Origin of the sequence: Priestia sp. AB, assembly GCF_028369225.1 — a bacterium.
GTDB lineage: Bacteria > Bacillota > Bacilli > Bacillales > Bacillaceae_H > Priestia > Priestia megaterium.
In genome coordinates this window covers 1-54,222 of the sequence record NZ_JAQMYN010000018.1, presented here as the reverse complement: position 1 = coordinate 54,222, position 54,222 = coordinate 1, and the positions used below count along the sequence as shown (strand labels likewise).

At 33.7% G+C, this 54,222-nt stretch carries 45 protein-coding genes and 2 pseudogenes; 14 read left to right on the top strand and 33 right to left on the bottom strand.

What is annotated here, in order from left to right; all coding sequences use genetic code 11:
* The first annotated feature begins 161 nt into the window (after positions 1-161).
* Entirely contained in the window at positions 162-878 is a 717-nt protein-coding gene (locus tag POF52_RS27815) for an AraC family transcriptional regulator (RefSeq protein WP_271996971.1), read from the top strand.
* A 182-nt stretch (positions 879-1,060) separates the two neighbouring features.
* On the opposite strand, the gene POF52_RS27810 is transcribed toward POF52_RS27815, so the two are convergent.
* The 3 genes from POF52_RS27810 to POF52_RS27800 form a co-directional block, all read right to left on the bottom strand.
* A complete protein-coding gene (locus POF52_RS27810; protein WP_176527343.1) occupies positions 1,061-1,495 on the bottom strand; it encodes a DUF2269 family protein in 435 nt (144 codons plus the stop codon).
* An 18-nt stretch (positions 1,496-1,513) separates the two neighbouring features.
* Positions 1,514-1,864: an ASCH domain-containing protein gene (locus POF52_RS27805; RefSeq protein WP_098239996.1), complete on the bottom strand. Its 351-nt coding sequence runs from the start codon at positions 1,862-1,864 to the stop codon at positions 1,514-1,516.
* 199 nt (positions 1,865-2,063) lie between these two features.
* Positions 2,064-2,525: a hypothetical protein gene (locus POF52_RS27800; protein ID WP_271996965.1), complete on the bottom strand. Its 462-nt coding sequence runs from the start codon at positions 2,523-2,525 to the stop codon at positions 2,064-2,066.
* A 181-nt stretch (positions 2,526-2,706) separates the two neighbouring features.
* Between POF52_RS27800 and POF52_RS27795 the strand changes: the two genes are divergently transcribed.
* From POF52_RS27795 to POF52_RS27780, 4 genes are all read left to right on the top strand, one after another.
* Positions 2,707-3,030: a hypothetical protein gene (locus POF52_RS27795; RefSeq protein ID WP_176584933.1), complete on the top strand. Its 324-nt coding sequence runs from the start codon at positions 2,707-2,709 to the stop codon at positions 3,028-3,030.
* Between the two features lie 296 nt (positions 3,031-3,326).
* The gene (locus POF52_RS27790; RefSeq protein WP_271996961.1) at positions 3,327-3,845 is read left to right on the top strand and encodes a hypothetical protein; all 519 of its coding nucleotides are present in this window, start codon (positions 3,327-3,329) and stop codon (positions 3,843-3,845) included.
* A 218-nt stretch (positions 3,846-4,063) separates the two neighbouring features.
* Entirely contained in the window at positions 4,064-4,813 is a 750-nt protein-coding gene (locus tag POF52_RS27785) for an SAM-dependent methyltransferase (protein WP_271996959.1), read from the top strand.
* A gap of 203 nt (positions 4,814-5,016) precedes the next feature.
* On the top strand, positions 5,017-5,715 hold the full coding sequence (locus POF52_RS27780) for an aspartate/glutamate racemase family protein (RefSeq protein ID WP_271996957.1): 699 nt from the start codon (positions 5,017-5,019) through the stop codon (positions 5,713-5,715).
* Positions 5,716-6,115: 400 nt separating this feature from the next.
* On the opposite strand, the gene POF52_RS27775 is transcribed toward POF52_RS27780, so the two are convergent.
* Together POF52_RS27775 and pdxR are read right to left on the bottom strand one after the other, a co-directional pair.
* Positions 6,116-6,586: a DinB family protein gene (locus POF52_RS27775; protein WP_271996953.1), complete on the bottom strand. Its 471-nt coding sequence runs from the start codon at positions 6,584-6,586 to the stop codon at positions 6,116-6,118.
* 954 nt (positions 6,587-7,540) lie between these two features.
* On the bottom strand, positions 7,541-8,953 hold the full coding sequence (pdxR, locus tag POF52_RS27770) for a MocR-like pyridoxine biosynthesis transcription factor PdxR (protein ID WP_271996952.1): 1,413 nt from the start codon (positions 8,951-8,953) through the stop codon (positions 7,541-7,543).
* A gap of 129 nt (positions 8,954-9,082) precedes the next feature.
* On the opposite strand from pdxR, the gene pdxS reads away from it, so the two are divergent.
* The gene (gene pdxS / locus POF52_RS27765) at positions 9,083-9,970 is read left to right on the top strand and encodes a pyridoxal 5'-phosphate synthase lyase subunit PdxS (protein ID WP_271996950.1); all 888 of its coding nucleotides are present in this window, start codon (positions 9,083-9,085) and stop codon (positions 9,968-9,970) included.
* A 191-nt stretch (positions 9,971-10,161) separates the two neighbouring features.
* Here the strand turns inward: pdxS and POF52_RS27760 are convergent, their stop codons facing one another.
* The 3 genes from POF52_RS27760 to POF52_RS27750 form a co-directional block, all read right to left on the bottom strand.
* Positions 10,162-10,404 (bottom strand): hypothetical protein, encoded by a 243-nt coding sequence (locus POF52_RS27760; protein WP_271996948.1) that lies wholly within the window; start codon positions 10,402-10,404, stop codon positions 10,162-10,164.
* Positions 10,405-10,950: 546 nt separating this feature from the next.
* Positions 10,951-12,399, bottom strand: a complete 1,449-nt coding sequence (locus tag POF52_RS27755) for a Sau3AI family type II restriction endonuclease (RefSeq protein ID WP_271996946.1) — start codon at positions 12,397-12,399, stop codon at positions 10,951-10,953.
* A gap of 752 nt (positions 12,400-13,151) precedes the next feature.
* Positions 13,152-14,300: a hypothetical protein gene (locus POF52_RS27750; protein ID WP_271996943.1), complete on the bottom strand. Its 1,149-nt coding sequence runs from the start codon at positions 14,298-14,300 to the stop codon at positions 13,152-13,154.
* Between the two features lie 279 nt (positions 14,301-14,579).
* On the opposite strand from POF52_RS27750, the gene POF52_RS27745 reads away from it, so the two are divergent.
* From POF52_RS27745 to POF52_RS27725, 5 genes are all read left to right on the top strand, one after another.
* A complete protein-coding gene (locus tag POF52_RS27745; protein WP_271996941.1) occupies positions 14,580-15,947 on the top strand; it encodes a DUF6946 family protein in 1,368 nt (455 codons plus the stop codon).
* Between the two features lie 48 nt (positions 15,948-15,995).
* Entirely contained in the window at positions 15,996-16,847 is an 852-nt protein-coding gene (locus POF52_RS27740; protein WP_271996938.1) for a hypothetical protein, read from the top strand.
* Positions 16,847-18,337, top strand: a complete 1,491-nt coding sequence (locus POF52_RS27735; RefSeq protein ID WP_271996936.1) for a hypothetical protein — start codon at positions 16,847-16,849, stop codon at positions 18,335-18,337. The genes POF52_RS27740 and POF52_RS27735 overlap by 1 nt, the downstream gene beginning before the upstream one ends.
* Positions 18,338-18,611: 274 nt before the next feature.
* Positions 18,612-19,157, top strand: coding sequence for a hypothetical protein (locus tag POF52_RS27730; protein WP_271996933.1), 546 nt, complete (start codon positions 18,612-18,614; stop codon positions 19,155-19,157).
* A 368-nt stretch (positions 19,158-19,525) separates the two neighbouring features.
* Positions 19,526-20,548 carry an HNH endonuclease gene (locus POF52_RS27725; RefSeq protein WP_271996930.1) on the top strand — a complete coding sequence of 341 codons (1,023 nt, stop codon included), beginning with the start codon at positions 19,526-19,528 and terminating at the stop codon, positions 20,546-20,548.
* A 254-nt stretch (positions 20,549-20,802) separates the two neighbouring features.
* Here the strand turns inward: POF52_RS27725 and POF52_RS27720 are convergent, their stop codons facing one another.
* Positions 20,803-21,006 carry a hypothetical protein gene (locus tag POF52_RS27720; protein ID WP_271996927.1) on the bottom strand — a complete coding sequence of 68 codons (204 nt, stop codon included), beginning with the start codon at positions 21,004-21,006 and terminating at the stop codon, positions 20,803-20,805.
* Between the two features lie 571 nt (positions 21,007-21,577).
* On the opposite strand from POF52_RS27720, the gene POF52_RS27715 reads away from it, so the two are divergent.
* Entirely contained in the window at positions 21,578-22,315 is a 738-nt protein-coding gene (locus POF52_RS27715; RefSeq protein WP_271996925.1) for a hypothetical protein, read from the top strand.
* 352 nt (positions 22,316-22,667) lie between these two features.
* Here POF52_RS27715 and dptH read toward each other — a convergent pair whose 3' ends face one another.
* The 7 genes from dptH to POF52_RS27680 all read right to left on the bottom strand — a co-directional run bounded on the left by dptH (position 22,668) and on the right by POF52_RS27680 (position 36,505).
* A complete protein-coding gene (gene dptH, locus POF52_RS27710) occupies positions 22,668-27,905 on the bottom strand; it encodes a DNA phosphorothioation-dependent restriction protein DptH (RefSeq protein ID WP_271996923.1) in 5,238 nt (1,745 codons plus the stop codon).
* Positions 27,886-29,262 (bottom strand): DNA phosphorothioation-dependent restriction protein DptG, encoded by a 1,377-nt coding sequence (gene dptG / locus POF52_RS27705; RefSeq protein WP_271996920.1) that lies wholly within the window; start codon positions 29,260-29,262, stop codon positions 27,886-27,888. The genes dptH and dptG overlap by 20 nt, the downstream gene beginning before the upstream one ends.
* Before the next feature lies 1 nt (position 29,263).
* Positions 29,264-31,456: a DNA phosphorothioation-dependent restriction protein DptF gene (gene dptF / locus POF52_RS27700; RefSeq protein WP_271996917.1), complete on the bottom strand. Its 2,193-nt coding sequence runs from the start codon at positions 31,454-31,456 to the stop codon at positions 29,264-29,266.
* A gap of 300 nt (positions 31,457-31,756) precedes the next feature.
* Positions 31,757-33,016, bottom strand: coding sequence for a DNA (cytosine-5-)-methyltransferase (gene dcm, locus POF52_RS27695; protein ID WP_271996914.1), 1,260 nt, complete (start codon positions 33,014-33,016; stop codon positions 31,757-31,759).
* Between the two features lie 213 nt (positions 33,017-33,229).
* On the bottom strand, positions 33,230-33,469 hold the full coding sequence (locus POF52_RS27690; protein ID WP_251569211.1) for a DNA-binding protein: 240 nt from the start codon (positions 33,467-33,469) through the stop codon (positions 33,230-33,232).
* 672 nt (positions 33,470-34,141) lie between these two features.
* The gene (locus tag POF52_RS27685) at positions 34,142-35,164 is read right to left on the bottom strand and encodes a hypothetical protein (RefSeq protein WP_271996908.1); all 1,023 of its coding nucleotides are present in this window, start codon (positions 35,162-35,164) and stop codon (positions 34,142-34,144) included.
* A 156-nt stretch (positions 35,165-35,320) separates the two neighbouring features.
* A complete protein-coding gene (locus POF52_RS27680) occupies positions 35,321-36,505 on the bottom strand; it encodes a restriction endonuclease (protein WP_271996906.1) in 1,185 nt (394 codons plus the stop codon).
* A 1,605-nt stretch (positions 36,506-38,110) separates the two neighbouring features.
* Here POF52_RS27680 and POF52_RS27675 point away from each other — a divergent pair.
* Together POF52_RS27675 and POF52_RS27670 are read left to right on the top strand one after the other, a co-directional pair.
* On the top strand, positions 38,111-39,430 hold the full coding sequence (locus POF52_RS27675) for a phosphoribosyltransferase (protein WP_271996904.1): 1,320 nt from the start codon (positions 38,111-38,113) through the stop codon (positions 39,428-39,430).
* 212 nt (positions 39,431-39,642) lie between these two features.
* On the top strand, positions 39,643-40,686 hold the full coding sequence (locus POF52_RS27670) for a retron St85 family RNA-directed DNA polymerase (protein ID WP_271996901.1): 1,044 nt from the start codon (positions 39,643-39,645) through the stop codon (positions 40,684-40,686).
* A gap of 353 nt (positions 40,687-41,039) precedes the next feature.
* Here the strand turns inward: POF52_RS27670 and POF52_RS27665 are convergent, their stop codons facing one another.
* From POF52_RS27665 to POF52_RS27585, 17 genes and pseudogenes are all read right to left on the bottom strand, one after another.
* Positions 41,040-41,507 (bottom strand): hypothetical protein, encoded by a 468-nt coding sequence (locus POF52_RS27665; protein WP_271996899.1) that lies wholly within the window; start codon positions 41,505-41,507, stop codon positions 41,040-41,042.
* Between the two features lie 48 nt (positions 41,508-41,555).
* Positions 41,556-42,194: a restriction endonuclease gene (locus POF52_RS27660; protein ID WP_271996897.1), complete on the bottom strand. Its 639-nt coding sequence runs from the start codon at positions 42,192-42,194 to the stop codon at positions 41,556-41,558.
* A complete protein-coding gene (locus POF52_RS27655; RefSeq protein WP_271996973.1) occupies positions 42,187-43,140 on the bottom strand; it encodes a DUF3991 and TOPRIM domain-containing protein in 954 nt (317 codons plus the stop codon). The genes POF52_RS27660 and POF52_RS27655 overlap by 8 nt, the downstream gene beginning before the upstream one ends.
* 123 nt (positions 43,141-43,263) lie before the next feature.
* On the bottom strand, positions 43,264-43,644 hold the full coding sequence (locus POF52_RS27650; protein ID WP_271996895.1) for a hypothetical protein: 381 nt from the start codon (positions 43,642-43,644) through the stop codon (positions 43,264-43,266).
* The gene (locus POF52_RS27645; RefSeq protein WP_271996893.1) at positions 43,604-44,296 is read right to left on the bottom strand and encodes a hypothetical protein; all 693 of its coding nucleotides are present in this window, start codon (positions 44,294-44,296) and stop codon (positions 43,604-43,606) included. The genes POF52_RS27650 and POF52_RS27645 overlap by 41 nt, the downstream gene beginning before the upstream one ends.
* A gap of 332 nt (positions 44,297-44,628) precedes the next feature.
* Positions 44,629-45,708, bottom strand: a pseudogene (locus tag POF52_RS27640) (ArdC-like ssDNA-binding domain-containing protein); the annotation flags it as partial.
* The gene (locus POF52_RS27635) at positions 45,701-45,976 is read right to left on the bottom strand and encodes a hypothetical protein (RefSeq protein WP_043977016.1); all 276 of its coding nucleotides are present in this window, start codon (positions 45,974-45,976) and stop codon (positions 45,701-45,703) included. The gene POF52_RS27635 and the pseudogene POF52_RS27640, both read right to left, overlap by 8 nt.
* A 53-nt stretch (positions 45,977-46,029) precedes the next feature.
* Entirely contained in the window at positions 46,030-46,464 is a 435-nt protein-coding gene (locus tag POF52_RS27630; protein ID WP_271996888.1) for a hypothetical protein, read from the bottom strand.
* Complete coding sequence (gene mobP2 / locus POF52_RS27625) at positions 46,465-47,661, bottom strand: MobP2 family relaxase (RefSeq protein WP_271996885.1); 1,197 nt, start codon at positions 47,659-47,661, stop codon at positions 46,465-46,467. It abuts the gene before it with no gap.
* Positions 47,658-47,981, bottom strand: coding sequence for a hypothetical protein (locus POF52_RS27620; protein WP_271996884.1), 324 nt, complete (start codon positions 47,979-47,981; stop codon positions 47,658-47,660). The genes mobP2 and POF52_RS27620 overlap by 4 nt, the downstream gene beginning before the upstream one ends.
* Complete coding sequence (locus POF52_RS27615; protein WP_218813123.1) at positions 47,978-48,235, bottom strand: hypothetical protein; 258 nt, start codon at positions 48,233-48,235, stop codon at positions 47,978-47,980. The genes POF52_RS27620 and POF52_RS27615 overlap by 4 nt, the downstream gene beginning before the upstream one ends.
* Positions 48,236-48,494: 259 nt before the next feature.
* A complete protein-coding gene (locus tag POF52_RS27610) occupies positions 48,495-49,382 on the bottom strand; it encodes a hypothetical protein (protein ID WP_271996880.1) in 888 nt (295 codons plus the stop codon).
* A 10-nt stretch (positions 49,383-49,392) separates the two neighbouring features.
* Positions 49,393-49,974, bottom strand: a complete 582-nt coding sequence (locus POF52_RS27605) for a MerR family transcriptional regulator (RefSeq protein WP_271996877.1) — start codon at positions 49,972-49,974, stop codon at positions 49,393-49,395.
* Between the two features lie 14 nt (positions 49,975-49,988).
* On the bottom strand, positions 49,989-51,101 hold the full coding sequence (locus POF52_RS27600) for a bifunctional lytic transglycosylase/C40 family peptidase (protein WP_271996874.1): 1,113 nt from the start codon (positions 51,099-51,101) through the stop codon (positions 49,989-49,991).
* A gap of 3 nt (positions 51,102-51,104) precedes the next feature.
* Positions 51,105-53,036, bottom strand: a complete 1,932-nt coding sequence (locus tag POF52_RS27595; RefSeq protein WP_442956661.1) for a VirB4 family type IV secretion system protein — start codon at positions 53,034-53,036, stop codon at positions 51,105-51,107.
* Between the two features lie 20 nt (positions 53,037-53,056).
* On the bottom strand, positions 53,057-53,776 hold the full coding sequence (locus POF52_RS27590) for a hypothetical protein (protein ID WP_271996869.1): 720 nt from the start codon (positions 53,774-53,776) through the stop codon (positions 53,057-53,059).
* Positions 53,777-53,909: 133 nt separating this feature from the next.
* A pseudogene (locus POF52_RS27585) lies at positions 53,910-54,222 on the bottom strand (hypothetical protein); the annotation flags it as partial.

The window sequence follows — 54,222 nt, the reverse complement described above, 5'->3', positions numbered from 1 at the left end:
GTAACTATATTCGTGTATCGTATATAGATTTAAAATAAAGTTGTAGTATTTTAGCCCTTTTTATTGCATCATTTCATTTTTGTAATTAACCCTCGTTTAAAAACCCATTATTTTGTATGAGTGATGTAGAATGAAATGTAAGTGTTATGAGGAGGAGTGTTATGATAGATCTTTCCTACAGGTCGAAGATTAAGGATTTTCATAGTAAAATGAATCATCAATTTGGTTCCGAAATATTAAATATTTTAAATGGACAGGTAATGTACGAGGTGTTTCAAACAAATAAATTTTTGGAAAAAGGTGAGTATATTCCTTTTAACGAAGCCATGTGCTCACATGAGACAAGTGTTGCAATATTCAGTGACGAATTTATAAATTTAAGGGCTTTAGGACATAAGGTATCTATACAAGAATATAAAAATCTCACTATGACACCCTTGAAACCACTGTTTGAAAAAGAGTATAAATGTATCGTCTTATGGTTTGGTGATGATATGTTTTGTCAAATAAATATGCTCACGGTACTAGCATATTTAGAACAAGTGGCGTATAAGGGGAAAGTATTTTTCAATATGGTTAATGAAATGACTTATGAGATTGAAACAACTGAAATATTTTTAAGCAGTTATAAAAAGGTTTATCAACAAGTATTGATAGATCATCAATTTCCTAATCTAAAAGTAATACCTAGCATGTTGCAAGGAATTAGGTTATACATGGAATATATAAAGGCCGACAACGAAATCATAACGTATATAAGGGAAAATGAAAATCAATCACAAAATGAATTGTTAGAAAATTTATTCCAGTCATTTCCTCAGTATGGTCTAGGAGATGTGCAATATTTAAAAATTATTGAGACTATAAGCAAAGTTTAGCGCTTTGCTTATAGTCTTTTTTATAGAAAAATTGATAATTTTTCTACGTGTTATAAGCTGCCCCCCTTGATAAAAGGTTTTTTTGATTCTTATAATACCTGTTATGTTAAGTAAATCGTAGAGTATTTCATAAAAATAATCAGTTTAACTATTTACTCTTAGTGACGACAAATGGATGTATTTCACCAAAAAGTCGGCTTACCGACCATAAACCAAAGCATAGTCATTAATAGAATGATGTAAATCCAAATAGATCGCTTTAGTTTAGTTTCCAGTTCTTTTTTATTTTGCCCTTCCTCCTTGTACTTTCGAAGGGTTGGTGAAAACGCACGGGCCAGAAAGAACAAGGAGCAAAAGAGGAAAATCAGTGTCATTATAATCCATGGAGTAGTCCACGTCCATGGGCCACACATAACGAGGAATATCCCTGTTATAACAAGAACATGGCCTGAATGTTTTGCGAGTCTAACAACAGATTGAAATGTGCTCAAATAGGCATTTATTTCTTGTTCTCTTGAACTATGTAGTTTTTTAACGATTGGCAAGAGAATAAAGAAAGGACCAATAGATAGAATGACACTAGAAACATGAATATATACTAATATACGGTACAACAAATCCATTTCTTTTACCTATCAATCGTTAACTGATCTGAACTCATGCACCCATACTCTCATTTGCGGAAGCCAAGGCATTCCAGGATGATAAGATAAAATAGATTGCTTATATTCCTCTACTGTATCATAGCCCTCCTGGCGAGCATTTTCATCTGTTAATTCACCTAGTGATTGAGAATAAACCCGTTCCACTATAAACTTTTTATCCCCTAAGACCATTATCTCTCCTACATCAGCATACCTTCCATTTCGGCGAGTTGCTGTTTTGATGCCTTTGATTACTTTATTTACATCATCCGGCATCGTTACAAGTCGATCGATTGTACATGTTTTTGGTGGTAGTTCATATTGTGCTTCATGATTGCTCATTAAAAAACTCCTTTCATTTCTTGTCTCTTATTCAATGTATCACACTTTCGATAACAAATTTCATTTGAATTTATTAGCTTGAAATTTCCTCTAATAAATCTGTTATAATTTATCCCTTTTCTTTAAATAAGTTACTCCTTCACCCCACAAGTGTTCATTTCCCTCGAAATTTCCTTTTTTGAACAGTCACTTGAATTTTTCATTTGAGTAATCCTTTTTCCTTAAATACTTTTCTTAACGCTTCATTAATTAGTTCAGATTTATAATTTTTAGGAACACTATTTATAATGCTTAATACGTCTTTATCGAAATAAAAACCCTGATACACTCTTTTGGATGGTGGTTTCGTACCTGCCAATAAAACATCTACTACGTCACTAGTACTACTGCGACCAATTCCTTTCTTTTTATTTTTACCTTTAAGGTGGCTTAAATCCTTACTAATAGTAGGTGTTTTTCTAAATAGGGTACTGAAATCAACATCTAACGGCTGTGGTGATTTCCCTGTATATTTGTAAATAGACTTTTTGTTATCCCATTCATATCCTAGTTTCTTAAATTTTCTTTGGATGGTTTGAGTAGTAACACTGTACATTTTTGCTAATTCTTTAATTGTCATTTCTTCTTTCATTATTTTAGTAAGCATTTCACCTATTAACATAAATAAAAGTCACCTGCTTTCATTATGCTTTTAGGTTCATATATTCATGACTCTTAAGCCAATATCCTGCATACATGATTTCTGATAATACTTTTATGTAAACTAAAAACATATATACATAGTGATTTAAATCAATATTATTGATAAAATGGAAAAATAAAGGTAATAGTGGAGGTTTAATATGTATATATGGAGTAATAGTGAGGGAGCTATAAGCCTTTTGTATTCAAGACCAGTATTTATATTTTTCATTGTTGTATTGTCTGCTTTGTTGATCACAATTTTAATGCAAAATAAGAAGCAATTAGTTACTGGCTTGCATGTAATCACTATAGCAATCATTAGTTTATTCATTTCAGGCTTAATCCTTTTCTTAGAAGGGATAATTGTCGATGATCTTAATTTATCAGGAGATACAATTTCAACTTATATGTTTTTAATAATAATGGCTTTATGTCTTATTAATTCAGTAACGTATTCTTTTAAAAATAAAAAGCTTCAATAAAGGTTAAAAAGAAGTCTCTTTTAGAGAGCTTCTTTTTTATTTACTACCTAGAAATGGTTTTATGTAAACTGATTTTGTATACGATATGCATTCTAACACAGAGAAAATCACTAAGAATCATGCTTTTTTTACAACTACTCTTCTTCAAATTAAAATCATAAAAGTAGTAGAATGAATTATTGGTAGAGTACTTTACAAACAGTACCTGCAATTGCAAAAATAGAAAATAAAAGGCTTAATTGCTAAGAATAACAGCTAATAAAATAGGGTTTTAATGGAGAAGGGAAAGATAAAGTATGAAATATAAAATGAAATCTGGAGATACAACTTTTATCGGTATCGCCAATGCAGATAAATATATATCATTTGTAGATGAGGATTGGTCGCTTAACCAACTATTAAAACATTTTGGAGAAGAAACAAAGAATGCGAATATTATGGTGTTTCAAATGTCTGTAAATGGAATAGAACATTCTTGGAAAGTTAAGGTTACTGTAAACCAAGAGAACAAAGTAAAGGGTAGTTATCGACAAGCACAAGGCTATATACGTGTAACCAATAAAGAATTGTATTTAGTAGATTATGACTGTTTAACAATGGCTGCTCAATTTAATCATAGAAAGGTTCCTGACCAAAATTGTTCAAATTATCGTATTTCGATTCAAAATGGAATATATCAAGTAAACGTTTATCAATTTTACGATGTTGATAGTAATTCACGTACTGGGAGTAGGTTGAAAGATATGTTAATTGAATTTCACGAGGTAAAGGATATCTCATCATCAATGGATACTGTATATTGGTGTAATTTCTAAGAGAGTGTAATTAGTATGTAAAGTCCTTTTTTAGGACTTTTTATCATGCTTTTACCGAGAATCCGTTTTATGTTAACTAGCTATACATTGTCCGCCTTGACCATTTAATTATGATACAGTGAAGAAGGGTTTGTCCAATTTTCAAGGAATTAATTATCAGTAGCAATAAACTTAATGAGAAAAAGAGTATCTAAAAAGGACAAAGGGGAGTTCAACCAATGGACAGAAATAAATTCTCATCAATTGCCCATCGTAACCATTTATTTAGTAACCCGATAAGTGAAACTAAAATCAATAGAATTATAGATTTTCTTCAGTTAGAACCTCATGCAAAAGTGTTAGATATCGGGGCTGGGAAGTGTGAACTGTTAATACGTTTAGTTGAAAAATATGATATTGAAGCAACAGCCCTAGAGTTATATGAAGATTCTATTTTAGAGGCAAAGCAACAGGCCCAAAAAAGGATTCCTAAAGAAAAAATTACGTACATTGTAAGAGATGCCAAACAAGTGGTAAGTGAATACGTCAATCATTTTGATGTAGGAATTTGTGTTGGTTCTACCCATGCTTTAGGAAGTCTGGAATTAACGTTACAATCTCTTAAAAGAAATGTTAAAAAAGGCGGCTTTATTCTAGTAGGAGAAGGATACTGGAAGAAGAAACCTAGTCAGGCATATTTAGAAGCACTTGGTGGAGCAGATGAGTCAGAATTAAAAAAACACCATGAGAATGTTTTCATAGGAGAAAGTATGGGGCTCGTGCCGATTTGGTCAGTTGTTGCAAGTGACGATGATTGGGATGAATATGAAGGACTATATGCTATGTCTATGGAAAAATATTGTTATGAAAATCCGAACAACCCTGATTGTGACAGTATGTTAAATAAAATTAGGTCATGGAAACGTACTTACCTTACATGGGGTAGAGATACTTTAGGATTTGGTCTTTATCTTTTTCAAAATCAATAAATCTCAACAGAACCTGGGATACCTTCCATTATGGAACAAGGAATTTCAGGTTTTCTATTTTCTTCAATCCACATTATGATAACTAAATATTTATACATTATACATATTTCCTTCATCAACTAACAAGCCAAATATTCCTTTTAATAGAGGTTCTGAAAAAGTCTATCTTATGGTGATATTTTCTATAAAGGAGGTTGGAAGAATTGAGAACAATAGGCTTATTAGGTGGAATGAGTTGGGAATCATCAAGTGAATACTACAGAATTATTAATCAAACAGTAAATAGAAAGTTAGGGGGCCATCACTCTGCTAAAAGTGTGATGTATTCTGTGGACTTCGAAGAAATAAAAAAATTACAACATAATGATAGGTGGGAAGAAGCAACAGAATTAATGATTAAAGGAGCTCAATACATCGAAAAAGGTGGAGCTGACTTTTTAATTATCTGTACAAATACCATGCATAAAATGGCAAGTGAGATTCAGCAACATATTAGCATTCCCATCCTACATATTGCAGATGCTACGGCTATGAAAATAAAAGATCAAGGGATTAGTAGAATAGGATTGCTTGGAACAAAGTTTACAATGGAAGAGGATTTTTATAAAGGTCGACTTATCGCTAATTATAATCTTGAAGTTAATATTCCGAGTGATGAAGAGCGTCAAGTTGTACATGATATCATTTACGAAGAATTATGTTTAGGGAAGATTGAAGCAGATTCCAAAAGTGCGTATCAAAAAATTATAAATGGTTTAATCAACGATGGAATAGAAGGAGTTATATTAGGTTGTACCGAAATTTCCTTACTGATTAATCAGAATGATATCTCAATACCTATATTTGATACTACAGAAATACATGCACAAGCAGCAGTTGAATATGCGTTAGGATTATTCTAGGAAAATGAACGATATCCTTATTTAGATTAATTATTAGAAATTTCAAATAACAAAAATACTGTAATTAAAAACATAGATACAACGTTTCGTTTTGTTCCTGCAGCTACTGAACTTTTAACTATAAAAAATTATAACTATAAAAAACAAGTCTTTCTCCAATGGAGAGAGACTTGTTTTTTGTGGATTTGCAAATAATTTCCCGTAATTGTGATTATATTAGCTTTGTATTCATCTTAAAAAGAGAAAAAACTACTGCGACTAGCCAGTAGTTGAAGAAAACATCTTATAAAATCTATCTAATACAAGGTAATGACGTGAACCCCATCCTCTCTTTTTAACCTAAAGAAAAGGAGAAAACGGCTATACTTGCCGATAACTTTGTTATATCATCTTGTCAAATTCAATTTTTCACACTCACATGTTCAATTATTCGCTTCATTGCCTGAATCTGTCCCATATGAGTTGCTTCATGCATCAGTGTAACACCCGCCAGCTCTCCAAAGGTTTTACATCCTAGAAATGGCTTTTCCAAGGTATTATTTAACTGTTCAGCAGGAATTTGCTGAATACGAGCCAATTGATCTTTTAACTGTATCATAAGCTCATCCATAGTAGGTACATCCCCTGTCCAATCGGCTGGTTTCGTACCATTTCCGAACAATTCCATATAGTTTGCTGGAAGATGGGTTGTTGCATGAGGAAAACCAAACATAGTTTGTTCTGTAACTGTCAAAACGTGACCTGTATGCCAATGAATTGTATTGTTAAAACCATCTGGCTGCACATCAGTTTGATCCTCCGAAACAGCTCCTATGATTTTGAGGAAATACTCTCTTCCGATTTCAAATTGCTTGAATACAAGTTTGTTCATCTCTTTCTCCCCTTTCACTGATACAATCATCCATATTATACCACTTATAGGGAGGGAAGAATATAATTTAGTTACCTCTAGTGCTTCAAAATATTCGCACCCAGTTAACATAACTTATCTATTCTTGTCATTTATACTGTTATTAACAGATTGTCTTTTTCTCTTTCTAAAGGAGTAGATTCTTCTTCTTTTTCACTTATTCTCTTAGCTCAATCTCTTCATACACAAGGATAACTATTTCATATCTATATTATAAAATAAGTTCATGAAACATAATATTTCAATAAGTAAACATTAACTTATTTTATGTATTATATTAGTTTTACTATTTACAGTTAGTGACGACAAATACAACGTTTTTCTACATAGTATGTAAATATTAAAAGTATTATAGCTAAATTATTTTATTATTTATTTAACATTATAGAGTTTCCATATATTTTTCTCTTCATAATCTATATACTTGCTCCAACATTCTCCTTGGCTAATATAATCTTCAAACGTAGCGTTTTTAACTACAATATAACCACCATATTCACCTGCGGTCTGTTTTACAATGGATTGTGTACCAAAAGGAAATATGACCGATTCATAATTCAATATCTATTTCTTTTTTATTTCCAATTTGGTCATGCTTAGATATTGGGATCAAGTGTAACTGATGCGACATTTGAAGTTAGATATGAGAGTGTATCTCAATCTACACCACAAAAGGATGTTCGAGTGATACAATATCTATAATATCTTTTTTTAGAGTATGTTCCATTGAATTATATTTTTTGATACCGTAACCCTTTCAAAGACATGAAACCAGGATTTCTCCATAACTAATAGTAATAAAAAAGCCCTTTTTAAGACTCAGTATCTTAAAAGAGCTTTTTTACTTTCTTGGAAGTTTTATATCATTTCACTAATACTTAAAATAACACTAAATCCGAATAACTTATATTTGTTTTATGAACTAATATTAAATCCCCAGCATTTTAACAATAATTGGACAGCATCTTCTAACTCATCTTCAGGAATTCCAGCAAAACCAAAAACAATTTTTTGGGGGTTTTCTTGTTCTTTCTCAAATGAGTAAGTAGATAATGGATATACCTTTATAGCTTCATCACCTGCTCTTCGAACCAATTCTTTTTCGTCCATCCCATTATTAACCATAAGAACGATATGAAGGCCAGAATGCCCACCAATAATAGAGAGTTTATCTTGATACGGCTTTAATAATTCTAATACTCTTTCGAGCTTACGACGGTAAATCTTCCGCATTCTGTTTAAATGTCTCTCAAAATCACCTTTTTTTAAAAATTGAGCTAAAATATGTTGGTCAATTCTTGAGACAGAAGAGGAGTTATAGAAAGATAGTTTTTCTTTATATTGTCGTAGAAGAGGTCTTGGCAGCACCATATAGCTAATCCTAATAGACGGCATTAGAGATTTTGAAAAAGTGCCTAAATAAATTACTTTTCCGCCGATATCCATGCTCTGCAAGGCAGGAATGGACTTTCCACTATAACGAAATTCACTATCATAATCATCTTCTATTATATAACGGTTCTTATCTTCTGCAGCCCACTTTAATAGCTTAGTCCGTCGATTTATTGATAATACAGTACCATACGGAAAGTGGTGGGAAGGGGCTAAGTAAACGACATTAATATTTTTCCGATGAACATCTTCTACTTTTACACCTTCTTCATCTACTCCAAGAGGATAAACTTCATTTTGAAAACTCTTGAGCATCTTTAAAATTAAATGATAACCTGGATCCTCTACACCATAAATCGTTTCTTTGTTAAAGAGGAGCAAGAGTTGGTGTAATAAGTTTTCAATCCCAGCCCCAACGATAATTTGATTGGGTGAACATTGTACTCCTCGAGCGTGGTACAAATAATGAGCAATTTCCTCCCGTAATTCTATTTCCCCTTGTGAGTCTCCAAGTAATAATAAGGAGTGATTATCCTTGTTAATTGTGTCTTTGGCATGCTTCCGCCAAATGGAAAAAGGAAAATTCTCAGTATCAATCGAGCTTGGATGAAAATTGTATTTTATGTCTTTCTTAGTTATTTCAATCTTCTCCCGCAAATGATTGTTTACTTGTATATATTCTAAGTCGTCATAGGCCATAACAAAGTATCCTTTACGGGGAGATGCCTCTACATATCCTTCTGCAGCCAGTTGCTCATAAGCTGTCTCAACAGTATTCCGACCTATTTTTAGAAAACTAGATAGTTTCCGTTTGGATGGTAATTTTGTTCCGTAAGAAAGGCGTCCTTCTATGATTTCTTTTTTTATATGCGAATATAATTGTTCGTATAATGGTATACCATTTAGTCTATTTAATTGACATGATAACATTTCCACTTCTAACAACCTCCCTGTAACTGGACCTATTGTTTTTTGGAAAACTGGTACTTCCAATAAAGTCAATTACTTTTTATACTATTTCATATATTCGTAAAATACAAGAGTTAGTGAAATGGAGTGTATGAAATGAAGAAATCATTAGGTACTGATCGTGTAAAACGAGGAATGGCAGAAATGCAAAAAGGTGGCGTTATCATGGACGTTATCAATGCAGAGCAAGCAAAAATTGCAGAAGCAGCAGGTGCTGTTGCTGTTATGGCATTAGAACGTGTTCCAGCTGATATTCGAGCAGCAGGTGGCGTGTCTCGTATGGCAGATCCGACAATTGTAGAGGAAGTAATGAATGCTGTATCTATTCCGGTTATGGCAAAAGCGAGAATTGGGCACATTGTAGAAGCACGTGTACTAGAAGCAATGGGTGTAGACTATATTGATGAAAGTGAAGTACTTACACCTGCGGATGAGGAATTTCACCTTAACAAAAGCACATTTACGGTGCCATTTGTTTGTGGATGCCGTGATTTAGGAGAAGCAGCAAGACGAATTGGTGAAGGTGCTGCCATGCTTCGAACAAAAGGTGAACCCGGAACAGGAAATATTGTAGAAGCAGTACGCCATATGCGTAAAGTAAATGCGCAAGTACGTAAAGTTGTGGGGATGGACGAAAATGAGCTCATGACAGAAGCAAAACTATTAGGCGCTCCTTATGAGTTATTACTGCAAATTAAACGTGAAGGGCGTTTACCAGTTGTTAACTTTGCTGCAGGTGGTGTAGCTACACCTGCGGATGCAGCATTAATGATGCAATTAGGAGCAGATGGTGTGTTCGTTGGATCAGGTATTTTTAAATCGGATAATCCAGAAAAATTTGCTCGTTCAATTGTAGAAGCAACGACCCATTATGAAGATTACGAATTAATTGCACAACTTTCAAAAGGATTAGGGAATGCGATGAAAGGAATTGAGATTTCTACAATTTCACCAGAGAATCGCATGCAAGAACGAGGCTGGTAATTTTCAAATAAATAATGTCTCTTACGGGAAGCTAATTCTTTTTACTGACTCAGTTTTTTTCTTGAAATATAAAGGTTACTTCTTGAAATCCAATTTTCGGTATAGAAAATACCATTGCTTAGAACAAGCAATGGTATTTTTTCCTTCTCTATCCTTAATAATTTTATCATTATCTAACATATTCTATTTTTCTAATATGCATGTGTAATTAATACACAAAGGAAAAACAGGGACCAAACAGTCCCGAAAATCATAAGTGAGGTACGCATAAGTTTTTCTGCCGAAATCTTAAATAATTTTTCAATGATAACAAAGAGGAGTTCTACTATCCATATATCAGGAGCCGAACTAATTTCGTCATATGGACGCTTCCATCCTCCATAGATAAAAATAAGCCCTACTAAAATCATACAACAAATAATAACAACTGCCATTCAAGTCCTGCCTTCTTTTATAGTCTAAATACCGCCTAAATACTTTTTTTTATGCCAAAATCCCGGCATTCACGCAAGAAAACACCACCTTTTACCGAACTTTTGAAGTAAGCTGAGTTGCAGTTATCGCAACGGTCATTAACCTTATCCTTATATAGCAAGGCTTCTTTTTGATAAGTTTCTTCTATGTTATATGGTTTTTATTAAGACACAGATTTAAGTTCCTCGGTTAAACATAAAAAGCTTCTACGTCTTTATTCCTTAAAGGAAGGTCAATTTCCTCAATGATTTTCCTTTTTGTAACGTCCTTCATAATTTGCTACAAAAACTGTACTATTTCTCACCATGATATAAAGTAATTTCATCAAGCGTAATAAGTTTCGGTTTCAATTATTTACAGTAGTGAACTCAGTAAATGTGTATTTCTTCAATTAAATCCTTAACTAATACAATGTAATATTTTTCCAATTAAAAAATAGCATTCGAAAATGTTGTGCTGAATAAGAGTATTTGGAACTGAATTATTGATAGAACTCTCCGAGATGTTTATTTAGAATCCAACAAGTCTTCTATCTGATTATAGATATATACTTTGTTTAACCACCAGGCTTGTTTAGTTATGTAGTAGTCAGAGTACAAATCTATTTTATCTTCTGGGCGATTAATCCATTTAATTTTAGTAGGTAATTTGTCAGAGTACGGACTGCCTTCATAATATGCTGTTTGGCTCGCTGACAGTTTACTGAACAACTTATTTCGCAAAGAAGAATTGATAAAGTTTGTCGTTCTTTTCTTTGGAGTCCATTTAATCTCTACGCCTGTGTTAATCTTATGAATTGTATCTTCCCAAACTAATCGAGCTGAAGTTTCAATATCTTCATTAGGCATTTCCCAAAATTTCGCCCCTTTAAGTGTTAAATCGTCTCCATCTTTTTCAAAAACAACAATCAAGAATTTAGTATCTTGCAGAAACTCTCTTAATTCAGATTTTTCCCATGTTTCTTCGATAACTTCATCGAATTTATATTCTAAAATTTTGAATTCTTCTTTGAGTTCCTTCTTTCCCTTATTGACAACTACGGTTTTAGGTTTAATATTAGCTTTCGTAATTTCTTGACCGAAATCGTCTTCTTTTACACCTTTAATACCCAGCATATGCTTTAAAATCTCTGGGTTAGTTGATTTAGTATTATCTTTGACATTAAATTTACTTGCTAAATCAGCACGTTTACTACCTATAAAAGGTTTTATCTTATCAAGAATAATATCCAATAACGTTTTATTCTGCAAGACTAATGGATTAGTAACAATAGCTGGAGAAGGCTCTCCTCCTAATACGTAAGTCCTGTATAAATAGGTCATATACCCAGCTTTTAAAGAATATGCCCTTTGTTTTGCAGGAATATCAGAAAAAGGTTGTTTCCGAAAAGATTCCGCGGCAGTTTTTCCTTTTGTACATGGAGATAGATAAGTAGTGAGACGCTCAGACAATTCATGTGCTCGTCCTTGCTTAATATAATCGTTGATGATATGCCAATCTTGTTCGATGATGGCGAAATCAACAGGATTTTTCATCATTTCATACATAGCTACATCTGTAATAACAAAGTCATCCTTCTTTGTTTCAGGTTTCCATCTATAAAAAGCAAGTTCAATAGTGTTGTTTTTGTGTAAGAAGTGACTTGTTTCAAATGGTTCTTTTACCACTTCCATATAGTTTATAATATTTAAAACTAATCGCTCTTTTGCGCTTAACGTACCATTTTTATTCTCTTTGATTGGAGTGGCTTTTAATTCAACACCAGCCATACGCATATCTGGTTCTCTATTACTATCTTTTTCTTTACCAAACCAAGTTTCCCAAGCATCACCAGCACCGGATTTATGCGCCCTAGTAAGAGATTGATTATTATTAATTTCTCTTAGGCTCTTTCCAATAGCTTTTAGCCCATGATTATGGACTTCAGCTTTAGTTTTATATAGTTCATCTATCATTTTTTCATCCCCTAATTTAAAAATTAACATAAATTCTCATTAATGTTATTGTACCTATTACTGGATCTTTTTTGAAATATAACTTATAGATTCTACTTTTCCTCTTGCTAAAACCCAAGCCAATCCATGCATTATCATGAGCTAATCATGACGAAGCTTATGAACCTTCACTTTCGTTTACCATACCTATCTTCTCCTAGCAGTATTCTGGACCATGCATTTGTCCTCTGTTTCCGCATTTCCTCATGCAACCGACAGACTCGTTACCAAGCATGCCGTTTCGGATGGAGATCATCTTTGCGTCTAGATAAGTAGCGTTAGCTGTTAGCTACGCTGTAAGAAAGCGACTTCTTGTCGCACCATAAGTTTAAATTCTAGGAACCAATTAAATTCTTCCCATAAAAAAAGAAATGTGTTTACTCTGAGGTTAATCCCCCTATAAAACAATCACTTATACTTAGATTTATTAACAAATAAATTGGAGACTCCTGTAAAATTCAATAAAATGTTATGATATAAGCCTTAACCTCTTACGTATAAATCTACTTTCGTGTAGAGCAGACTTTACCAGTAGACAAAGTTGTTATTTTCATCACACAGCAGTGATGAGACATTAATTCGTAGTAAAGGATTGTTGCTGTTTATAGATTATTTAATAATTTTTATGTAAATGTATTTTAAAACGCCCTTTCAAAGTGAAACGCCTCTAAAAATCACCAAAGAATTTCATTTGCAGAGCGTATTTATTAATATTAGTAACCCTCCGGATTATCCTTCAGACTAACAGTACCATCACTGTGTACATAGGCATATTTCATTAACCTCGACCATTGTCTATCTTCATCTACGGCCCATACATCAACTTCATAGACTCCGTTTTCTAAAAGGCCACCATCTTCATATTGATAATCCTCTGCAGTCGCACCACTATCCATATCGTTTTCTTGAATATATGTTTTCATTGCGTCTTTTGTAGAGGCAGCTGCACGCTCGTATGACATGCTAGTTAAGGAAGGCTTTCGAATTTGTGAAATATCATTGCTTACTTTTTGCGTGAAATCAAATTTATCAATAGTTCCACCTGAACCATCAGGGTATGCTGAATAAAGCTCAAAACCAGTTTCCGTTAACGTAAGAATTATACTCTGTTCACTTTCTCCTTGATTAGTGTAAAAGCCAAATAGTTTAGATTTTTTATTAATGTCACTAACCACTGTTTCAAAGTAATTAGTCACACCTTCATTTATGATAATCCCCTTACAATAAATAGAACCATTGCTGTTTAGACTAGTTTTTAGTTCTGCTTCTAAACTACCGTTACGAAATTCCCCTGTGAATTTTTCAATTAACTCTTCTTGTTTTTGTTTTTGAAAATGTTCATTAACTTGAACTAATAACTCATTAGCCTTTTTATTTTGAACTGTTAACGCAGTTTTAGCTTTTGTGTTATCAATAACCTGCTCCAATTCTTTCTTTGCAGCTGGGTAATCTTCTTTTTTAATTAGGTTTTCAGCATTTTTTGTATAATTCTGGTTATCTTTCATCGCTTTTTTCTTTTCAGCTTGCAGCTCTAAGTTCTTAATATCTTGTTTTACATTATTGTTGGTATTAATTTTATTAATCTCATCACTGAGAGATAAAACTTCCTTGTACTTTTCCTGCTCAAACTTTTGTTTAGCTAGCTTCATATTTACAGCCACTTTGTAAAGGTTTCGAGCAGTTTGATTATCTTTTTTCTCTTGCAGTGCTTTATCAAAAGCTTTAGCAGCTTGTTCATACTGTTTATTGTCCAGAGCTTGGTTTCCTTTCGTTATCTCTTCCTTATAATCAGAGTTTGTACACCCAGCTAGTAATAAGAGTGGTAGAGTGCAGATAATTATACTTCGTTTTCGTTTAGTCATTTTTTCTCCCCTGTTATGTTTATACAATTTAGCTAGTTCTTTTTTTCTCTCTATTTAATAAGTTTTTCAAATATAGTTCATTTTACATAATCAAACAATTAAATATATGAATAATATTCCATTTGCAGTAAAATAGCTTTGGATACTGTTTTATTATAACAAAAAAATAATTATCAATAGTTATTATTTACTAATAAAATTGAATTTTTTTCTTATGTATAGGTTTAAATTGCTTTATTGAAATTAAAAGATATTTACAATTACTTCAGGAGGGAATATATGAAAAACCCAAAAGTATTTGGCGCTTTCTATAAAATGGATGACAAAATAATGAGAACTCAAACCTATCTTCAATGGGGCATATCTGAAAAATCTATAGGTGCTGTGATTATGTCGAACCCTGGATCATCACAAATAAAATCAACTCAAGAATGGAACTCTTTCTTAACTTCTAACCAAGACAGAATTGTTGGAGAACTGTCTATTGATCCAACAATGAAACAACTTAATCGTGTGATTAATGGCATTTATATAAACAGAGAAAACTTTGAAGGGCGTTTATATATCTACAATTTATTCCCTTTAAGAAACCCTAATATAGATTTTTCCAGAAAAGAATTTAGGTTAATTGAAGATATAATACTCAAAGAAAATGAGTTGATAATTGAAGAATGTTTTTCTCAAGGTCATCCATGGTTCCTCCTAGCATGGGGATGCAATCACCCTCAACAGTTGAAGTCCTCTATGAAACAGTGGAACAAAGCATTAACAAAGTATAATGCCGTTACATTTGGAAAACGAGGAAAGACAGAATGGGATTATTATCATCCCTCCCCACCTCTACAACAAGCTAAAGATATATATTGTGAAGAAATTCAATTGATGTACCAATCCATTTTTAAACAAAGTAAGGAAACAAAAGACAAGCCAAAAGTCTCTAAAACTTTTTATATACCTAGTAAAGGTCCAGAAGATTGGAAGGAACTATTAGTAAATGGGGAAAAGCAGTTTAAAACAGGATATTCAGCAAAAACACTAGCATATTGTTGGGGAAAACAAAATGATTTTCCTTTTGATATAAAAACTAGCTTTCATACTTCGGATATTCCATTATTTAAGCATGTTGAATTACTTTTAGGGTTACCAGAATATAAAGTTAGTTTACCTGGAGGAAGTGCGGCCTCTCGAAACGATATATTTGTTCTAGCAAAGGGAATCTCACAAAAAAATAAAGAAGAATTAATTTCCATTGCTGTTGAAGGAAAAGTCAATGAAGATTTTGGTAGCAAGATTGGGAAAAGATTAGAGAATGAGCCAAGTAAGGGTTTAAGGGAAAGAGTTCAATTTCTACTCGAAACACTTGGATTAGAACAATTATGTGAAACGGATACTTGTGAGCTTAGATACCAATTATTACATAGGGCAGGATCTGCTATTCTTCTTGCTAAAAAGTTTACTGCTCCAAATGCCCTTATGTTGATACACTCTTTTAGTGAAGATGACAAAGGCTTTTATGACTATAGTAGATTTGTATCTTTTTTTAAGCTACGAGCTATAAAGAAGCGTATTGTAGGTCCAGTTACTATTGATGGAATTAATTTGTATTTTGGGTGTATACAAGGAAATCCAAAGTTTTTAAGCTGCTAACTCTGAAAGTAAGTAATTCTTATAATATTTTAAAAGGGGATATTTTTTATGTTAAATAATGTATTAAAAAAAGAAGCTATAGAGAAATTAGAACAAGCTGTTAATGAATATGAGAAAACATCAAAGAATTTGCAAAATAATGCTATTAAATTACACAATATACGTGCTTATAGTGTTGATATCATCCAAAAAGTAGAAGCATATATAAACACATTAGCAAATACTCCAAAAGAGTTTGAAAAAAGCTTTGAGCAAGTTCTTGTTAATTTAAAAAGCTTCAAGGTTCTTAGTGAAATTTCCTATGATGAGAAAGAAATGCTTAAATTAGCTGGTGGAGGTACAGCCGCGGGTGTTGCAGCAGGCGTAGCTACAGCTGCATTTGCCCCTACTGCTGCTATGGCAATAGCTACTACTTTTGGTACTGCATCAACAGGAGCTGCCATTTCTACTCTGTCAGGAGCTGCAGCAACTAATGCGGCTTTAGCATGGTTAGGAGGAGGAACTATATTAGCAGGTGGCGGGGGCATGGCAGGAGGAAGTGCTTTTCTAGCGCTAGCTGGCCCTGTCGGATGGGGAATTGGTGCAGCTAGTTTGGCAGCAGGTGGCTTTTTTATAAGTAAAAAGAATAAAAAAACAGCAATTAAAGCAGACGAAGAACGTGTAGAAATCATGAAATCGGTAAGAATTCTCGAAGCAACATCTACCGAAATTAGCAATTTAAAATCTTTAACTCAATCCTTAGCCAATAACTTAGAACGGGACTTAATTTTATTTACTAGTAATACAAAGCATGTAAAATCTTTTACTGAGTTTTCACAAAGTGAACGTAACAAGTTAAGAGCAATTATTAATATTACAGAGAGTTTATCCAAATTGTTTATGAAAGAAGTCGGCCAATAATGCAAACAAATGTGTGGAGTAATCAAGTACTTGCGGCTGGAATAGATGGGTTTAACTTCTGGAAAAGTGAATCTATCGCAAAAGAATTGGACCAAATTGTACAGGACGCGCTCATGGCTCAAAATCAACAAAATATAAATTTTGAAAATGCACTAAGTCATATGATGAAAATGCGACAGTTTCTTTCGAATCCCAATAATATTCTAGGTTCAAATCATACTAAGCATGGTGAAGTAGCAGAACATTTAGAAGTAAACGTACGTAATGCTTGGGTAGCTTTAAACGGGCAGAAAGAAGTTGCTACTTTTGATGGGGTAGCTCGTACTGCACCCGAAGATTTTATTTTAGACAATGTTAAGTATCAATCAAAGTTTATAAATGGGACTAATAACACTTTAAAGCATGTTCTCAAACATTTTGAGAAATATCAAGATGAGTCTATGAATTATTCTATCCCAAAAGATCAATACCTGGTAATTGAAGCTATCAAATCAGGTAACCCTCCAAGTTGTTTAAATAGTAAATCAGTTCATGCTATTCTACAGAAGGTAGAGGAAATAGAGCTTGAGACAGGTCAAAGTTTTCAAAATGTAGTAAAGCCTTCTATATCAAAGTATAGTGAAGCTCAACTAGGAAGAGTTGGAGAAACGGTTTCCAAACACCAGGATCGCCTTGTTGATGAAAACCAAAAAATACAAGACGAAATTCAACAAGAAGCAAGGGGAAGAATAAAATTTACTGAATTAAAAAAAGGCCCCTCAGTCAGTGAAGGCAGTAAGGTAACTGTAACAGCAGCCACAATAACTGCTTCATTGAATACGATAACAATCATTTATAAAAAAGTTAAGGCTGGTAAAAGAATTCAAGACTTTGAAACAAGTGACTGGAAAGAAGTTGGTCTAAGCTCTGTTAAGGCTGGCGTTAAAGGCGGGGTGACTGCAAGTAGTATTTACGCTTTAACAAATTTAACCTCTCTATCAGCACCTTTTGCAGGAGCTGTGGCTAGTGCCACTATGGGACTAACATCTTTGATGACCGATTTAAATAAAAACCAAATCACTATGGATGAATTTGTTACACAAGGGCAAATACTTTGTTTGGAAGCAGGAATTGCCGCGACAGGAGGAGCAATTGGCCAAATGTTAATACCTATTCCTGTATTAGGATCTATTATTGGTACAGTGACTACAAATTTTATTTGGGCGTACGCTAAAGACAAATTAGGTGAGAGAGAACGAGAACTAAAGAACATACTGAATGCCTATTCACAATCTATTTTAGCAAAGGTAGATACTGCTTATCAGAACATCATTTTAAAAATTAATACAACATACGCTCATTATAATTCTCTTATAGATGCAGCTTTTACTGTTCATGCAAATTCTTCTGTTTTAGCAGCAGCTTCCGTAAATTTGGCATCAGCATTAGGGGTGTCTGAGTGTAGAATCTTAAAAGATGATAATGATTTAGAAACATTTTTCTTAGGATAGAATTTCGAAAATAATATTAAAAAGGTTTTGTTACATCTCCATAGTTTAACTAAATAATAACCACTTGTTTTATAATACAAAATTATAAGTGGAGGAATGAATTTGATTAATTATCAGTTTTATCCTAAGAATAACAGGTTACCAGACTTTTAAGGGTATTAAAGGTATCCTGCTTTATTTTTTCATTTCCATTCAATATTGCCTAGTTTAATTAATAAGATTTGAGGTACAAAAATTATATATAGTTAAACTACTGGATTTGAAAGGAGAAAAAGTGAAGAAACTTTCTGCTGATACTAAAATTTCCGGCACTAATTATTCTATTGTAGATTTTTGGTCATGGGGCTTTTCAGATTTGCTCATGAATTCGTTAAGAGGAATATTTGCTGAATTTCTTGTAGGAAGTGCTTTAGGTATTTTACAAAGTCCGAGGATTGAATGGGATGCATACGATTTAGTTTATAACAATAAAAAAATTGAGGTGAAATCATCGGCCTACATACAGAGCTGGCATTCAGGAAAATACTCTACTATTAGTTTTGATATTGGCGCTAAAAAAATATATAGTTATGATACCAATACGTACAGTGAAAATGCTGTAAGAAGTGCTGATATTTATGTGTTTTGTCTCTTAAAAGAAAAAGATGAAAGTATAATTGATGTTTTAAACACTGAACAGTGGAGTTTTTATATTGTACCCACCGAAAACTTAGATAACTTTTACTCCTGTCAAAAAAGAATTTCTTTAAAGTCCTTAGAGAAAATTAGCAAAGGAGTTGCCTACTCTAATATAAGTAAAAATATAAGTGAACTATGTTAAATTCTCTTCTTATATACAAAAAGCATCTAATTTTAATATTAGATGCTTTTTGTATAGTATTACTTTGAAATCCGTTGAGATTCCATAGTAGATAACTCGTTAATTTTTTATCCATTTTCCTTACTAAACCTACTACTAAGGCATTTCTCAAATAGCTTTAAAGTATGGCATGATGTATAAAAGATTAATTATTTATGTGTGTAGGATAAAGAAAATGACCTAGCTTATCAGCATTGTGAAATAACACCACTTTACTCTTAGAATAATAATTATATAAACGAAAATTATTAAACTAGAGAAGCAATTTATTGCAATGGGATATAGGACTTTACGTTATTATAAGAAGGTACAATTGAGGAGGTAATTATATGGATTTTCCCATTACAATTATTAGAAATGATAATCTTTTATTTGAAGCAATAAATATTCAACAAGCTGCAATGATGTTAGCAGAGGCCCTAAATATAACTACACCTAAATGTAATGATTTAATTGAACGTGGTTATGTATATAATATTCCTTACTATGTTAAGGAGGACGAGTATCGTTTCATTGCACCTAAAGAAGTTGCGGATAAACGTCGTAAGGAACTTGAAGAGAATAATCATAATAATGCTCGCCGTATATGGTTAGTTCCGGCTAATCCAAATGAATATGACTTAGAAAGTGCATTTAGTCGTTATGAAACATTAGACTGGAAGCGATCTTATAATTATGAAAAAGGCGATATCTTATTTATGTATGTTTCAGGTAATATTAAAAAAATACGTTATAAGGTTGAAGTAACAGAAGGGTTAGTGCGAACTAATAAGGTTACATATGATAAGGCATTTTGGATGGACGATGAGAAATTCAAACAGTCAAAAGAGTGGAAATACATGCGGTTTCGCTTTGTCGACGAAGTTGATACTACTGAATTATCCCTAAAAAAATTACGTGAACATGGTTTGAAAGGGAATATTCAAGGGGCCATGAAACTCACTGGTGACCTTCGGAATTATATTATGTCGTTCTTTAAACAAGATTTAACGGAGGGCTATTATCCGGATGAAGTATCTCAAACTTTAGAAGAAGGAAAACGTAAAACGGTTACGGTCAATGTATATGAGCGAAATCCTATTGCTCGAAAACGATGTATCGAATATTACGGAGTCCAATGTCAAGCTTGTGAGGTGGATTTTGAAAACAAATATGGAGAAGTAGGAAAAGATTTTATTCATGTTCATCACATTAAGCCACTACATGAAATACAACAGGGATATATCGTAGATCCTATAAAAGATTTAATACCTGTGTGCCCAAACTGTCATGCGATGCTGCACCGTCAAGAAAATGGGCGTTATTTATCGATAGACCAGTTGAAAAATCGTATTTTAACCGTTGCAAAATAAATCATATCAATATTTACCCATTAGGATGCGAAAAGAAAAATTGAAAAGGAAATACTCCTTCAAGAGAAGCTGAAAAAGCAGCCAAATATTATATTTGGCTGCTTTTTTATTTTGAAATAAAAGATAAATTCAAACAACAATTGTATTTTACATAAGTTTGATTTATAGTAAGCAATTATTACAAATAAAATTCCATTTAAAAAGGTTAAAGCAAACTCCCCTCTTTTTTGTTCAAACATTAAGTGATTTGAAAGTTATTCACTTTTATTTGTTTTAATTTCAAAACCAAATAACTGCGAATGTTCTTTTGGAATCCATTTTTCATCCCTAATTTTACTCAAACCTTGATACAAAGAACCTCCTATAATGTTCTCTAGCCATCTAGAACAGTCTTTCACAGTATCAAAATCATATAAATGTATTCCATTTTTATATAACGAGTATTTTTTAGTCTCCATTGTTATCATCCTTACTTTTACTTAAATAAAAAGGCCTCATTATATTGTAACATGATTACCGTCCCATATTGCCTACTTTATTAACAGTGTATGCTCTTTTTGCATGAACTCTAACAAAATTTAAATTAGAGGTAGGAGAATGGTTTTAGTAGACATATACTCTTATATTTTGCATATGAAGTAATCCGAATCTAAAGTATGTATATATATCTTAAATAATTTTTAGCATTATAAAAAATAAATGCTAAAATATAGTTAAAAAGATTGGCCATTGTCTATTTGTATACTGGGGAAATAAATATATTGACCTGAATGAGGAGAACTATTATGTGGAAAAAAGTTTTATGGATTATCTTTGTGACAGTATGTGGAATGATTTTAGGAATGCTTAGTCCCACTAAGTAGAATGTCTTCTGATTTTGTCATATTAATTAAGGAAATTGTAAAGTATAACCTACATTTATGGATTGTTTTTTGAGAGCCAACGTAGAATGATTTTCTACCCACATAAGCCTATGGTAATATTTAATGGATTAGTATCAATAGTGTCTTGAAATGGAGAATAATAAAAATGTCAAAGTCAGCTAAATTGATTAAGAAAATCTTTTTTAAATATTATAAAGAAAATGATGAAATCGTTAAATTTGAAAGAGATGATTTTATAAAAGCAAGTCAAGAAATGAATACTTCCCCCCCAAAAAACATAGGAGGGGTTATTTATCAATACAGATACACTTCTCCTTTGCCTAAAGAAATTTTAAATACATGTAAAGCAGGAGAAAATTGGATTATAGAAGGGGATGGTCATGCAAAATATAAATTTATGAAAGTCCCTATTTCTCCTCAAATAATGCCGACTTTAGATTATCCGGAAATTCAGATATATGATGCGACCCCAGGTATAATAAAAAAATTCGCATTATCAGATGAACAAGCACTCCTAGCCATAGTACGTTACAATCGACTGGTAGATATTTTTACAGGTATTACGACATATTCCTTACAGAACCATTTGAGAACAAGAGTAGATAAGATTGGCCAAATTGAGATTGACGAAGTATATGTAGGTGTAAATAGTGAGGGTGAAGAATACATATTACCTATTCAAGCTAAAGGTGGCAAGGATCGTATTGGTATAGTACAAATAAACCAGGATATTGAGTTTTGCAAAACTCGTTTTCCACATTTGAATTGTAAAGCATTAGCAGTTCAATTTAAATATAATGAAAATGTTGTAGTAATGTTTGAGCTAGGAGTTGTTAATTATCAACTAAAAGTAGTTAAAGAGAAACATTATAGATTGATTTAGTTTTTTTAGTATATTGAGTAACTTATATCAATGCCATGTAAGATCTCTTACCAAGAATAAAGTGGATTAATTTTCCCCATCATCAAATTCAAAAACAATACCAATAACTTTTCTTTATAAAATCTCACTGCCAAGTTTAATAGTGATTTTCACTTATTTTTAATGTTGGAAGCAATTATTAAATTCATTAATCAAGCTATGGTATACATAATTAATAAACAGATTAAATAATGTTGGAGCGAGTTAGATTTCCCATCCTTCCCCCCTTCCTCTCTCAAGGATTAATTTTTAACAAACAAAAGAACAGCCCTTTTACTTCCGATATGAAATAAAAGGACTGTTCTCTAGTTTTTTATCTAGTACTCATAGCCGGTACTTTCACAACATGATACCTCGGGTTACCCAATGTTTGGTCTCCCTGGCTAAACTGTCCAAGCACAAGACAATGTCCTTTCCGCAACATTCTTAATTCTTCAGGAGTAGCACTTCCAATGCGGCTCGCTAGTACACGAACTTCACTTTCTGCTGGATTAAAGTAAACTTTAGTTCCTGCATTATCAAGAATAGAAAGCTCTTCCTTTGAGAAATTATTAAAGGTTTGTGTAGCAAACCATGCAGACCATCCAAATTTACGTCCCTCACGTAGTATTTTGGCAGAGGGCGAACCGTCTGAAAAATCCAGATTTTGTGCTTCATCCAAGATTACTGGGACTGGTTTATCCTTTGTCCCATTTTGTGTATAATACCATAAATCCCAAAGAATGAACTCGGCCATGAGTTTTTTTGTTTCATCCTGATCATATCCAGCCAACTGGATTATTGTCACGTTTCCTCCAGGAGCAAAATACTCTCCCCATTTACTTCCAGATTCATAATCAAATGGATCAATATCAACCAATTGAACGATTCTAGTGGTGATAGATGATAGTACTGAGTTCGCATAGCCGTCCAATTCTTCTAGTATCTCAAGAAGGTGCTCCATTTTCATTTTATCATCATAGAATTCAATGCCACGCTTTACAGCTTCATAAAGCGCACTTTTTTGTTGGGGTCCAAAACTATTATAAACAGATGAAAACACATCGACTACTCGACGAGCTACCTCAGTTGGCTTTTCTTTTCCGACTATTACCCCAGCTACCTCCTTCTCACGTCGGAGGAATGGATTTAGGGGGAATCCTTCATGATACACAATTCGTTCTCGAAACCGTTCACCCATATCTTTTAAAAAAACGGGATCTAATTGCGTACGAGTATAACTACTAGAATAATCAAGCACAACAGCTGATTGGTTAGTTCTTGATAAATCTCGTAGTAATGACTGAATAAAATAAGTTTTACCCTGTCCAGAACGTCCTCCTATTATAAGATGTCGATTGGATAACTGATTGTGAGAAAACTCCCAATAGATTTCTTGATTATTTTCTATTCCTATTAGTGGCCGCACACTATACAGATTATTTTCTAACTTCTTAGCCGTGGCAATTGATGTTTCTGACTCACGATGGTGCCCTTCTTCCAATTTACCAGATTCACTAACTTTTTCTATGTCTTCAACATTAGAAGTATTAGTATCTTCTACTTCCCCTAAATTAGACTCTTTTTGCATATCGCTACTCCCAAAATTTCCTTTAACTAATTCTGATTCCTCTGTGGCAACCTCATCTACTCCATTCGCTCCACTTGGAATAGAATAAGGTCTTTCAGGCTGTTCTTTATAACTTATTGCCAATTTGCTCATTGGTATTGCTAGAGTATCATATCCACTCTGTTCAGGAAGCTCTAGCACAATAACTCCTTTGCGTCGCTCTTTCACTTGGAATTTTGCCCCCTTTTTAAAAGAAACGACAAGACCATATCCATAATCTGCATGAAGTGTATTTACAATTTCAAACTTATCATTTAGTAATTGATTGATAATATCTGGGGCGAGATTGTAATTTTTTTCATCCCATACCTTGTTATAGACCATTTTAGAAGAATTGTTGATAAAGAGCCTTGTAAAATAGTTACGTAGAAAAAGAGCATCAAACGTATCTTTCTCAATTAATTGTTCATTTAATCGGTTCTTTAATTCCTTAACCTGACTAATGCCCTTTTCAATAACACTTGAATCATTTAGCCCTATTTTCACTTCTACAGGGTACATGTGAATTTTTAATCCACCTTCAGTTTGCTCTAAACCCATCATTAATAGGTCATCGCTGCAATTCCCACGTTTTCCAACCGTTTTGCCAGAAAAGATACCTGCTTTCTTACTTAGCTTAATACTACCTGCCACCCGAACAATTTCCTCCATGGAGATAGGGACCCAAAGTATATTTGCTTTTTCAAAATGAATCAATGCCTGTTTAACTGCGGATACAACACTCATTTTTTCACGCCTATCATGTGCACGACCCTGTACAGCACGTAAGAGCCATTCACCATTAAAGGTGTTAAATAAGCGAATCACGTCCTCAATATTTTCGTCAGTAACACTTACCTTTTGTGATTTTAAAAAGTCACGAATAACATTAAAGTATTGATTTGATTTATCAGTTACTGTAATAGCATCATAATGGTTGGAAGATGAATGCTGATCACTGTAATGGACAATCACGAGATTATCAGATGACTCTTGAAAATATTTCAAATCCAATAATGGATCAATAAAGGTTAACCAGTGAGATTGGCTGTATAGTGAGGACAGATATTCTTCGTCTTCCCCACTGATATGCATTGCAAAAGCAATTCCTTTTGTATAAGGATTTTGTCCTTTATCCGTCATGTTTGCTGCAAGTTCATTCATTTTCACAGCAAGCCTTGCTAATAGTGACTGATTTTTATTACCTTCACCACCAGTTCCAAAGCCTACTCGATATCCACCATTATCACTTTTGGATGATGTAACAGTCGTAAATAAACCATTAAGGTTTAAGCTACTCGGTGCATCCTTTACTAACTGCTTGACAACTTCCTCTTCTGTTTTCATTTTGTAAAAGGTGATATGACTATATTTCAACTTCTCAGAAATATGTCTTTTCGAGTAACGTAACACCTTCTGAATCGCCCACAAAATATCCTCTGCTAGATAATCACCCATTGAAAAATTTATGCCAAGTCGATTGGCGATTTCTTCTGCGTTCCCGACATCATTGAGCTCATCAAATGCACTATAACTATTCATGTCCTTTCTATAGGAAACCACTTCAATTGGTCGTAATTCTGATAATTTATTTGTTTCCTTGATTTGCTTTTTCAACCAGGAAACAATCCCACCTAACACTTCCTTATCGTTAGGGATGTTAATAATATTTAGGAGGATTGGAGAAGTTAAATCTAACGAAAATAGATAATCATAATGGTCGCAAAACTGGTTAATTTTTTCCTCTACAACTTGAGCCAAGTATGTGTTGGTTTCCCCAACAGTCACTTCCTCACTAGGTAGAAAGGCATGCCATTCGGGCAATGGACCATCTGTAGTTGGCTTAAATAATTTCCCGGAGTAGCTTACAATATAAGGTATCGTATATACAGCATTCAGCCTATTTAGTATATTGGAGTCTATAGCTTCGCCTTTACTTTCCTTCGTAATCTGCAATTGATATGCTACATTTAATGGCGAGAAAGGTGTCATATATATTACATGTTCATCTCTTGCACTTCCTAAATAAAATAAACCTCTCTCCTCATTCGTCATAATTTGCTGATCACGAATGTTATCAATTGCCTCTATAAAAGCTTTAACATAGGCCTCTGCTTTGTCACGAACTGGGTCCGTATAATAAAGTAAAGATGGAATCGTTTGTGTTTGCTCTATTGATTCTAAAAAATCATCATAAGCTTTTTCGACCGCATCCGGTAACACTAATTGCTCTGGAGTTAACTCATTAAATTTAATGTTAGCCTGCCGAATTCGGTTTTTAAGCCAAGCAAATTCCATTAAGAAAAATGGACGATCTTTTTCAAACGTGACATATGGTAGATTATCAATCTCTAACCGTTTCGCCTCTTGGTCCGTTAAAAATGATCTTTGAGTACTTCGTTTTCTTTCCCATATCGTCTTCCCATTAATGAGAATGCTTTTCAATACTTTATCAGATACCTCAACCGGTAATTCAAAATGTGGTGTTAAAATAGAAAATCGGACGTTTTTTTCACTTTCATCTAACAATCCTGGCATTAACGTAAGTTTAGCACCAGCTTCAATTGAAATAGATTGTCCTTGTTCTGTTACATCGACATCCATATTACCGTTACCCAAAATTAAGCTTTGGCTGTTTAATGTTAGATGGATTGATTGTTTTGCCTTAGAAGTTGCTACTACTTGAAAAGAAGTCCGAAGATTTTCAAAGAATTTCTCCTCGCTAGCTACCACCACAAAATTAAAAGAATAGTTTCCACTGGCTGTATTTTCATGCTTATAGACAACCCTTCCGAATGTTGCTCCACCTTGCCCTAATTTTAATTCAGCTATTAACGAACGTCCACTCGTCCTAGCAATCTTTTTACTGTTTGAATTTAAAAATTCTTTTTTTGTATGCCGATCAAATGGTAAGGTGATTTCAACTTTCTCTCCTTCTTTAAATGCAGGATAAAAAATAATAAAACTCCAATTCCTACGTCCGGCAGTTGTATTGGATTTCGGCCTTTTCCAGAATTGGATTGATTGTGCCTCTACACTTACTTTAACTTTTTCAGCATAGAATTCGATTGCTCGTTTTTCCTTCGTCGCTTCTTTCCAATCCTCAATATCTGAAAAATCAAGGGTATACCAATCCTCTTTATTTAGCTTGGATCCACCTTTGTCATAGATTTCTTCTAGCTTTTCCTTCGGATTTCCAAGTGAACGTAATCTTTCAATTTCTTCGTGTTGGATATTATTCCCTGTTAACCTTTTGTCAATTGCCTTCTCTAACTGTTTCCATTTTACTGAATCAGCAGTCTGAAGTTCTTGCTCCTTTACCAAATCCTCTAGTCCCGAATCATAAAAATATTGCAGTGAGCGATAATTTTCATCTTCAAGTTTCCCTTTATTTACAAGTGTTAATACATCCTCAAAATCTAGGAATGAAGAATTTTCTAATTGATGTTCAGACTTTCTTCTATTTAAATAATGACTAGCAATTTTTCGTTCAATGGGATTTAAATTACTGTTTAGCAATAGTTGATTGAGGTTTCCAGCTACTTGATTAACATGTAACGGTAACCCTTCCCCAGTAAGGTTTCTACTACCACCACGAATCGAATCATTCAACGTATTACATAGTAAAATTAAGGATGTATTTTCCCACTGCCCCTTTTGCTTACTCATCTCATTCCTAAGAGTTACAAGAAAATCAATATTGGTATTGTTACTTGTAGTAGCTATAACATACCTCATTTTTCCAAATAGTAAGGCGATTGTTTTATATGACTTGGAGCCTTCTTCATGACGGTAAACAAATGGTTCACTGTTTTCACATTTATTTAAATTGTTATACAAACCAGAAATAATATCTTCTGTTGGTAAATATAAAAAATAACGCTCCATTTTATTCATGGAGGCCTCTTTTTCGAAAAATGAAACCAGTTGATTACTAATATATTTATAAAATGGATTTGACATATTGAGCATCCCCACTATCACTTTTCTTTTCCATGTAATTTAATTTATCTAGCACTTTAACTACTTCCTCCTTGGAATGATAATCGAGCCAAACACCACGTTTTTCTAGTTCTTCCCATAATTTTTTTAACTCTATCCGTTCATCTGTAATTGATATGGCAACCAACATTAACAAATGTTCTTGAGATAAGGAAAGAATTGTACCAAGGGATCCACCATGTTTTCGAAAAAACTTTGAGATAATTGCTTGAAATGCCTTTTGATAACGAGAGTTTACTTCACTTGATATCCCCTTTTTAATTGCAGAAATCAAATCATCAAATGCCATATCCAATGTTTTATCTTCCGAGTATTCCCTAACAGGAATATTTGTTTTTTCCTTGTATATTTCTTTCATCCACTTGTAAATAGATTGAATATATTCTCGTTCTGCTTCTAATCCAGCTTCCTCTAATTGATATTTAATATCATGATAAAACTGATTTCTCTTATCTGAAAATGTATTCATCCCTAAAATATTCAAAGCATGCTCATGTGCAAAAAAACCGTCCATTTCTCCAATCAGCATTTTGTTTCCTTGACGAGAGCTGTTTCGCCATGTCGCTGGTTTTTCCCATTGTAAAATGTAATACACAGGTAAAAGTTCATCTTGGCTAAAACGTGTCATTTTATTGGTTTGAAGAATAAGTTGAGACATTGCAACGAATGTATAATGAACAAAAAACAATGAAATATGATTTATTAGGAAACTAGTATTGCTAGCTAAATTTTCTAAATCCCTTATGAAGTTTTCCTTTAAAGTTGGAAAAGCACTATAATAAATCTCCACACCATTGTTTTTTGGAACAGAATGGTCTGTAGAAAGTTCTAATACATCTGATAATAAATCAGAATCGTCTTGTTTTCTCAGAATTTCTTGCACACGCTCTACTTCATTACGTATAAACGTATCAAAAAAGAAATTGATAAGGTCGATTTCTCCCTTTCGTTCTTCTTCATTTTCAGCCAAAGGAATACGTTCCAGCTGGTTAAGTGATGTAATTCTTCCTAAATGCAACTCTTTAATTTGTTCTCTTAAGTAATGAGCAAACAAGTTCTTGCTCTCTTCCTCATCAAATTTACCCATAGAAATAATATGCTCAACGATAGCATCACTGGTATCAACAATTAAGTTTTTCCCATTTATTTTTCGGATAATACCACCCGTAATAGAGGAAAAACCCCTATCAAATTTAGCACGTTCTGGTTCCCTTGTCGGAAGTGGTAAAATACTTGTTACCGACCGTCTCCTGAAAGTATACTTCCCACTTTTATCTATAAATTTATTAATCTTATTAAAATCTAATTGATATACCATCTTAATTCACCTTTCCAACTTCAAACTTGGCTTTCGAAAACCTCGGCTTCTTCACTTCAAGTATGGTTCCATCGTGAGTATGAACAAGAAGTACATTGTTTTTCTTATCGGATGACTTTAGGATTTTATCATGAAATTCAGAAAACTGGAGTGCATCTTGCATATCCTGACGATTAGGACGATATCCTTCATTTATCTGTTTGAGGAGTGAATACAATTTATAATCTAGCTCAAATAGAAAGGTTTGTCCTTTTTGGCTATAACCAAGTCTCATTGATGATGTAAAACGCTCAACCTTATCTAGTCGGGAGACTGAACCGAACATATTTTCATCGACCTCTGGATTAATATTAATTTCAAATGCTATCCTGAAATTTTTGCTAGGAGAATCTGCAAATACATAACGGTCTTTTGGAGAACCCTTCCAAGCATAAATCACTTTTTCAATTAGATTAAAAAGTCTACCAATTTCTTCTTCATCCCCTATGTAGAAAGAATATAGAAACTTTACAAATTCTCGATACGCATCATCATAATTCTTTCTAAACAACAAGGCATGCTGCCGTAGAAATAGTCTAGAAAATTCTGTTTGGATATCCTTTTGAAACATGCTATTGACATGTTTCCACGCACCAATACTTGACTTTTCTCCTAGTTCTTCCTTCACGTACTGGAATGGATTAGCTTTAAGTATGAGATTTGTAACCAATCTATCTGTTACTTCCAACCTTCTTTTTAATGGATCCATTTCATTTAAGATGGTTAGTAATGGCGATCTATCTGGGTGACCATATACTAAATTTGGTAACATATCGTTTACAGGTATTAATGAATCATTTAAAAGCAATTGATGTTTAATGGGCACAATAATTTCAAATAGAAAATTATAAAATGACCGGGTGGAAATAAATACTTTTTTCTTTATCATAGCCTCGATAAGTGATTGAACAATTGATTCCCTTATTTCTTCTTGCTGAAGTAAAAAATAGTTACAGTGTGCAGCGCTTGTTATTTCATTTTCCTGATCTTGAACCCACGCATTGTAAAATGGATTTGCATAATCTTGACTGGTTACCTTATCGATGAGCTGTAAGAAAAACGGAGACTTTGGCCCTTCCCCTGTTAATACATATGGCTGTGTATCCGCAAAATTAAGTAAATGGAAATCACCATCATGATTCGTAACATGTCGCCCCTTATCAAATACTCCACAGTTGTCTATAAAATCACATAAATTATGGAATCTACCCTTTTTCCGTTGGTGGCTATAAAAATTATGTAGAACACCAAGATTAATCGCAATAACAACATGCCTACTAGTTGTACCATTCTCTGCGTCTGCAAAAGGAGCCAATACCTGTTCAAGGGTTTCCAATGAATTTTTATCTGGATTATACGATTCTGTTGAATCATTATGAATCGTAACGTCTTTTAAAAGATCAGGGTAATTTTCCTTCATATACGCCAATAAATGGCTCTTACCGTCCCCTACACTTCCACATAAGAGAATTAAACTTGACCTTTCTTTCTGCTTTAACTTTATCAATACCTTTTCTAACTCTTTTTGAATAGCCCGTTCAACATGCATATAGCGACGGAGATCACCAAAAGATTCAGCATTTACTACAGATTCCCTAGAGGAAGATTGTAGGACCTCCAGCATTGAAACAAACTTACTCTCGCTTGTTGAGAAGTTATTTTCGGCCATTAGCATTTCTTGTGATTCCCCATCTATTGTAACAGCTGTTTCAATTTCACTTAGATGTAAATCAGCAAAAGAATCCGTTTGGGTTTCATTGGCTATTAGCTTTTCCGAAATAAATAGCAAACATTTTAATCCTTGCTGAGCTTCCTGTTCTGTTAAACTATCTTCAAATTTTCTATTACTTAAAATATGATATTCCATGGCGTAATTAAATTCTTCACTGGAAACATCAAACTTATTTTTTAGTAACTGCCAGGCTGTTTTAATTTTAGATGATTCAAAATATAATCCATTAATTTCTTCACTGTTGATTTGTTTTGCTAACTGCTTCATTCGTTGGAGTGAAATGGCAAGAAAGACTTGATCCATATAAGCAACGGCGAGTGCTGGATTATTATTCAGCATTGTTTCTATATCACTATAGTCCTTTAAGTCATCATTTAACTCTATTATTCTCTTTAAATTTTCCCACACACATTCTTTCCTCACGGCTCTATTCTCCTTTTATGTAGCAGTTTCCCTTTATATTTTATTATATTACTTTTTACATTATTAAAAAATTTATTTTATTATTATAAGGTTGGAAATACACAGAAGTGGATATAGTTGTTCATGAAATAATTCAACAAAATACTTTTATTTATTATTAATAGTGTAGTTGTTACTTTTAAAAATTGAAATGATTTCAAAATGAATACGTATAGAACTGAAGAACCTCATGCTGATGAGCACACAACATTTTTGCAAAAAAAGCAGCTAATGGGCATTAGCTGCTTTTTTTGTAAATATTCACTTTGAAATCTCATGAGTTTCCATGGCATATATCTCGTTAATTTTTTTACCCATTTTCTCCACTAAACCTACTACTAAAGCGTTCCCCATGCAGAAATATCTAACTCTATCCGTTAATTGTTCGGTCCAATTCGGAGGAAAATCATTCATTAATTCACATTCTATTGGAGTTAATACTCGCAAACGCTTAGTATCAAGATCTTCAACTACATGAGTACTGCGATTTTTTGTAGCTTCACTCGTAAGCATAGTTCGTCCAGGACTATCTAAATCATCGGGGAATTTCATTCCACCTTCAGCATAAGTATAAACATGACCTGTACTTGAAGTTCGCTCAATACGTTTTGGCCCTTTAAGATAAGTAAAGTGTTCTAAAGTTGTTTTTCCGTTCTTTCCTACTGCATCGCTATCAACATAATATTTTTCATCAATTACTTGATAATCTCTAGCTTTAATTAAAATGTCCCTTAATGTAATGGATGGAACTGTGTGAGGAATAACTTCCTCAGTGTAAAATTCTCCATTTCTCATTATACCTGCATTTCTAAAAGTTGCTGTGAAAGTGTCTGATACTTCCACAATATCTTCAGGTAACACATCGTTTGATACAGAATGCTTTAAAGAAGTTTCAGCTATTGGAAATTCACTAGCAAAAAAGCCATTTTCGTGTATACTCTCTTGTAGAGAGTAATCTAACTGTTTTTTAGCATAATTAGTATTATTTCTGGATGCAAAAATAAAAATTCTTCGTCTTCTTTGTGCAAATCCGTAATCAGCAGCGTTAATAACTCTCCATTCTACAAAATAACCTGCATCTCTAAAGCTTGCTAGCATAACAGCAAAGTCTCTTCCACGTAATTTAGAAGGTGATTTTAATAATCGATCAACGTTTTCTAATAATACAAATTTAGGTTTGTGGTGATTTACTATGCGCATGATTTCCCAGAATAGTACACCTTTTTTCCCTTGTATACCGGATTCTCCACTTAATGAACGTGCGACAGAGTAATCTTGACAAGGAAAGCCTCCTACGAGTAAATCATGTTTAGGGATATCTTTTGTCTCATCTACTTTAGAGATATCTTCATTACTGTGAATTCCTCTGCCTTCGAATCTTGTACTATAAACCTCAAAAGCATGCTGTACTTTCTTTGAAGGTTCCCACTGATTACCCCAAACTATATTAAATCCGCCTTGGCGTTCTAAACCGACTCTAAATCCGCCAACTCCAGCGAATAATTCCACTACATCTATCATAAATGCGAACATCCTTTCCTATTGACACGTGTTTTCATTATAAATGATTTTTAATGAATAATGAACAAAGAAGTATCTTCCAAAATTATCAGCTACATGTCACAAAAAAGAAATCACCATAAAACACACAGCTTGTTTAAGTTGTAATCCTTAGTCTTTTTAACAATGTACCAAAAAGTATTAAAATACCTACTTTATTGTTTTATGTAACATTCATTTTTTAGGGTTTCCAAACCATCTAATCATGGCTTGTTTGCTGATAATCCATTCTTTTCGTTCTCTATCGGGATGCTTAAAAAATTTGACTAATCCTTGTTCAATCATATTATTTAGTTCTTCTTGTCTTTTTTTGCTAAGAGTAGAAGGACTATATTTATTTTTTAGTGTTTCCCTTGGTACTCCCCAGAGATAAGAAGCTTCTAATGGCGTCATATATTTTTCAATTTCTCTCACCGTACTTTTCTCCTTTTTATGTTATTTAAAAAAAGAAGAGCCAAAAGGAATAATTTTCATCCTCTGTGGCATTCATTTCTATATTACTTAGTTAAAGTCCTAAGTTAGCAAAGAATGTTCTTTCATGTAGGACAGATTTCAATAACCCTTTTATTAATTAATATGCGACAGTTTATACACCCATTTATAAATCATTATTAACAAAAAGACCTTATAAGGTTATTTTACAATAAAAAAATTAACCTTTCAAGGTTAAATTAAAGAATCGAACACATAAATAATATTTTAAATTATTTATTATGTAATACTTTAAACCCTAAGTTCAAATCTTTTTATAAAAGGTAATAGTTCTATTGCGGAAATTATACTTACCTGAAAAAGCGAGATGAGTATCTATTTGGATTTGTTCCTATGCAGCTATTCCAAATAGTTGATGAATAAATTACATTTAACCTTATCCAAGCTTCTTCTAAAGCTTTATTTGTCCTATTTGGAGGTCTTAAAACATCCTTTTATCCTTTTTTAAATTTAGGATAGCGATGAAATCATCTTTTTTTATCTGCTGTCATTATATGAGGTCTAGAAATATGCGAAAAAGCCAAGGCTTTATTATAAAAACACTTGGCTACTTGTTTCTTCTTGATTACTTGGATAAAAATCAATGGGATTTGCTTACTGACGTAGAGCCAGCCATTTCATGAAATATGGACGATCATTGTTTGAAGGAGTTTCGTACCATTCAGAGCAGATAAAGTATTTTTCACCATAAGCTTCGACTTCTGTAGACCAATATCTCATAACTTTTTCTCCATTACTAAGAGAAGCCTTCCTCAATAGTGGGTGTAGTAAATGAAATGTCTTTTTGGAATAATCTGCTGTTTGCATTAATTCAATTTCTTCTTTTGATATTTCATGATTAGCCAGCATTCTGGTTAAAGTACTTCGTACAAGGAGGCCAATCTTCATTTCATTATATCCGTTTATATTATTAAAATCTTTTGTCTGGGGACTACTTGTGCTATCAAGATTATTTTCTGTGTGACTTTTTCTATTATTTGAAAATAAGCTGTAAATTTGCATACTCCGCATAAAAAGATCTTTTGAATCATTTGCGGATTTAGATGCGTCTATCACTGGTTGCATTATTTTGTCATAAAAATCATCATTCGCAATAATACGTATATTATAAGTTAAATCGAACTTATACAATAAGTTTTGAATATCAGATATAAATTTATCTAATGGAGGAATTACAGTTTCATCAATTCTTGGAGAAACAAAAATGATATCGCCAGTTTTTTTATCAAAGTGTCCATATAAAAACATCACTGTTGTTAATATTTTTTGGGCCACTTTAATAATAGCTTTATCTATATCAATATAACTCGATTCAACTTCATCAAAATTTACATCTATTGCATATAAATTCTGAGTATCTCCATCAAAACTTGCACCAAGAACATCAATTTCTGATTGCAGAAGCAACTGTGGAGCTGAAACTTTTCTTTTATATAAGCGCTTATTATAGTCTTTTCTTAATACTTCTATATACGATAACATCAAAGTGTTTATGGTATCTTCATTCTTCATTTCCCACGACAAAGAAGGCTTTTTCCAGTTCGTTTGCACAAGTTGACACCCTTTTATATGTCTAAGCCATGTGTATAATAGTGACTCACCCATTTCAATTTTCATTATTAAAATCCCCTTTTTCATAGTAAAACTAAAGATAATTCTGTGTTTTCTATTATTATAGCATGTACATAAAAAGGTCAATCGGCTAAATGCCGGTGCGACAGTTTTTTTGCCACTACAGAGTGTAGTACATAATACCATGAGCAATTAAATAGCCTATAGGTATGGAAATAGGTTTCTTAACCATTCCTTTACATTTTCAACTGTTCGATATCCATTAGATTCTAAAATTAAACCTATATCGTTAGCACACATAATGATTACTGGATGTCCATCTGCCTTAATTTCCTCATAAGCTTGATTGCTTACATATGAAGTTGTAACGAATATTCCAAATTGACGGTACCTTAGTCTACTAATCAGTCTAGATGTCTCTTTTATCCCAGAACCACTACTGAACCCTTTACATTTTGCTTCTAATGCAAAATCAACATATACTGCATTTTGATTTAATCCTATTCGGTATTTCCCTATTGCATCACGTCCTCCATCTCTCCATGGTCTGGTTAAATCATAATTTATTATGTTACTATCCATCATTTTTGCTAGAAGGGCCGCACACTCTTCAAATGCATATTCTCCTTTTGGGTGACCTTTGAAATGTTCTATTATAGCCTCCACCATTGCATAACGTATTGCTGACGATGGAATTTGTTCCTTTCTAGTTCTATGCTCTATAGTTCTTTCTGCAACTAAAGGTTTATAAAAACCAGTTTCAACCCATTCTAACCATTCCTTTGGTGCATTTGAAGTAAAGGTATGTCCATTTTGTATGTCTTCAATCCACTCTCGCTTTACTGTTGCTACATCTAATATAGTGAAAATGGACTTATAATTTTGAAACCTTTTTCCCTTTTTCAATTTCCATATTGCTACTAAATCTTCGGTATCGTTAATATCAGGATGACCAGGAACGGCTATTCCCTGAAAAACTACGTCTCTCCTTCTTCCTGATTTACTAAAGATAAAAAAGGGTGGGATTGATATTCTGTTTCCTAAATGTAGCTGTTCAAAAACATACTTTAATAGTTGATTGCCTCCCTTTGGAGTCTCATGTAGATTTTTTCCATGGCTTCGATTGTCACCAAAATAGATGAACTTTCCTGTTTCTTTTTCAATTATGTCTGGCCAATCAGGATTTACTAGGTCAGTATATATTCCACACAATCTATAACGATGATCTTTTTTTGATCCCGAAATTCTAAACCCCCCCATGTTTTCACATTTTAGTATTTTACTGATGGGGTCAGCCGAAACATTATCCTTCGGTCCCCCTTCATAAATTGCCTCCACGGTGAGATCTGCATCAATTAGGTCTTCAAATTTTATATATGTATCCATATTGCCCCTCCAAATATATTTTCTACGGCTAGGTTTTATTTGTAGTTATCATGTAAAGTAATTTATAATCACATTATATAAGATTCCTTTTAAAACTTATTATTTTGTAAGTGGTTTAAAATTAAGAAATCTAACGAATGAAAATATATAGAAAGTTTAAGTCCTAAAGATTCTTACAAAATGGTCAGGAATTTTTTTCGAACTCTTACGTTTTAAGAAACATATATATAAATAATTTAAACCTCAACAATATATATGATCTATTTGACTCCAACCCTAACGTATCCTACGACCCACCACAGATTATCAAACATCAATAAGTATTAGCAAAAAAGGAGAAATGGAATAATTTTTACCTTACAAAAATTTCAAATTGATTGCTCTTGCTTCATCTCAAAAGAAGCCTTCTATAGTACGTAGATGGCTTCTTTAAAAGTTAATTTAAGCAATATTAAAATTAAGCATACACCTACTCCTAATTAGTCCCATTAAAGAACGTTACTCATTATAAAATATTACTTAATTGTCTTATAGATTCTTCTTTAAACAGTGTCCAAGAAGCACCTTGTTTCGCCTACTAGGTTACATTTCAATCTCCTGGTGACTCTTTCAAATATCATTCGTACAAATTGCAATTGTACAAATAATATTTGCCCACTTAGCAGGCACAAACTGTTTTTTCACACATCTATTAAGTTAATATTCTCTCCATAAATATGACTAAACATTGCATTCGTATAGTAAATTACATTAGCTTTATAACTTCATTTTTTCAACAATATTGGTTATGTAATTGTTAATAATAATACTTCTAGCAATAAAAATTTTGTAAAAAAATCACCATTAATTTCTTGTATAGCTGTCATTCTTTGGTGAGTCTGTTTCTTTCTTAATATAATTATTGCTCATTTTGACCAAGATGTCGGTTTGTTTCGCCACTTAAGTCTGCTTCTTTTATTTCACTAGTACGAGCATACGTAGTAAAGGTGCGTATTCTGTAAAAAGAATTCTTAGTGAATCCCTAGGACTGACCCAAAGGTTCTTTTCCTTTAATACGTTTTATGCTAACTAAACAAGTATAAAATTTACAGCTATAAAACAGAACAACCTACTGCTCCTGTGCAGTAGGTTGTTCTATTGAGAATATGAATATGGTTTTAGCTGTTCATAAGAGCTACTTTTTCTTTCCCATCACAGAGAACACCTCGAACTTTACAATATTCACCTACACACTTCGATTTATGAGAGAAAGTTACTTGTCTATAACTATCTTATGCCTTATATAAATCTTACAACTAACAGTACTAAATCACTAAAAATAATGAAAGCCCCTGTAATTATCAGTAATCCCACTGATTTTTTATGCTTTTATAGAATAAAATTTACCTTTTTACCTCGATTTTCAATCCTTTTAAAGTGCTATACATTTATATTTAAAATAAATATATTGAATAGAAATAATGGTATATATTAGTATAAAAGAGTCTGGGTATATATAACCACTAAGAAATTATAATACGTAGTTTATAAGTTAGACTATTGTTTATTTAAATTTAAAATTGAATTTAGATAGATATAGCGTGAAACAGAGAGAGGCGGATTTACATGGAATTAGATTTTGATTCAACTATAGAAAACTTTATTAAGAAAAATAAAGTTAACAATTCAGAAGAAGAGTATGTAAAGGATTTTAAGCAGAAGGCAGAAAGGTTCTTAGAACAAAGTAAAATTAAAAACGCATCAGATGTCAGAATGATTTTATTGAGAATGTTAGGTGATTATCAATATTATTCTAGATTATACATAGAGGAAATTTTCAAAAATTTTTATGATTATTTAGTCCAAAGGATAAAAGAAGAAAGTACTATTTATAGTCCTATATCTAGTGAAAAAGATTTTACTAGAATGAATAGTTCCTACTTTTATTTACAAAAGTTTTTAGAGATTAATGATTTGTCAAATGAGCAAGCTATAAACTTAAGTTCTTTGTATTTAGATACTAGTAATAGATATTATAGAAAAACTTTAAGTCACTATAATGAAAAACAAAAGAATGGAGTTAACCAGCAAGAAAGGGAAATAAAAAAAGTGTACAGTAAATTGAGATATATTGATACAGTAGTATTTATTGATGACTTTTCAGGTACTGGAGATACAATAAGAAAATTTTTAAGAATAGCTGCTGAGATGGTTAAAGATAAACAAGTTATAGTATTTGTAATTCATATAACTGAGAGAGCTATAAAAATTATTAATGACTCGTTTGAAGAATTTGGATATAAGAACGCAAATTTAATTTTCGAACATAAAAGTAAAAGTTTCTTTGAAAATTATACTGAGTTAAAAGATGTGAGAGATAAACTATTAAAATTTGAACAAGAGGTACTTGAAAGTAATCACCCATTAGGTTTTAAAGAGACAGAAGCTCTTGTAACTTTCTATAGAAATTGCCCTAACAACACTATTAGTAGTTATTGGTGGAATGAAAATGATGAATGGGAAGCGCTGTTTCAAAGAAAGAATAAAATCTTAGATTTTTTTGGTGAAAAGAAATTAAAAGAACTATACGAAGCAATACGATATAATCTATCCTTAATTATTCCTAATCACTTATCGAAAAGATATGATATTAAAGAAATTCTTCATTTGCTTTACCTAAAAGAATTTCCTAATGATAAAGAAGACTTTGAAATAAAGAAAATATTGGGGTATAATGATAAACAGTTATTGGAACAACATGATAAATTATTAAGCAAAGAGTGGATCGATTCCCAGAATAATTTGACTTCAAAAGGTGGAGAAATCTTAGACGAATTAGAATTGAAAAAGGCTGATTTTTCAGATTTGACAAGAACCAAAACTTTACAAGTGGCTTCGGATAGTCTTTCTTTTGATGATGAATATATACCAGTTCGATTTCCGTAAATTAGGGTGTAAGAAAGACGAGTCGTCTTTCGAATAAGCAATGTTTCAAAATTCTTATCCAGTATGGCTACTAATTTGAAACGAAAAGCGTGTTCCAAATTACCTAACTTACAAATTAAAGTTCGAATTTGCAAGTTAGGTGAATAAGTAATGTAAGATTCAATGGTTTTATCAGTAATTTATACTTTGCTTAATAAAAGGGATGGGATGGAATGGATTTAGAAGTTTTAAAATCTAATATGATTAAAAAAAATATACCATCAGAGGATATTGAGACTACTATATCTTACGCCCGTACTCTAAAAGATAATGGTGTTCCAATAATCTTTGATATTCAACATTTGAGAAGACTCTTAAATATAACTACATCTGATTTTAAGAGATTATATTATGCTAAAAATCAGCAGTATAAAACTGTAGAGGTTCCTAAGAATAATGGGTCAGGTAATCGAATATTATCTATCCCATCAATTGATTTGAAGTATATCCAAAGATGGATACTAGACAATATTTTATATAAGATAAAAATTAACGATTACGCGGTTGGTTTTGTAAAAGGTAAATCAACAGTTGTAAACGCTAGTTACCATATAAAACAAGAATACATTTTAAAAATGGATATTAAAGATTTTTTCCCTACTATAACAGGTGGTAGAGTTTTTGGTTTGTTTAAAACCTTGGGTTATTCGCCTAGTGTCGCTATTGCTTTAACTAATTTATGTACTTATAATGGCTCGTTACCTCAAGGTGCTCCTACGAGTCCGTATATTTCTAATTTGATTTGTAGAAATTTAGACATGAGGTTAAATCTTCTGTGTCAAAAAAGAAACCTAAAATATTCAAGATATGCAGATGATATTACTATATCAGGTGGAAGAAAAATAAAAAAAACTATTACTTATGTTGAAAAAATCCTCGAAGAAGAAGGATTTACTGTTAATCAAAACAAAACAAAAATTATTTTTAAAAGTAAGCGACAACAGGTTACCGGAATAGTTGTTAATGAAAAATTATCCGTTCCAAAATACTTATATAAAAATCTAAGACAAGAAATTTATTATATAAATAAATTTGGATTAGAGTCTCACCTACATAAAAGAGGTTTAAAAAATAAATCACATGTAAAAGAACATTATTTTGGATTAGCTAACTATATTTTGATGATTGATCGTAAGAAAGGTCAAAAAATATTAAGCCAGTTAAACGCTGTAGATTGGAATATTAGAAGAAATACGTCCATAAACCGGTTGGATTAGCCCTATAACCTGTTACCTGAAGGAAACTGACTGAACATGTTTTTTATAAAAATAACTTTCCTCTTTTTATATTTGTATGTAGAACATAAAAGCACCTTCTAGACAGAAAGGTGCTTTTTTCACCATAATTATTTATAAATAAAAACTTAGTTAATTGGCGATTTTGAAATACAGAGAAACGCTCTCTCTCTGATGAAATGAGCTTTTGTTTTGCTAAAGTTGCCCATTCGATGCAACTTTGAGCACTTTAAAAACCGTTTGTTAATCCATATTTAGAAAGAAATCAAAGTCACTTGTTATTTGAACTACATATTCCACTTCATGACTATGAGTTCCCTTGAGTATACGATTATTTACTTTTTTCCTGATTCATAATAATAGTTACTTAAAAACCTCCTTATCCCTTCTTTATCCCTGTAACAATCACCCTCCAGACTTTGGACTTTCTGAAAGTCACCTTGAAAGTAAATCTCAGGTTCTACACCCCTTTTATCACTTTTAGGGTATTTAAATAACCCTGCTTTTTGATAATACATCAATATCTCTTCTTTGCTTAGTCTAGTAGATAGCCTTACTGACGCAATAACTCCCCGATAACCACCACTACCACCAACAAGATGTTTGCCATTAGCTTGCTCATCTTCAATAACTTTCGTTTTAGGTGGAATGGGATATTTAAATAATTGTTCAGCAAAATCATTAGAGACCCTGTCCTTATCAGTCCAATTTGTCAACCCTAGAACTAATACTAAAGTTAATAGTATGGCTACTAAAAGCAGCATTCCTAACTTGCTACATACTGTTTTCCTTATAAAATTCATATACAAGAGACCTCTTCTGCTGCGTTTTACTTGTTTAGATTTCAAAATTTACTTACTGATTTTTTCTGTATGGCGACAATCTGGAAAAGAGGAACAGCCAAAAAAACGAGTACCATTCCCATCTCGTACGACTAGATCCTGCCCACATTTTGGACACTTACGAGGATCTGGCGTGATATTTTCAAAGATTTCTCGTGCCTTAAAAACAGGATTTATTTCATTAATAAACTTTTGAAGATCCGTACGATCCACTAAGGTCACATCACATGCAGCTGCAAGCTCTTTCGCTTGTTTCGTAAAATAACTATTGGTCACAACCCACGCCTGATTCGCTTTATAATACGCTTTTGCCCCATACACTTCTTGTACAGCTGAAATACTGACCCGATTTTTAATTCCATATCGTTTAGCTTGAATCACAATTTTTTCTTTGCCTTTCATCACTAAATCAGCCCCAAAGTCACCAGACTTTTTGGTTACTTGAGGTTTATATCCTAACTGTTGGAAAAGGGCCTGCAAATAAATTTCAAACTGATAACCATCCATTTTATCAATATAGGGCATACCCGATTGGGCTAACTCTTTCATATACCTCCGTTCACGAAGGACACGGTAAGCAAATTGAGAGAGTTTCACTAAAATCATGATAAGAAAGAGGTAAAATACACCTTGAAACACGTTATCCATTCATTGAAAGCTCCTGTTCAGTTTGTTTATTCCGGAGACGTGATGCCACAGGTTGAATGCTTTTTCCATTCTTCTTTAACTCGTCGTTCCAATCTTTTGCTCCCTTTGGAATATCTACTCTTATTAAATCAGCATTAACGATTTGGTTCATTTTGTCAATAAATTCTTTTCCTCCTTGGTCGTTATCGACAGCTAACACCATTTCTTTAATGCATAACCCTTCTTTTCGAGCTTCAATATAAGACTGAGCAACGGTTTTAGGCTTTAATCCATTCATACTAACGAGTCGTGTGTTTTGTAAGCTATTCTCCTGAATACTCCAATAAGAAAGCAAATCAATTGGACTTTCAAAGAAATGAATCTTATTTGGGCGACCAACATCAATTGAAAAGCCTGTGTGTGGGTTATCGTTCGGTAAGACTTGTTTAAAGGAACCACGCTTATTATTTATAGAGGCTGTGCCTTGCCGATTCGCCCCAATTACTTTTCCTTTACCTCCATGCTCACGCCACTTAAACACCACATTATTCCGTTTGTCCTGGGCGATTAAATCTTTTTGAAGGAGCCAGTCAACTAGTCGAGGATCTATTTTACGCTCTTTTATGAGATAATCTTTTACTTTGTTTTGATCCTTTACTTCTAACTCTTTTGGATAGCGAAAAGGCTCTTTTGATGGTGAAACCGACGGTTGTTCATGCGACTGAGAAAGCTCTTTGTAATTGCCTTTGTTGATATCTAATACGGCTTGTGGAAACGACATCCCATAATACATTCGAGCGAAACTGATTGCTCCATATCCCGTTTTATTCCGGCTGTTCCAAGCGTACATATTTCCTTTGATAAGTAAGCTATCATGTTCCGTATGACGATAATACTTTCCTTCTTTTACAAAGGTTTCGCCTTTGGCTTCTAGATACGACAACAAATCAACATCTTGTGCTTTCATGATTTCCCCCTCATTGACGTGTTTTCGTTCTCCCACCTAATCCCTCCTTCTCTTTCACCCTATGAAAAAAGAGGACTAAATATAATATTTAGTCCTCTTACCTTTTTGAAACTTTTGCCATTTTTAACGTTCTATTTCTTGTTGGTCTTTCTGTTTTTTTGAAGAAAGTGCTCCATTATTCCGTGCAAAAAACTTTGTAAATCCATTTTGTGATTTCTCTTCTTTTTTCTGCTTGTCGTGATTCTTTTTCTCTGTGTCCAAAGCCTTTTCGAGCTTCGTTAACTTCTCACGTTGAGAATCAGTCAAATTAAGCTCTTTTAATTCCTGCAGCACTTCTTTTTTCAATTTGTACACCTTGTCAAAGGAATGCTTTTGTTCAAATTCTTTCATTTTGGCCACACGCTGCTCTTTCTCTTGAAGTGTTTCTTGCTTAAGCTGCTTTTCGACAGGAGCTTTTTCTGCTTCAGCTTCCTTTTTCTGCTTCTTTAGAAGAATCTTTTTCATCTGATATGCCTAATTGGGCTAACAAACTTTGTTTAAATAGCTGCTTATACTGTGTTTCTTCACTAGGCTGCTGCATAACCTCTAGTACTTCTTGTTTGTAATCTTCTTGATATCGGTCCTTCTCTTGTGTCTGTTTACGAGCTTGAAACTGATGAGAAAGCTCATTCTCCATGCCTTTCAATTGGTCGGAGGTGAACTGCTTTTCCTTTAAGGTACTTGATTTCAACATGACATAATCGTTTTCTGCATTCACACGGGCTAACATGCTATCAATATCTTGGGGTTTCTCTTTATCATGAGCCTGTAAAAACGTAATATAGCTTGTTTTGAGCTGCGTTTCTCGATCTTTCTCTAAAACAGGATTCACATCATGACTTCTCAAAAAATCAACTGTTGCTTCGCTTTCATAGGCTTGTTTTTGTCCTCTTTCATCGGTGGAAACAAACAAAACCTGCGGTTTTTCTTCCCCTATAGCTGATTGTGTTAAGTAAACAGCACCAGAAGGAATGTCTTGCAGCTGTTCACCACTGATATTGGCCCAGCCTGCTTCGATTTTTTCATTTTGTGGGTATTTCATGAACTTCTTTAATTCTCGTTTATCGGAAACAAGCGTTTTAAATTGGTCATTTGAAAGAGATGTTACTTTTTGCATGATCGATTCCTCCATTTAATTCATATTTGGACATAAAAAAAGAGAGCATGTACGCTCTCTCACCTTTCTAGCTCCGGTTCTTCTTTTTTTCGTCTAGCTGTACCTGTACGTTTTTGGAGTTGCATTTGACTGCCCACTTCCATACGGTCTTGAAAAGTGAGAGATTGTTCTTGAACTTGACCATTCATGACCCCCTTCTCGTTTTTAATGATGTTCGAATTGAACTGATGCTCAAGTTTTACGACTTCTTCTTTTGTCATCCATCCATTTTTAATCGCTTGTGTTTTGGTTGAATAATACTTTTTTTCAGCCGTGACACGATCTAATATGCTATCTACATTTTGTAATGATTCCTGTTGCTGCTTTTGTTTATAATCTTCATACCCTTCTTTCATTTTCTCTTGTACATTTTCAGATGAGAGAGGATCTACTTGCAGCTGTTTTTCATCGTTTTTTTCTAGTGACTGATTTTTTTCTCGTTCTTTTACTAAGGTATCTTCAATTGTTTCGATAAACCCAACGGACGTTTCATGCACTTCTTTTAAAAGCTTTGTTTTATCTTCAAAGGTCTTGCCTTTCGTCCAGTGCGACAGGTAATCTAACGAATAAGAAGTGGTATCGATTCCAAAATAAGAGGAAACCGTATAAGCTGTCATTTCTGCCTGAAATTCTTTTTCGGCAGCTGTATAGTTTAGATGTGTCTCTTTTGTATGAAGTTTCGCGTGTGATAATTCATGCAAAAGTGTTTTCACATTTTGACGTTCAGAGTTACGAGGATTTAGTGCAACTTCTTTAGTTAAGGTGTAACTAACTCCCTTTGCAGCTCCAAGCTCCTCTTTTGGTTGAATAATAGAAATACCATTCTTTTCAGCAATAGTTTCCATTCCCTTATAGAGTGCTTTGTAGTCCTCCACGTTACCTTCTAACCAACGATTCGGGAATATCTTAGGTAAATCACTCGCCTTTGCGTTTGTCTGCGCCAGATCGAAAACATGGCCGACTGAGAAATACAGTCGACCTTGAGTAACTTCCTTTTTTCCATCCTGTATCAGTTTCTTTTCTTGAGGAGTGGCTTTACTAATCGACTTCCATTTCCCGTTTTTATCTTTAAATTTAGGAACCGTTTTGTTTGGAACAAGGATCTTAATGCCTTTCTCCCCTTTATTAACAGAGAACCCCTTGTCTTTCCAAAATTTAAATGAGCCAACAGCTTGAGCACCAAAGAACTGTTCTTGAATCAGCGCTGTATTTGACATGGAGTATTGATAAAACTTACCCATGAAAGATAAATAGTCTTTTAGTTCTTCGGCAGAATGAAAATGCTGCTCAATTTTTTTCTCCATTCCATTTGTTAGCTTCTCGACTTCTTTACGCTTATCTTCCACGGATTTTTTTGCATATGTTTTACTCATTTTCATCCTCCTCTTCTTGATAGGAGATCCCCTTTAACTCTTCAAGCTCTTGTTCATACCAAGGTTCTTCTAAATCCACAAAAAGCTTCTGTGTTTTAATATTCATTGGCACCAACATATTTTCTTGATGCACCACATATTGATGAAACTCCTTCGCTTCTTCTGGACTTAAATTCACCTCCACCTCTTTGTCTTGATACTGGACAATGGCATGATCCTCTCCTACAGCTTTAATCGAAGCTAAAACTAAATCTTTGTTAAAAAACATAATATGTCATTCCTCCTCTACATGTTTAAAACTATCTTTATATAAATCCATCATTAAGATGGTTGTTTCCCTTTGGACTCTTCCCAATCAATCCGTTTTTGACGTTGATTTGCAATACGCTTCTCAACAGCCTCCTTCGCAACCTTTGTGCTATCTAACTCTTGTAAATCGGTTGTCATTAATCCATCAAAACCGTGATGGAAGAAAAGACCGTTCATATATTCAATCAAGATTTGTGTGTGTTTATCAGCACTATTTGCCCCAAGACGAATCTTTGTTAATTCATCTTTTAAAACCTGATGTAAGTTATTGCTGACCACTTCCGAAATATATTGCAACGACCATTCATTACTTTTAGTTTTTTTATGCTCCATACAGATCTGAGCAATAGCCTCACCCGTAAATCCAATATTATTTTCTTCCATATATGTTTGAATATATTGTTTTGTTTCCTCATCCAGTGATAATTTCATACGTTGTTTATTCATTTAATAACTCCTCTCTTCCTGACGATGATGTTCAATTTCTTTTTGCAATCGTTCATAATGTTGTTGGTTTTTCCAACTTTCATATTCTGATTTAAATGCTCGCTCCATCTTTTTTAGTGCAAAATGCATAGAAACATGTTGATTAAAACTTGCAGGACGCTTTGATTGTTTCTTACTTTCTGCCATTCTTTTAATCTGTTGCTGCTGCTTATCATACTCTTTCATTTCTTTTAAAAAGGCGTTCCCCATTCGCTTATAAAGATCATCTATTTTTGTTTGCTTATAGTCCTTGTATCGCTTCTCATCTCCTTTTCCTTCACCATAAGCTTTCTTTAATTCCTCTACTTCTTTATCTAATTTTCCAAGTAATTGTTGATACTCATGGTTATAATACTTTTCAATGTATTTGTGACTCAGCACATCAATAAATGGCTTCATTGGCTTTAAAGTTCGGTAGCTATATTGCCACTGCCTTTTATCTTCTGGAAGATGATTATAAATTTGGAGAAACAATGGTTGAATGTCTCGATTCTTCCACCTTAATGAAGAATCCTGCTTCTTTTTCCCAACCATATCATTTCGAATTAACTCATTTATTTTCTGCTGCTGCTCACCTCGATTTAAAATTTGATTTACAACTGTTGACTTCATCGCATCCAATGTCTTAGGCTTTCTTTTGCCTCGCTCACGTGTAGGTTGTGGTTCTACTGTCGCAATATGAATATGAATGTTCCCCGTATTATAGTGTATGGCAGCTGACCAAACAGCCGACTCATTTAACCTTTCCCTTTTAAGCATTTCCTTCATAGACTGACGGGTAATGTCCATTAATTTTTTCTCATCCACTGTATGAGTATGAGCATCATATAAACCATTTTCTTGGAGCCAAGGATTATGAAATGTGATGACATCTTGCCACATAATGCTGTTATTTTTTTGCGCTTTTTCAAACAACTTTTTTAATTGTTTTTTCTCTACATCATTCAAGTGATTGGATTGTTGAGTAAACAAAGAAGATGTTTTATCAGGGTTATCCATATAATCTTGATAAAGAGTAAACAGTTTCTCATGTACTTCCTGTTCTTTTTTCGCCTCATCACGATCTACATAATCAACATAATCTTGAAAAGCTTTTTTATCAGATGTGACAAACTTTGTTTTTAATACTACCCCTGGTGTGATCGTTGATTGATTCATTTTTTATCGTCCTTTTGATAAAAATACTCACGCATCTCCATTAAATTTTTAGTGAGTGAATACTGAATATTTCTTTCTGAGCGATTTACTTCATCTCTTATATCTTTTAGCTCTTCTTTTAAAAGAGATTCTATATTCTTCGGAACAGATTCTTTAATAGAGAGCGAATGATTCTCTTCCTTATTTTTTAATTCCTCATGTTCCTTACATATTCGAGCAATGGCATCGCCAGGAAAACGAAAATGATGTTCTTTCATATAATCACTAAGGTACTGATCGGTTTCTGGATCAAAAGAAACCATACGTCTTTGTTTTATCATTCTTCATCCTCTCCCATCATTTCTTGAATAAATCCATTGATTGTTTCAATTGCAACTGCACATTTTTCCATCATCTTTATATTTTTATAGATGATATTTTCGAGTTCTGCTTCACGTTCTTTTTGTTCCTGAAAAACAGCCAGTGTTTCAACCTGACCTTTTAAGAATTCCTGACGGGAAATCTTTTTTTCTTTTGCAATTTCATCTATTTTTTTTACGGCAGTTGGATCAATATCTCTTAAAAGAATATCCATAACATTCGTTCCTTTCCTGTAAATTGTGGTTCCCCACTACAAAAGAGAGAAGAGCATAAGGGGTTTTTGCTATCACAGGGTGTGATAGGCTAGGCAGAGCCTAGCAAAACCGTGATATCAAAGAAAGTCGCTGAATGTCCCCTTTGCGTCCCCTTTTTTTGAGTGTACGTCCCTTTTACGTCCCCTTTTAAAATCCCGATGTCCCCTTTATGTCCCCCTGTTTTGGAGCCATGTCCCCTTTGCGTCCCCCTGTGTTTTTTCACTTCATGGCTAAATCTTGTTGCTTTTCATTCAATTTTTGGAGCTTTTCTTGTAAACTTTTTTGTTCATCTTCATAGAGCTGAATGCTTTCATCGCTCGACTGAATGGCATCCTTTTTCATCACAATTTTTGATTCAGTATCGGCTTTTTCCTCGTCCACTTGGTATTTCATATCACGTTGTAACTCGTTCATTTCTTGTTGCGTTTGGTGCTTATGTTTGGCTTCTACTGTGATTGCTTTTTCATAGTTTTTCATTTTCTTTTTGACAAAATCTTTTTCTAACTCATTAACTAAAAGCGCATATTCTTGTTTGGTTTTTGTTCCTTTTCCTTCTTCACTTTTCGTTTTTCGTTGGTCAGAATAGAGCGTTGTAATTAATGCATGAGCGTCTATTTCCTCTGTTGAATCTGTTTCTGAATCACTCGTTACATCATCTACGTTTACCGTTTCTTTTTCGTCATTTTCTTGATATAGATCAAAGGCAAGTGCTTCCCAATTTGGAGATAGATCGCTGATTCTTACCACATAATATCCATCATCTTCATACAATAAATGAACAGGTAATTTGATGTTTGGATTCGCTTTTTCTTGTGCCACAAAGCTTACTTCTTCTTCATCTGTTTGATCCATTTTGATGACCATATCCAGTGAGCCATTAGCCGGATGATACACACGATTCTCAATGGTTACGGTTCCTGTTATGTTAGAAGAAATGGCCTCATAGGTTTTGGTATGATACAACGGATCTTCTGTTTTTAAGTAGAATTTTGATGTCAGTAAGGATAAAAAACCGATAAAGAAAAAGATCAACATTGCTGTATACTTCCATGACCGATTGCGATTTAAATTAAATCGATAATCTTCAAATTGCTTTTTAAATGCCACCTGCTCCACCTCATTTCATGATTTCTGTTTTCAATTCTTCAATACTATAAACCGTCCATTTATTCTCTTCTTTCCGTAGAGAAACTTTAATAATGTCATGCGTTTGATCGTCGACATTCTCATCTTTTATGACAAGGTGATTTGTAAATTCTGCAATGACTTCCACCTCTTCTTGCCCTCCATCATATTGTTGAACATATAGCTGTACATCGTTTGGATTCGATGTGTAACTATCTCCATATACGAACTTTTCAGAAGGATAAAATTGCTCATAAAGTTCTTTGTCCATGATTGATTTTGCAACCTTTTTCCGTTCCTCAAACCCTTCTTTTTCACGATGATAGGACACATCGATGAATTGATGAACCGTATTTAAGTAATCTCGTTTTTGTTGTTCTTGGGCAGAAGAGCGAACTTCACTTAGTTGTTTTTTTAACTCTTTATTTTCTTCTTGTAAGCTCTCATTCGTGACTTGAATTTGTTTCGAAGCTGTTGTGTTGGAGATATTGTGGTTCAGGTAAATGTTGTAAATGGTTACGCCTGCCACCACAACGGCAAGCGCTCCAAATAGTAGTGCTGCTTTATTTTTCATCGCCTTTTCTCCTTTTAGAATCGTTTTACTCTTCCATTAAATCGTTCACCAAAATACGTTCCTTTTGCCATACTTGCGATGGCTACACCTGTTTTTCCTTGGCAGCCTAAAAACTGATTATTGCCAACGTATATCCCAACGTGACCGTCTATCTTATAGGTATCAAAAAACACCACATCCCCAGGCTTCATGTCTTTTGGATTGATTGCTTGCCCTTGTGTTTTGAGTGTATCGGTTGTTACGCCCGACATTGGACCGACATTCATTCCTACTTGCTCGAATGCCCATCTGACAAAACTTGAACAATCAAAACGTCCTGCGTTAATATCAGATTGAGAGCGCCCACCACCAAATACATAGCGTGTTTTACCAATCAACGTTTTGCCTGCGTCAATCACTTTCACACCCGATTTAACGCCACTTCCACCACTCGCAGGAGCAGCCGGTTTTCCATCTGCTGTAATCGTTCCTGTGTAATATTTCAGCACCGCATCAACATATTTGCTATCCCCATAGCAAGCTTGATACGGTACCATTTCAGGACGTACACAGTGATAAATCCCTGTATGTTTTACCTTTTGATATTGGATTTGAGAAAATTTAATGGCTAATTCTGGTGTATATTTGCCCCCATTTTTCATAACGAAATTGATAAAGCCACCGCCAAAGTTGTACGACTGAAGGCAAAGCTTCAAATCATAATGAGCCTTTTCTAGGACACTTTTAAAATGTAAAACTCCTTTATCGACCGATAATTCAGGACTAGAAATACATCCAACTGATCCACAAAACGACTCACTACTTTGCATCGGATCGTTTCCTCTTCCTCCACTTTCTTGCATCATAAGTGCCATCATAATTGGCACATACGAAGCGTCTAGCCCATGTTTTTGTGCGTACTTTTCAAGCAAGGGTTGATACTTCATGACCTCTGGTGACACATTAGCTGTTCCTACACCAATGCCTCCGCCTTCAATCTCTGTTACCTCACCTTGTTGACTGTCTTTTTCAAATTCACCTGTAATGGCTACAATCGTACTCATGATTAAGAGGCCCGATAATCCTAACAGGATCAACGTGCCTCCAATCAAATATTTCTTTGGAATGAGCTGTAAAACGATATGCAAGGCTTATGCACCTCCACCGTACAGCACTTTTTCTTCCTCATCGATTTCAATATGAAACAAAATGTTTTTTACGGACTTAATACAAAGCAGCACATCCCCAATTGGTAGCTTCGGAATTTCAGCCAATTCGCTGTCCGTAATCCCTGTTTTAAACACTCGTTGAATCGTATCTAAGTTGTTGTCATCTTGCTGCATGATGAATTTATATTGCGTTAAATCAAAAAGCTTTTTAATTTTTTCAATCGCTGTTTGTTCGGAACCATCTGGCACAAAGTCACTGATTAAATGACTTGCGTAAATCAATCCTGCAAAGTATTTTCGAGCTTCTCGACTAAACTCTGTTAAGAAATCTAAGGCATGTTCATTGCCCTTTTTCGTGTTCACAATGTGGTGCGCCTCGTCGATGACAATCAAATAACGAATGGCATCTTCAAAGGATAATGTCCCTTTCGTGTAGGCTGCCAATTGTGGTTCTCCATTCTGGAGCATGCCATCCCATAATAAACTCATGACATTGAAAAGCTGCGCCTGTGCAATTTCATCTTTTAATTTTGATAAATGACGGATAGAGAAGAATACCACTTGTTCGTCATTAAAATCTTCAATTGTCGAAATGCCATCAAACAAATGAGCGTACGTTTCAACCAAGTTTTCAATGTTAAGTTCGATTAGTTCAAGTCTACGTTTTCGATACTCTCCTAAGTTCGGATGGTGCTCTCGTGTTTTCTCATCTGCATATAACTCTTTTCGAATGAGCTGTAGAAACTCACTAAAGGTTGGGTAAGCTTCCGGTGAAAGACCTGTGATATGATTACTTGCGCCTTTTTCATCGTTCCATAACTGCTTTTGGATATAGAGTTTACGAAGTAACTTTTCGTACTCTTTTAATTCATCATCTTTTGCTTCTGGTGCGATAAAGCGATAAAAAACGGTTAGTTTGGATAAATGCTGCGTAAAGCTATTAATCTCATGTTCATGTGTTTTAAATACCTGTAAGGGATTAATTTGCCCTTCTGATCCATCTAGCGCAATCTGTTTTCCCCCTAATTCTCTGACGAGACTTTCAAACTCTCCTACAATATCAAAGCCACGAATCTTATAGCCTTTAATGGCATTATCCGTGGTGACTTTCTTTAAAAATGTGGATTTACCTGCGCCCATCAATCCCATCAACACTGCATTATAACTTTTACGTTGTTGATCTTTATGAAACAAATCAAAGATGACGCTGCCACCTGTGCGAGTTGTCCCTTGATACGTACCATATGGATCATCTAAGTGGGTAAAATGAAAAGGAAACCCTCCGGCTAGTGCTAATGCGGGGATTTCCTTTCCTTTTCGCTTATTAGGATACTTCTTTTGTATGTCAAAATGCGTCACTAACGATTCCCACTCATACTCTTGTTCATTTAAGAAAATGGATCCTCTGAAGTTATGCGTTTCAAGGTGATGAATGACTTCTTTTAATCGCTTTTCTAAGTCAGGAATCGTTTTTTCTGCAATATAAATGCGAAGGTGTATTCGTTTGATCACTTCTCCATTTGTGACTTGACGGTATAACTCTTTCATATCTAAATACTGTTCTTGTGCATCCATACGATCAATGTTTTCTTTGGCATTCACATGCCGTGCATTTTGTTCCGACATATTTTTATTGATCGCTTCTACGACTTGTTTTCGCTCATCGCTCACCACATCTAAGGTAGTAATGGCATTTGGCATGTTCATAATCGGCTCCAACCAAAAATCATTCACGTTCGTTGGGTACTCATAAATATGAATACAAGTCGAATATCCATCACCATTTCGAACGAGGTTTTCTTTAAAACTTATCCCTCCTTGTGGTTGAATCTGTGCCACAAAATGAGGATTGTATCCTTTTTTCTGCTTAATCTCTTGAGGTGTTTTCTCTTTTTTACGAAAAGGTAATGGCATCATCGATTTATCATCCTTTCTTATTGTTTATTGCCAAGCTTGGCATTTTGATTGTAGAGTTTGTAAAGAAGATTGATTTGTTTTTCATCCGAAACAGGGAACAGAGGTACAGCCAGTTGAATATCTCGCATAAATTGATCTTTTCGTTCTTTTACAGTGAGTTCAGTTGGTCCATATAGAAAAAGAAAGTATTCTCGATTGGTTCGCCCCCATTCTAAATATTGAAGCTCTTTTAATTTTTTTCGTAAGAACCGAAGAGATAACGCATTTGGGGCTTCTCGAATCTTCTTTTCCAGATACTGTTGCTGCTTTTGAGTTGAAACAGGCAAGTTTAACGAGATAATCTTAAAAGGATCTTTATCGCCCTGGTATGTTTTGGCTAGTGTATAAATATTGCGTCCTGCCTCTTGGTCATGCATGGCATTGATATCTGTACTTTGAAGCTGCCAGATCCCAAAAAAGCCACCATCATCTTTTAGCTGAAATAATCCACTATCCGTTTGATCGATGATGGGAATGATATCGGCTACACTTTTCTTTACCTCCGGTAATTTCTCTTTCTTCTTATCCTTTGAAGGTTGTAACAGAGAAAAAAGATTCTTTTTCTTTGCACGAGCGATCTGTTTATCCATCTCTTTTTCGTCAAAAAGAAGCGATGTCGTTGCTATCTTCTCTTTAGGAACAGCTGGGATGAAGGTAGGACTCTCTTTTTCTAGTATTCTTTCATCAAATAATGCCATCTATCATATCCTCCTTGTGGCTTTTAAATAAGCTTCACTCAAAACATTAGTAACACCTATAGATAGTCAAAGAGAAAGGGCATGTTTCGCAAAAAACAAACGAAAACATGCCCTAATTGAATAAAGTAAGGATTTAAATAAAATATGGATTATTCAAATCATTATTGTTAATCACCACATCCGCGCTAAATTGTGGTTGATGTTCATCTAAATAGATTTTTGACGCTGCATGATACCTTTTAATAAACATTTCCTCGGCCTTTTCATAGCTTCCACAGGCCTGCTCTTCTCGTTTGGCCCCCCTTTTTCTAGCTAACTCAAAGTCAGTACTAACGAATATTTTAAAATCATATAGGTTGCATAATTGCTTTTTAAATAGAAAAGTTCCATCTACAATTAAAATCATGTCCTTAGTTGCTAGTTGAATATTGGGTTTAACATATTGG

Bases quoted from the DNA above. Each gene is read 5' to 3' on its own strand.
- POF52_RS27815 (WP_271996971.1), top strand. From the start codon at position 162: ATGATAGATCTTTCCTACAGGTCGAAGATTAAGGATTTTCATAGTAAA.
- POF52_RS27805 (WP_098239996.1), bottom strand. From the start codon at position 1,864: ATGAGCAATCATGAAGCACAATATGAACTACCACCAAAAACATGTACA.
- POF52_RS27800 (WP_271996965.1), bottom strand. From the start codon at position 2,525: ATGTTAATAGGTGAAATGCTTACTAAAATAATGAAAGAAGAAATGACA.
- POF52_RS27795 (WP_176584933.1), top strand. From the start codon at position 2,707: ATGTATATATGGAGTAATAGTGAGGGAGCTATAAGCCTTTTGTATTCA.
- POF52_RS27790 (WP_271996961.1), top strand. From the start codon at position 3,327: ATGAAATATAAAATGAAATCTGGAGATACAACTTTTATCGGTATCGCC.
- POF52_RS27785 (WP_271996959.1), top strand. From the start codon at position 4,064: ATGGACAGAAATAAATTCTCATCAATTGCCCATCGTAACCATTTATTT.
- POF52_RS27775 (WP_271996953.1), bottom strand. From the start codon at position 6,586: ATGAACAAACTTGTATTCAAGCAATTTGAAATCGGAAGAGAGTATTTC.
- pdxS (WP_271996950.1), top strand. From the start codon at position 9,083: ATGAAGAAATCATTAGGTACTGATCGTGTAAAACGAGGAATGGCAGAA.
- POF52_RS27760 (WP_271996948.1), bottom strand. From the start codon at position 10,404: ATGGCAGTTGTTATTATTTGTTGTATGATTTTAGTAGGGCTTATTTTT.
- POF52_RS27755 (WP_271996946.1), bottom strand. From the start codon at position 12,399: ATGATAGATGAACTATATAAAACTAAAGCTGAAGTCCATAATCATGGG.
- POF52_RS27750 (WP_271996943.1), bottom strand. From the start codon at position 14,300: ATGACTAAACGAAAACGAAGTATAATTATCTGCACTCTACCACTCTTA.
- POF52_RS27745 (WP_271996941.1), top strand. From the start codon at position 14,580: ATGAAAAACCCAAAAGTATTTGGCGCTTTCTATAAAATGGATGACAAA.
- POF52_RS27740 (WP_271996938.1), top strand. From the start codon at position 15,996: ATGTTAAATAATGTATTAAAAAAAGAAGCTATAGAGAAATTAGAACAA.
- POF52_RS27735 (WP_271996936.1), top strand. From the start codon at position 16,847: ATGCAAACAAATGTGTGGAGTAATCAAGTACTTGCGGCTGGAATAGAT.
- POF52_RS27725 (WP_271996930.1), top strand. From the start codon at position 19,526: ATGGATTTTCCCATTACAATTATTAGAAATGATAATCTTTTATTTGAA.
- POF52_RS27720 (WP_271996927.1), bottom strand. From the start codon at position 21,006: ATGGAGACTAAAAAATACTCGTTATATAAAAATGGAATACATTTATAT.
- POF52_RS27715 (WP_271996925.1), top strand. From the start codon at position 21,578: ATGTCAAAGTCAGCTAAATTGATTAAGAAAATCTTTTTTAAATATTAT.
- dptH (WP_271996923.1), bottom strand. From the start codon at position 27,905: ATGTCAAATCCATTTTATAAATATATTAGTAATCAACTGGTTTCATTT.
- dptG (WP_271996920.1), bottom strand. From the start codon at position 29,262: ATGGTATATCAATTAGATTTTAATAAGATTAATAAATTTATAGATAAA.
- dcm (WP_271996914.1), bottom strand. From the start codon at position 33,016: ATGATAGATGTAGTGGAATTATTCGCTGGAGTTGGCGGATTTAGAGTC.
- POF52_RS27685 (WP_271996908.1), bottom strand. From the start codon at position 35,164: ATGAAAATTGAAATGGGTGAGTCACTATTATACACATGGCTTAGACAT.
- POF52_RS27680 (WP_271996906.1), bottom strand. From the start codon at position 36,505: ATGGATACATATATAAAATTTGAAGACCTAATTGATGCAGATCTCACC.
- POF52_RS27675 (WP_271996904.1), top strand. From the start codon at position 38,111: ATGGAATTAGATTTTGATTCAACTATAGAAAACTTTATTAAGAAAAAT.
- POF52_RS27670 (WP_271996901.1), top strand. From the start codon at position 39,643: ATGGATTTAGAAGTTTTAAAATCTAATATGATTAAAAAAAATATACCA.
- POF52_RS27665 (WP_271996899.1), bottom strand. From the start codon at position 41,507: ATGAATTTTATAAGGAAAACAGTATGTAGCAAGTTAGGAATGCTGCTT.
- POF52_RS27660 (WP_271996897.1), bottom strand. From the start codon at position 42,194: ATGGATAACGTGTTTCAAGGTGTATTTTACCTCTTTCTTATCATGATT.
- POF52_RS27655 (WP_271996973.1), bottom strand. From the start codon at position 43,140: ATGAAAGCACAAGATGTTGATTTGTTGTCGTATCTAGAAGCCAAAGGC.
- POF52_RS27650 (WP_271996895.1), bottom strand. From the start codon at position 43,644: ATGAAAAAGATTCTTCTAAAGAAGCAGAAAAAGGAAGCTGAAGCAGAA.
- POF52_RS27645 (WP_271996893.1), bottom strand. From the start codon at position 44,296: ATGCAAAAAGTAACATCTCTTTCAAATGACCAATTTAAAACGCTTGTT.
- POF52_RS27635 (WP_043977016.1), bottom strand. From the start codon at position 45,976: ATGTTTTTTAACAAAGATTTAGTTTTAGCTTCGATTAAAGCTGTAGGA.
- POF52_RS27630 (WP_271996888.1), bottom strand. From the start codon at position 46,464: ATGAATAAACAACGTATGAAATTATCACTGGATGAGGAAACAAAACAA.
- mobP2 (WP_271996885.1), bottom strand. From the start codon at position 47,661: ATGAATCAATCAACGATCACACCAGGGGTAGTATTAAAAACAAAGTTT.
- POF52_RS27620 (WP_271996884.1), bottom strand. From the start codon at position 47,981: ATGATAAAACAAAGACGTATGGTTTCTTTTGATCCAGAAACCGATCAG.
- POF52_RS27615 (WP_218813123.1), bottom strand. From the start codon at position 48,235: ATGGATATTCTTTTAAGAGATATTGATCCAACTGCCGTAAAAAAAATA.
- POF52_RS27605 (WP_271996877.1), bottom strand. From the start codon at position 49,974: ATGAAAAATAAAGCAGCACTACTATTTGGAGCGCTTGCCGTTGTGGTG.
- POF52_RS27595 (WP_442956661.1), bottom strand. From the start codon at position 53,036: ATGCCATTACCTTTTCGTAAAAAAGAGAAAACACCTCAAGAGATTAAG.
- POF52_RS27590 (WP_271996869.1), bottom strand. From the start codon at position 53,776: ATGGCATTATTTGATGAAAGAATACTAGAAAAAGAGAGTCCTACCTTC.